The organism is Neotabrizicola shimadae, from assembly GCF_019623905.1.
In the GTDB taxonomy this organism is placed as follows: Bacteria; Pseudomonadota; Alphaproteobacteria; order Rhodobacterales; family Rhodobacteraceae; genus Neotabrizicola; species Neotabrizicola shimadae.
In genome coordinates this window covers 1069853-1125276 of sequence record NZ_CP069370.1, presented here as the reverse complement: position 1 = coordinate 1125276, position 55424 = coordinate 1069853, and the positions used below count along the sequence as shown (strand labels likewise).

Genomic DNA, 55424 nt, shown 5'->3' with positions numbered 1-55424 from the left:
ACCGGCTGCAAGGCCAGCGCCAGCTCCTTGCCGAGTTCCACCCCCCACTGGTCGAAGCTGTTGATGCCAAGGATCACGCCTTCGACGAAGACGCGGTGTTCGTAGAGCGCGATGATCTGGCCAAGGGTGAAGGGCGTGAGCTTCGGATAGGCGAGCGTCGTGGTGGGGCGGTTGCCGGGGAAGACACGGTGGCGGGCCTGACGGTCCAGCTCGGCGCCGGTCAGTCCCTTCTTCGCCATGATGGCGCGGGCCTCGTCCAGCGAGCGACCTCGCAGCAGCGCCTCGGATTGTGCCAGGCAGTTCGAGACCAGAAGCAGGTGCTGGTGCGCGAGGTCCGGTTCATGGCCTTCTTTCGCCACCAGAAACTCGCAAGGAACAACCCGTGTGCCCTGGTGGATCAGTTGGTAGAAGGCGTGCTGGCCATTGGTGCCGGGCTCGCCCCAGACCACGGGGCCGGAGTTGCGCACCAGGTCCGCGCCGTCGATGGCGACGCGCTTGCCATTGCTCTCCATCTCCAGTTGCTGAAGATAGGCGGGCAGGCGCGACAGCCGCTGGTCGTAAGGCAGCACGGCGCGGGTGGCATGGCCGCAAATCTGGTTGTGCCAGATGCCGACCAGGGCCAGCATGACGGGCATGTTTTCCTCGAACGGTTCGTGCAGGAAGCGTTCGTCCATGTCGCGGCCGCCGGCCAGGAAATCGCCGAACGACTCCGGCCCGATGGCGATCATCAGGCTGAGGCCGATCGGGCCCCACATGGAGTAGCGCCCGCCCACCCAATCCTCGAAGCCGAAGACGCGGGCCGGGTCGATGCCATAGGCGGTGGTCTTGTCCAGCGCGGTGGAGACGGCGGCGAATTGCGCGGCAGGATTGGCGACCTTTGACGCCATCCACCGCTTTGCGGTGTCGGCGTTGGTCATCGTCTCGATGGTGGTGAAGGTCTTGGAGGCAACGATCACCAGCGTGGTTTCAGGGTTCAGCCCACGCAGAATGTCTGCGGCATGGGCGCCATCGACGTTCGAGATGAAATGCACGCGCGGCCCGTCGGCATAGGGCGACAGCGCGATGGAGGCCATGGCGGGGCCAAGGTCTGACCCGCCGATGCCGATGTTGACGACATCGGTGATCGCCCCGCCCTGCCCCCGGATGCGGGCCGAGCGCACATCTTCGGCGAATGCGGCCATGCGCGCGAGGGTCTCATGCACGCCAGGCATGACATCCTTGCCATCGACCATGACCTTCACGCCCTCGGGCGCGCGCAAGGCGGTGTGCAGGACGGCACGGCCCTCGGTGTCGTTGATCTTTTCGCCCGCGAACATCGCGTCGCGCTTGGCGGCCACGCCCGCGCCCTCGGCAAGCGCGATCAGCAGCGCGCGGCCCTCGGCGTCGATGTTGGTCTTGGAATAGTCGAACAGCATCGCCCCGGCGCGGGCCGAAAAGCGGTGCGCCCTGTCAGGTTCGGCGGCGAAGAGATCCAGGATGTGGCGCTGCGCCACCCCGTCGTGATGCGTCTTCAGCGCGTCCCAGTGATGTCCCATGGCTCTACTCCGCCCAGTGAACGGTTGCGTTGTCCAGAACCGCGCGCACCGGGGCCTGCACCGGCGGCAGACCGGCGGCGCGATCCAGTGCGGCGCGCTTTTCGGCGCCGGTGATCAGGATATGCGTGTGCATCGCGCCCTTCAGCGCGGGCGCGGTCAGCGTGATGCGCGGCTCGCCCGCGGCTTCGGCCCGCAGCGCCATGAGCACGGGCGCGTCTGGCGCAAGCGCCTCTTCCAGCCGGTCGGCGCCGGGAAAGAGCGAGGCGGTGTGCATGTCGGCGCCCATCCCCAGCAGAAGCACGGAAATCGGCAAATGCGGCGCGATGCCTTCAGCGAGTTCGGCCAGCCGGTCCTCTGGCTGCGGTGCGGGAGCATAGAGCGGGACAAGCTGCGCCATCGCCGCCTTGCCGGTCAAAAGACGGTGGCGCAACAGCGCGGTGTTGGACCGGGGGCTGTCTTCGGGAACCCAGCGTTCGTCGTTCAGCATCACCGCGACATTGGCCCAATCCAGTTCGACCGCGGCGAGGATGTCGAAGATCGGCCCCGGCGTCGTGCCGCCCGGCACGGACAGGGTTGCCTTGCCCTCGCGGCGCAGGAAATCGGCCAACTGCCCCGCGATGGTATTGGCCACCGAGAGGAACATCAGGTCGCGGTCGGGATAGTCGCGGAAGGTCATTCGCGGATCTCCCGCCAGCGCCTTCCGTCGCGGTGCATCAGCATCAGCGCATCGTCGGGGCCGGACGAGCCAGGATCATAGCCCTGCGGCTTTTCTCCCCGGCCTTCCCAGCCCTCGATGATCGGGTCGGCCCAGGCCCAGGCGGCCTCGACCTCGTCGCCACGCATGAAGAGCGTCTGGTTGCCGCGGATCACATCCATGATGAGCCGTTCATAGGCGTCGGGAATGTCGGCTCCCTCTTCGCCAAGGGCATCGGCGAAGGACATGTCCAGCGGCACCTGCACCAGGCGCATCCCGCCCGGACCGGGTTCCTTGATCATGACCATGAGGTTCATGCCCTCGTTCGGCTGCAGCCGGATGACCAGCTGGTTCTCGCGCCAGCCCGAGGCATGGTCGAAGATGGAATGGGGCGGTTCCTTGAAGACGATGGCAATCTCGCTGGCGCGGGCGCGCATCCTCTTGCCGGTGCGCAGGTAGAAGGGCGTGCCGGCCCACCGCCAGTTGGAGATATGCACCTTCATCGCGATGTAGCTTTCGGTGCGGCTGGCGGGGTTTTCCGAATGCTCGATATAGCCGCCCTGCCCGCCCCCGGCGAGATACTGGCCGCGCACGATGTCTTGCGGCGCCACCGGGTCCAGCGCGCGGATGACCTTCAGCTTCTCGTCTCGCACGGCGTTGGGGTCGAAGTGATAGGGCGGCTCCATCGCGATCAGGCACAGAAGCTGCATCATGTGGTTCTGCACCATGTCCCGCATGGCGCCAGACTTGTCATAATAGGCGCCGCGGCCTTCCACGCCCACCGTCTCGGCCACAGTGATCTGGACGTGGTCGATGTACTGCGCCTTCCAGATCGGCTCGAACAGGATGTTGGCGAAGCGCACCGCCATCAGGTTCTGCACCGTCTCTTTGCCAAGATAGTGGTCGATCCGGTAGATCTGGCGTTCGGCGAAATGCGCGGCCAGCGTCGCGTTCAGGGCCTGGGCGCTTGCCAGGTCGCGGCCGAAGGGCTTTTCCACCACGATGCGGCTTTCGGAATCGGCGATGCCGTTCGATGACAGGCGTTCGGCGATGGCGCCGAACAATGCGGGCGCGACCGAGAAGTAGAAGGCGCGCACCACGCCGGAGCGCATCATGGCCTTCAGCTGGTCCCAGCCCCCGGTGCCGGTGGCGTCGATCGAGACATAGGAGATGCGTTCCAGGAACTGCGCGATCATCGCCTCGTCGCGCTTGTCCTGGCTTACGAATTCGTCGATGGCGTCGGCCACCAGCTTGCGGAAGCCCGCGTCGTCGAGGTCGGCCCGCGCCGCGCCGATGATCCGGCTTTCGGCAGGCATCTGGCCGGCCCAGAAGCGGCGGTAAAGGCCCGGCAGGATCTTGCGTTTGGCCAGATCGCCCGTGCCGCCGAAGATCACGAGGTCGAAGGCATCGACCGGAATGACGCGCGAAACCATGATTCCCCCAGCATTGGGCGTCCCCAGGGGGACTGTTAGCGCTAACGACGCCGTTCTATCGCTTGCCCGGCCACAAGTCCAGCTTCCGCCGCACCGGCCCCAAAGCGCTTTGGGGATGTGCGCCTGATGCAACGAAGCCTACGCAAGGCACGGGGGAAGGCAAGCGCGGTGTCACGCCTCCAGCTCGGCATCCCAATAAAGGAAGTCCATCCAGCTTTCGTGCAGGTGGTTGGGCGGGAACTTGCGACCGTGCATCTGCATCTCTTCGGCCAGGGGCGCGCGGGGCGCGCGGTGCAGCGACATGCCGGCCTGGCGCAGCGTGCGGTTGCCCTTCTTCAGGTTGCAGGGCGAACAGGCGGCCACCACGTTCTCCCAGCTGGTCACGCCCCCCTTGGACCGGGGCACCACATGGTCGAAGGTCAGGTCGCCGCGCGACCCGCAGTACTGGCAGCAGAATTCGTCCCGCAGAAAAAGATTGAAGCGCGTGAAGGCCACGCGCTTCTGGGGTTTGACGAATTCCTTCAGGACCACCACGGAGGGTATCCTGAACTCGGCCCTTTGACTGCGGACCACATGGTCATATTCCGCCACGATCTGCACCCGGTCCAGCACGGCGGCCTTGATCGCCTCCTGCCAGGGCCAGAGCGACAGGGGATAGTAGCTGAGGGGCCGGTAGTCCGCGTTCAGCACCAGCGCCGGATAGTGTTTCAGCGCCGCCGGATCGCGCACGAACTGGGTTCGAAAATCGCCGTCCATCGTCAAAATCGCCTCGTCCGCCTGTATTCCCCGCGGGGATCAGGACGGGCGAGCCCGCCCTTGCGTCTGGGGAAACTATATCTGGCGTTTCCCTGCCCGCAAGCCCCCGAAGATTGAGTTTGCTGCCCTTCCCTAGCTTGCCGTGGTGACAGGCGCATGACGCCTGATTTGCAGGCAGCCTGTTCGCCGCCCCCCTGCCCGCGCTAAAAGGGCGCGTCAGCCACCGGAGAGACCCATGACGCCGACCATCCGCCCGCCCCGCCCCGAGGACCGCGCCGCCTGGGGTGCGCTGTATGCGGGTTATGCCGCGTTCTACAAGATCGCCCAGACCGAGGAGATGCGCGACCGCGTCTGGTCCTGGATCATGGCGGGCGAACATGGCTTTGCCGGCCGTATCGCCGAACTGGACGGGCGCCTTGTCGGCCTTGCGCATTTTCGCGCCTTCGCCCGCCCGCTGTCGGCGACCATCGGCGGCTATCTGGACGATCTGTTCGTCGATCCTGCCGCGCGCGGCTCTGGCGCCGCCGAAGCGCTGTTGCGCGCGGTGGCGGACGAGGGCCGCTCAAGGGGATGGAGCGTGATCCGCTGGATCACCGCAGAGGACAACTACCGCGCACGCGGCCTGTACGACCGCCTGGCCGAGCGCACGAAATGGGTGACCTATGACATCCGGCTCTGACCCGCTGGCGCGGTGCGGCCTGCGGCTGTAGGAACGCCCCATGACCACGCCCTTCCGCTTCACGCTCGCCGCCACCGATGGCCGTGCCCGCACCGGCACCATCACCACCCCGCGCGGAGAAATCCGCACGCCCGCCTTCATGCCGGTGGGCACTGCCGCCACGGTGAAGGCCATGCTCCCCGACTCGGTCCGCGCCACGGGGGCCGACATCCTTCTGGGCAACACCTATCACCTGATGCTGCGCCCCACGGCGGAACGCATCGCGCGCTTGGGGGGCCTGCACCGGTTCATGAACTGGGACCGCCCGATCCTGACCGATTCCGGCGGCTTCCAGGTGATGAGCCTGGCGGGCCTGCGCAAGCTGACCGAGGAAGGTGTGCGCTTTTCCTCTCACGTCGACGGGTCGAAGCACATGCTGACGCCCGAACGCAGCATGGAGATCCAGCGGCTTCTGGGCTCCGACATCGTGATGTGCTTCGACGAATGCCCGGCCCTGCCCGCCGACGAGGCGACCGTGGCGAAGTCCATGCGCCTGTCGATGCGGTGGGCGGAACGGTCGAAGGCGGCCTTCGGCGACCGGCCGGGCCATGCACTGTTCGGCATCCAGCAGGGCGGCGTGACGCCTGAACTGCGCGCCGAAAGCGCGGAGGCGCTGCAACGCATCGGTTTCGACGGCTATGCCGTGGGCGGCCTTGCCGTGGGCGAGGGTCAGGAGGCGATGTTCGGCGTGCTGGACTATTCGCCCGACATGCTGCCCGCCGACAAGCCGCGCTATCTGATGGGCGTGGGCAAGCCAGATGACATCGTGGGCGCGGTCGAACGCGGCATCGACATGATGGATTGCGTGCTGCCCTCCCGGTCGGGCCGCACCGGCCAGGCCTGGACGCGGCGCGGACAGGTGAACATCAAGAACGCCCGCCACCAGGACGACCCCCGCCCGCTGGACGAAGGCTGCACCTGTCCGGCCTGCCGCAGCTATTCCCGCGCCTACCTGCACCATGTCTTCAAGGCGGGCGAGATCATTTCGTCCATGCTGATGACCTGGCACAACCTGCATTACTATCAGGAGCTGATGGCCGGCCTGCGCGGTGCCATCGCGGCGGGGCGGCTGTCGGCCTTTGTCGCCGAGTTCCACGCGATGCGCGCCGAAGGCGACATCGAACCGCTTTAGCGGCGACCGAAGACGCGCACGGCCTTTCCCCGCGTGGATGCGTCCAGCGCATCCTCTTCGACCTGCACCTCGAAGGCCGCAGGACGCCGCGGCGTCGCCGCGCCGACCAGTTCCTCTGGCGCGATTCCATCCAGTTCGCTGTGGTGCAACAGACAGACGCCTTCGGCCTGGGCCATGCTGCGCGCCAGCGGCATGAAGCCTTCGTTGCTGACGACAACGGCGATTTGACGCTGATAGAGCCGGCGCGCCGTCAGCACCTCCTGCACGGCCTTGGTGCCCACGGGTTGCGCGCTGAGCCGGCACTGCACCGCCATCGTCACGCCATCGCGTTCGGCCAGGATCGTTGCCGCCTGCGCCGCCCCGGCCGGGGCGATCCGCGCATTCCAGTCCGACCGGGACAGCGCACGCCGGCACCAGGCTTCAAACTCGATCGGCCCCATGTCCGGCTCTGGTTGGCCCGATGCGAAATCCTCGGCCCTCCAGTGCAGCGGATCCGAGGTCAGGAACCAGTCGAGGAACGCGGCCTCGTCGGCCAGACGAACCACCAGATCCGGATGACCCACCGTCAGGAAATGCGCATGAAGTTCGGGCAGCACGGTCGTCTTGTAGAAGTGCGACAGCTCTCCCAGCCAGCGGGTCAGAACCAGGGTTCCGTTCGCCTCGCGCTTCACTAGGATGCGGCGCTTGCGCGCCAGGCATTCGCGATGAGGTCGAACAATGGCCGCAAACACTCGTGGCAGGCTTGACCGGATCTGGCCTGTCGCCACCTCCTGCTCGACCTTGCGGCGGCGGACCTCCTGAATGCGGCCGATCACGAAGTTGCACACCACGACACACCCGGCAACCGTCGCCACCACGACCAGCAGGGTCTGATGCTGCCAACCCGCATACAGCCAGAGGCAGACTATTCCAGAGAACGCGATGAATGGAAACTGTTCGATTGCATATTTTCTTTGTCGACTGGGCATCTTGATTCTCACCCCTTAATAGTCACGCCAAATACTCTTGTCGGATTCTGGCAGCTTTATGGTCATCAAGTATTTGATCTCCTTAGGCTGGCGCGCTGCCTGAATATTGGCGCGCAAACAAGAATTGTATTGCTGCTTTGCGGGTCGATTGTCCGCGCCTCACTCAACTCTGCTGACCCTGCCGGCAGGATCAATAGCGCCCGCCACCCGATCTTCAACCCCTGCGTGTGACGCGGCCCCCTCGTTCCCAGCGGGCCGCGCCCCTGCAACGGCAGGGCGGGGCCAGGCCGGGCAGGGCGCAGCACGGGACGCGGGACCGGGCGCAGGACAGGATCAAGACCCGCGCATCCGTCACGCCACCGTCACAAAGGCACCTTGCCCCCACCACGCGGCGCGCGCAGAATGTGATCGGCTCCTGTGGTTGACACCCCGTTCGCCCACCCCCAGATATGGAGGCCAGCGGGGAAGGCCGGGATGCTGCCGATGGTCGGGGCACGACCTTCCGCCACTTAGGAAACGCGAATGAGCGAACCCGTTACCCCCAGCTTCCCGGTGTTGCCGCTGCGCGACATCGTGGTGTTCCCCCACATGATCGTTCCCCTGTTCGTGGGCCGCGAGAAGTCGGTCCGCGCGCTGGAAGACGTGATGGGCGATGACAAGCAGATCCTGCTGTCCAGCCAGATCGACCCCACGCAGGACGATCCCAAGGCCGACGGCATTTACCGCGTTGGCGTCCTGGCCAACGTGCTGCAGCTTCTCAAGCTGCCGGACGGCACCGTGAAGGTGCTGGTCGAGGGCAAGGCGCGCGTGAAGATCACCGAGTTTCTGCCGAACGACACCTTCTTCGAGGCCCGCGCGCAAAAACTGGACGAGACCATGGGCGACCAGTCCACGGTCGAGGCGCTGGTGCGTGCCGTCGCCGAAGAGTTCGAGCGCTACGCCAAGATCAAGAAGAACATCCCCGAAGAGGCGCTGGCCGCCGTTTCGGAAACGCGCGAACCCGCGCGGCTGGCCGATCTTGTCGCCGGCCACCTGGGCATCGAAGTCGGCCAGAAGCAGGAAATCCTGGAAACCCTGACCGTCGCCGAACGTCTGGAAAGGGTTTACGGCCACATGCAGGGCGAAATGTCCGTCCTGCAGGTCGAGAAGAAGATCAAGAGCCGCGTCAAGACCCAGATGGAGAAGACGCAGCGCGAATACTATCTGAACGAACAGATGAAGGCGATCCAGCGCGAGCTGGGCGACGGCGACGACTCGCAGTCCGAAATCGCCGAACTGGAAGAGCGCGCCAAGAACACCGAGCTGTCGAAAGAAGCGCGGGAAAAGGTCGCGGCCGAGATCAAGAAGCTGAAGTCGATGTCGCCGATGTCGGCCGAGGCCACGGTGGTGCGCAACTACCTCGACTGGCTTCTGGGCGTGCCCTGGGGCAAGAAGGCCCGCGTCAAGAAGGACCTGCTCAAGGCGCAGGAGGTTCTGGACGCCGATCACTACGGGCTGGACAAGGTCAAGGAACGCATCGTCGAATACCTTGCCGTGCAGAACCGTTCGGCCAAGCTGAAGGGCCCGATCCTCTGCCTCGTCGGCCCGCCCGGCGTCGGCAAGACCTCGCTCGGGAAGTCCATCGCCAAGGCCACGGGGCGCGAGTTCATCCGCATCTCGCTGGGCGGTGTGCGCGACGAATCCGAGATCCGGGGCCACCGGCGCACCTATATCGGCTCGATGCCCGGCAAGATCATCCAGTCGCTGAAGAAGGCCAAGACCACCAACCCGCTCATCCTCCTGGATGAGATCGACAAGATGGGACAGGACTTCCGCGGCGATCCGGCTTCTGCCCTGCTCGAGGTGCTGGACCCCGAACAGAACAACACCTTCGTCGACCACTACCTTGAGGTAGAATACGACCTGTCCAACGTGATGTTCATCACCACGGCGAACTCCTACAACATGCCGGGCCCGCTGATGGACCGGATGGAGATCATCCCGCTGGCTGGCTACACCGAGGACGAAAAGCGCGAGATCGCCAAGCAGCACCTGCTGCCCAAGCAGATCGCCGCGAACGGTCTGAAGAAGGGCGAGTTCTCGGTCACGGACGAGGCCATGACCCATGTCATCCGCTACTATACCCGCGAGGCGGGTGTGCGGAACCTGGAACGGGAAATCGCGAAACTCGCCCGCAAGGCGGTGACGGAGATCCTGAAGGGCAAGGTCAAGACGGTTGAGGTGACGCCCGAGAAGGCCGAGGAATACCTTGGCGTCCAGCGCCATCGCTATGGCCTGGCCGAGAAGGAGGATCAGGTGGGTGTCGTGACCGGCCTCGCCTGGACCTCGGTGGGCGGCGACCTGTTGCAGATCGAGGCGCTGAAGCTGCCCGGCAAGGGCCGCATGAAGACCACGGGGAAACTCGGCGACGTGATGAAGGAATCGATCGAGGCGGCGGCCTCCTATGTCCGCTCGATCAGTCCCGACCTGGGCGTGAAGCCGCCCAAGTTCGAGAACATCGACATCCACGTCCACGTCCCCGAAGGCGCCACGCCGAAGGACGGCCCCTCGGCCGGCCTGGCCATGGTGACCTCGATCGTCTCGGTGCTGACGGGCATCCCGGTCCGCAAGGACATCGCCATGACCGGCGAGGTCACGCTGCGCGGCAATGCGCTGGCGATCGGGGGCCTGAAGGAAAAGCTGCTTGCCGCCCTGCGCGGCGGCATCAAGACCGTGCTGATCCCGGAAGAAAACGCCAAGGACCTGGCCGAAATCCCCGAGAACGTGAAGACCGGGCTGAAGATCATACCCGTCACCCACGTCCGCGAGGTTCTGAAACTCGCCCTCGTCCGCCAACCCGAGCCGGTGGTCTGGGACGAAGCCGCAGAAGAAGCGGCCGCGCTGATGGCCAAGCAGGAACCGGCCTCGACCGTGGCGCATTGATGCGCGCCGCAGTGGCCTGAAACGGGGGGCGCGGGGAAACCCGCGCCCCTTTGTCTGTCTCGCCTGCCGCACAGGCATCTGTTGCCGGAACGCGAAAAATCTTCGCCTTTTGCATGGTTTGTATGGGAATCGGCCACACCCTGTGGCTATCGTGACGCCAGCGCGCCGGGACAGGCGCCAGAACCAAGGGTCCGGACATGGAAGACGACGAAGCAGCCCCCAAACCCAAAGCCGCCCGCAAGCCGCGCAAGGCCCCTGCCCCGGCAAAGCCCGCCGCCGTTTCGGCCGACCCCGGCGTCGTCCTCACGCGCAAGGCGCTGATCGAACAGGTCTCGGCCTCGGTCGGGGGCAAGAAGGGCACGGTGAAAGACATCGTGGAAGCCACGCTGAAAAGCATCGGCGATGCGCTGCGCGCGGGCGATTCCCTGAATCTTCCGCCGCTTGGCAAGGCGCGCGTCGCCAAGGCCGGCCCCACGGGCGCCGACGGCAAGCCCGCCGCACTGACCATCAAGCTGCGCGCCCACACGACCGCGCCGGCCGCGAAGAAACCTGCGAAAGAGGCCCTTGCAGCGGGCGGCGAGGAAGGCTAAACCGCGCGCCATCGGGCGATTAGCTCAGCGGTAGAGCGCTTCGTTCACATCGAAGATGTCAGCGGTTCAAATCCGTTATCGCCCACCATGCTTACCGAAGGCGCGCCCCACCGGCGCGCCTTCGTGCTTCTGGGGGACGCCATGACCTTGCCGCCGCTCTGGATCGTGCGCCACGGCCAGACCGAATGGAATGCCGCCGGCCGCTTGCAGGGCGGTCTCGACTCGCCACTCACCGCGCTTGGCCGCGACCAGGCCCGCGCCATGACGGCGCTTATGGTGGCCGATGGCGTGAGCGCGGCCAGCCACGCGGCCATCACCTCGCCCCAGGGCCGCGCCGTCGATACGGCGGCGCTGATGCTGGCCCCCCTTGGCCTGACCGCCCGCCCCGATGCCCGGCTGGCCGAATACCGGCTGGGCCCGCACGAAGGTCTGATGCGCGACGACATCGACGCCGCCCATCCCGAGATTGCCGATCTGGCGCCCTGGGATTGGTACGACGCCCTGCCGGGGGCCGAGGGTCTGGCGGCGCTGGCCGCGCGCCTTGCCCCGGCCTTGCGGGAACTGGACCGCCCGACGGTGATCGTGGCGCATGGCATCGTCAGCCGGGTGCTGCGCTGCCTGGTGCTGGGCTTGCCGTTGGCCGAGGGCGCGCGCCTTCCCGGCGGCCAAGGTGTGATCTACCGCGTGGCGGATGGCGACGTCACGGCGCTTGGCAGGCCCGGGGGCACGCTTGCGTGATTGAAGGGTTGCACCCGGCCCCCGCCCAAGGCTAGAAGCCGGCGCATCGGGTGGTTAGCTCAGTTGGTAGAGCGCCTCGCTTACACCGAGGATGTCGGGGGTTCGAGTCCCTCACCACCCACCAGTCAATCCGGCTTGTCGTCGCCGCCAGTGCGCCCGTTCAGGAACCCAAGGATCAGCGCCGCCAGGATCGCTCCGCCTGCCCCCACGCCGGGGGTCGAGGCCAGCGCCGACAGAAGCATGGTCTGACGGCTGCGCGCCTCGGCCTCTGCGATGCGCCGCTCGGTCTCGGCCCGCGACCGCACAAAGGCCACCAGTCCCAGCCCGATCACCAGCGACAGGCCCGCCACCGACAGAAGCGCCCAGACCGGCCCGATCATGTGGCTCAACTGCACGCCAAGGGCCGCAAGGGCCGCCAGAGCCCCGGCCAGCAGAAAACCCGCCGCGACGCCCATCGTCACCACATCGCGCAGCTGGTTCTTCACTGCCGTCATGGGCCGTTCCGCCAGGAGGCGCAGGATCGCTTCCATCCCGCCCCCTAGCGCAGCGCCCGGGCGACCAGCATCCCCAGGCCGAAGGCCACCGCCAGCGCGCCGATGGGATGGGCCTTCACCTGCGCCGCCAGTTCCTCATCCAGCGCGCCCAGTTGCCTGGTCAACCGCTCGACCGTGGCCTTCTGGTCCTCGGACAACATCTCTTCGGCCTTGGCGCGCCCCTGCCCCGCCAGATCCTTCAGCCGCGCCTTCAGCGCCGCAATCTCTTCCTGAAGCGCCGCGAATTCGGCCTCGTTCCCCTTGCCGGCTGCCGCCATGACATCCTCCTTCGGGTTGATGCTGGCCCCACTAGACCACCGCGGCCCGGCCGCCGCAAATTCCTTCGAAGGAATTTGCAGGTTTCTTCGAAGAAACTTGCTGGCGCGAAACGGCAACGGCCCTTCCGGTCTGCCGGAAGGGCCGCTCTGTCATTGCGTCAGACTGTCAGGAACAGCCCGACGTCCCGCCGCAGGTGTTGCACTTCATGCAGGTGCCGTTGCGCACCAGCGTGTAGTTGCCGCATTCGCCGCAGGGATCGCCCTCATAGCCCTGCATCTTCGCCTTGGTGCGGGCGTCCATGCTGACCGTGCCGGTGGCGATGGCGGTCGTTGCGCTGTAGCTGACCGCGGCTTCCGAGAAGCCGGTCGAGCCGCCGCCCATGGCCGTCACGCCGCTGATGCCGCCGTTGAACACCACCAGTTCCTGCGGCAGGCGCTTGCGCAGATAGCCCGTGGACGAGATCGACTTCAGCAGCTCCACCGACTTGGAGGCGGCGGTGTCGCTCACCTCGGCGATGTTGCGCTTGCCCTCGTCGTCGCCGCGGCCCAGGTCGTCGAAAGCTGCGCCCTTGGGCTGGACATGGGCCAGGTCGGTGCGGTCGAGATAGCTGACCGCCAGTTCCCGGAAGATGTAATCCAGGATCGAGGTGGCATTCTTGATCGCCTCGTTGCCCTGCACCATGCCCGCGGGCTCAAAGCGGGTGAAGGTGAAGGCTTCGACGAATTCCTCAAGCGGAACACCGTATTGCAGGCCGACGCTCACAGCGATGGCGAAGTTGTTCATCATCGCCCGGAAGCCCGCGCCTTCCTTGTGCATGTCGATGAAGATCTCGCCCAGACGCCCGTCGCCGTATTCGCCCGTGCGCAGATAGACCTTGTGGCCCCCGACAATCGCCTTCTGGGTATAGCCCTTGCGGCGTTCCGGCAGCTTCTCGCGGTTGGTGCGGATCACTTCCTTGACGATGATCTTCTCGACGATCTTCTCGGCCAGGACCACGGCCTTCTCCTGCGCCGAGCCGGTGGCCAGCACCTCTTCGGCCTCCTCGTCGTCCTCCACAAGGGCAGAGGCCAGCGGCTGGCTGAGCTTGGACCCGTCGCGGTAGATGGCGTTCGCCTTGATGCCAAGCGAATGAGACAGTTCATAGGCCGCCAGCACATCCTCGATCGAGGCGGCGTTCGGCATGTTGATCGTCTTGGAAATCGCGCCCGAGATGAAGCTCTGCGCCGCCGCCATCATGTGGATGTGGCTTTCCACCGACAGGAACCGCTTGCCGGTCTTGCCGCAGGGGTTGGCGCAGTCGAACACCGAAAGGTGCTGCGGCTTCAGGAAGGGCGCGCCCTCCAGCGTCATCGTCCCGCAGACATGGTCGTTCGCCGCGGCGATCTGCGCCTTGGTGAAGCCCAGGTGCGTCAGCAGGTCGAAGGTCGGGTCCGCCAGCTTTTCCGCCGGGATCCCCAGGGTGCCCGAGCAGAAATCCTGCCCCAGGGTCCACTGGTTGAACACGAAGCGGATGTCGAAGGCACTCGGCAGCGCGGCCTCGACCTTCTCGATCTCGGCCGGCCCGAAGCCGTGGCCGATCAGCGCGGTGTGGTTGATCCCCGGCGCCTGCGCCAGCGAGCCATGGCCCACCGCATGGGCCACGATCTCGGCGATCTGGTGGCCCGGATAGCCCAGGGTTTCCAGCGCCGCCGGCACCGACTGGTTGATGATCTTGAAATAGCCGCCGCCGGCCAGCTTCTTGAACTTCACCAGCGCGAAATCCGGCTCGATGCCGGTGGTGTCGCAGTCCATCACCAGCCCGATCGTGCCCGTGGGCGCGATCACCGTGGTTTGCGCGTTGCGATAGCCATGCTCCTCGCCGAGGCGCAGCGCCTCGTCCCAGGCCGACCGCGCCAGCGCGATCAGGCTCGCATCCGGGCAGTTCACCGCATCCAGCGCCACCGGGTTCACGTTCACGCCCTCATACCCGCTCGTCCGGCCATAGGCCGCCATGCGGTGGTTGGCGATCACGCGCAGCATATGCGCTTCGTTGCGCTTGTAGCCGGGGAAGGCGCCAAGCTCTGCCGCCATCTCGGCCGAGGTCGCATAGGCGATGCCGGTCATGATCGCGGTCAGTGCGCCGCACAGCGCCCGGCCTTCCGCCGAATCGTAGCCCAGCCCCATGTTCATCAACAGGCCGCCGATATTGGCATAGCCCAGGCCAAGGGTGCGGAAGTCATAGCTGAGCTGCGCGATTTCCTTCGACGGGAACTGCGCCATCATCACGCTGATCTCCAGCGTGATCGTCCACAGCCGGCTGGCATGGACATAAGCCGCCGAATCGAAACGACCGTTCGCAAAGAACGTCAGCAGGTTCATCGAGGCCAGGTTGCAGGCCGTGTCGTCCAGGAACATGTATTCCGAGCACGGGTTCGATCCGCGGATCGGCCCGTCCGCCGGGCAGGTGTGCCAGGCGTTCACCGTGTCATGGAACTGGATGCCAGGGTCGGCGCAGGCCCAGGCGGCATGGCCCACCATGTCCCACAGTTCCCGCGCCTTCACGGTCTTCGACACCTTGCCATCGGTGCGCCGCATCAGCGCCCAGTCGGCATTGTCCTTCACCGCCTTCAGGAAGGCATCCGTCACCCGGACCGAGTTGTTGGAATTCTGGCCCGACACGGTGACATAGGCTTCCGAATCCCAGTCCGTGTCATAGGTCGGGAACTCGATCGAGGTATAGCCCTGCTTCGCGTATTGCAGCACGCGGTTCGTGTAGGTGTCCGGGATCATGGCCTTTTTCGCCGCCCGGATCGCCGTTTTCAGTCCCGCGTTCTTCGCCGGATCCACCGCGTCTTCGGCCCGCCCGTCCCAGGCGCCGATCGCCTTGAAGATGTCGTTCAGCCGCGCCTCATGCGCCTTCGAGCCCGCCACCAGCGAGGCGACCTTCTGCTCCTCGATGACCTTCCAGTTGATAAAGGCCTCGATATCGGGGTGATCCATGTCGCAGATCACCATCTTTGCCGCGCGCCGCGTGGTGCCGCCCGACTTGATCGCGCCCGCTGCGCGGTCGCCGATCTTCAGGAACCCCATCAGGCCCGAGGACTTGCCCCCGCCCGAAAGCTTCTCGCCCTCGCCGCGCAGGGACGAGAAATTGGTGCCGGTGCCCGAGCCATACTTGAACAGCCGCGCCTCGCGGACCCACAGGTCCATGATGCCGCCCTCGTTCACCAGATCGTCCGAAACCGACTGGATGAAGCAGGCATGGGGCTGCGGATGCTCATAGGCGCTGTCCGACTTCACCAGTTTGCCCGTGGCATGGTCCACGTAGAAATGGCCCTGGCTCGGGCCGTCGATGCCATAGGCCCAGTGCAGCCCGGTGTTGAACCACTGGGGCGAGTTCGGCGCCGCCATCTGCCGCGCCAGCATGAAGCGCATTTCGTCGTAATAGGCCTTCGCGTCGGCCTCGGTGCTGAAATAGCCGCCCTTCCAGCCCCAGTAGGCCCAGGCACCGGCCAGCCGGTCAAAGACCTGCCGCGCCGAGGTTTCGCCGACAAACCGCTCGCCCTCGGGCAGCGTGGCCAACGCGGCCTCGTCGGGGACAGACCGCCACAGGAACTCGGGCACGCCCTTCTCGCGCACCTTCTTCAGCCGCGCCGGCACGCCGGCCTTGCGGAAATACTTCTGCGCCAGAACGTCCGAGGCCACCTGGCTCCAGCCCTCGGGAATCTCCACGGAATCGTTGCGGAACACCACCTTCCCGTCGGGATTGCGGATTTCCGAAGTGGTCACGGCGAAAGCCATTTCGCCATAGGCGCCGGTTTCCGGCTTGGTTAACTTGCGCTCGATCTTCATCTGCCCCAATCGCTCCTTCGTCCCGTCCCCGCGGGTTGTCCATCCTCAGACAAGGACACGCAAAACCCGTCCCGCCCGGTTCCGGGCAAGGCTTCCGCACGATCACGTCTGCGGCAGTTTTTGGCTTCTGATGTCCCCGTCCCGGCCGCCGCGCCACCACTACATCTGGTGTCTGCATCGACCGCTTCGTCAAACTGTCGTAATCGTCGGAACCGTTCAACGGATATTTTACCGTTATCCCCAACATTTTCGGCTTGACGGGACTCAGACCACTAAGGGTGGTGTGCCGGCACAGGGCGGCGCGGAGCCATCAACAGAATCGCAGGCCCTGTCCGTCTCATCGCTGTCCCATTCGAACCTGTGGAAAACTCGGCCAGATGCATTGATTTGCTCGGCCAAGTTGCGCTGCCGGATGAACTGCCGCGCAGGTCTCGCCCCCGGTCAGGGCAAGAGACTCACGCGCGCCGGGCCGTGACGCGGCTGCAACAGCAAAGCCGATTGCGCCTATGCCTTCCGATTGATCAGCGTGATTCCGGCGCCCACCAGGGCGGCCGCCACGATCAGCCCCGGTGCGGGCTGCGTGCCGAAGATCAGCCAGTCCAGCCCGATCGCCAGCAAGGGTGTCAGGAACGAGAAGCTTGCCACGACAGCCGCCGGATAGACGGACAGCAGCCACAGCCAGGCGATGAAGCCCCCGGCCACCACAACGCTCGCCTGAAACAGCAGACCGGCCAGGTGCAACGGTTGGAAGTCCCGCACCAATGGCCCGAAGGCCGGCGCCAGCGCCAGCAGGATCGGCCCCGAGACCAGCACCATCCAGAACAGCTGCATCTCCGGCCCCTCCTTGGCCATCATCGGACGGCGGGCAAGATACGCAGTCGAAGCCCAGCCCAGCGCGGCCAGCAGGCCGAAGACATCGCCCGCCAACGACCCGCCTTCCCCGGCACCACGGCCAAGAATCGCCACCGCCGTGCCGGCAAAGGCCAGCAGCAGACCCACCGCCTTCATTCGGGTGATGCGCTCGCCCGGCAGCCCGAAATGCGCCATCACCGCAAACCAGAGCGGCATGGAATAGAACAGAACGCTGGCGCGGCCCACGGAGGTCAGGTCCAGCGCCATGAAAAGGCTCAGGAACTCGCCCGCGAAGGCCGCCCCGATCAACAGGCCCGTGGGCCAGACCGCCCGGCTCAGCCGCGGCGGACGCCCGCGCCAGACCAGCCAGGCCCAGACGAAGAACACCGCCAGAACCGACCGCAGCCCGGCAAAGAACACCGGCTGCAACCCGGCATTCACCAGCTTCACCACGATCTGGTTGAAGGCCAGAAGCGCCTGCACCGCCAGAAGCGCCGCCAGCCCCACGCCATCCAGTGCCGGTTTGCGCTGCATCGTGTTCCCCTGTCCGGTCGGCGCCGACCCATGCGCCCGCCCGCCAGGAAGGTCAAGCCGCGCAGGCGAACGGGGGGCGAGGGCGAATTTCTTCGAAGAAAATTGCGCCAGGCTCATGACGCAGTTTTCTCCGCAGCTCGGACAATTCCTAACGCCAAGTTAATCCGATCTCGCAACGCATTGAAATCATTATGCCCAACCAAGCGTCCGAGCTCGGACGCCCTCGCCTCCCTTCGGGGTGGAGCCGCGCGACAGAATGGCTTAAACGGGGGTCCATGCCGCGACGGACCCGCCCATGACCCAGGACATCATCGCCCGCTGCGAGGCCCGTGGCCTGCGCATGACCGACCAGCGCCGGATCGTCGCCCGCGTGGTGGGCGAGGCCGAGGACCACCCCGACGTCGAGGAACTCTACGCCCGCGCCGCCAAGCTGGACCCCCGCATCTCGCTGGCCACCGTCTACCGGACGGTGAAGCTCTTCGAAGAGGCGGGCATCCTGGAACGGCTGGAATTCGGCGACGGTCGCGCCCGCTACGAGGACGCCGACCGCGACCACCACGACCACCTCATCGACGTCGCCACCGGCGAGGTCATCGAATTCGTCGACCCCGAGATCGAGGCACTTCAGGAGCGCATCGCCGCGCGCCTGGGCTACCAGCTCATCGGCCACCGCCTGGAACTGCTGGGCCGGAAGAAGACCTGACATGCCCCGCCACCTCGCCGCCCCGGATGCGTCGGGCAACCTGCGCGGCATCCTTCTCATGGTCGCCTCGATGGCCCTCTTCGCCATCGAGGACATGTTCCTCAAGCTCGCCGCCGCCAGCCTGCCGGTGGGCCAGATCATCTTCGTCTCGGGCGCCTTCGCCATCCCGGTCTTCTGGGCGCTCGCCCGACGCGAAGGCGCGCCCTTCCTCACCCGCGACCTGCTGCACCCCGCCCTCCTCTTGCGGAACCTGGGCGAGGTGGTGGGCTCGCTCGGCTATGTCGCCGCCCTCGCCGCCGTGCCCCTCTCCACCGTCTCGGCCGTGCTGCAGGCCACGCCGCTGGCCGTGACGATGGGCGCGGCCCTGTTCCTGGGCGAAAGGGTCGGCTGGCGGCGCTGGACCGCGATCCTCGTTGGCTTCGCCGGCGTCCTGCTGGTTGTGCAGCCGGGCGGCGCCGAGTTCCGCCCGCAGGCGCTGTGGGTCCTCGTCACCGTCGCCGGCATCGCGCTGCGCGACCTTGCCACCCGCGCCGTGCCCGCCCGCATCACCACCCACCAGATCAGCGCCTGGGGCGTGACCTCGGTGGCCCTCCTCGGCCTCGCCATGATGGCCATCACCGGCAAAGGGCAGCTGCCCAGCCTGCCCGAAACCGCCAGCCTCGCCGGCGCGCTGGTCTTCGGCACCTCGGGCTACTGGGCCATCACCGCCGCCATGCGCGAGGGCGAGGTCTCGGTCGTCTCGCCCTTCCGCTACACCCGCCTGGTCTTCGCCATGTCGCTCGGCATTCTCGTCTTCGCCGAACGCCCCGATGCCCTCACCCTGTTCGGCGCGGCGGTCATCATCGGTTCGGGCCTCTACGCCTTCGCCCGCGAACGCGCCCGCAAACGAGCGCTTTCCCAAAGCCCTTCCGCGGGGTAAGACGCGCGCGAGAGCACCTCCACCCCGGGAGACCCCCATGAGCACGATCATCGACATCCATGCCCGCGAGATCCTCGACAGCCGCGGCAACCCCACCGTCGAGGTGGACGTGACGCTGGAAAGCGGCGCGCAAGGCCGCGCTGCGGTGCCCTCGGGCGCCTCGACCGGCGCGCATGAGGCGGTGGAGCGCCGCGACGGCGACAAGTCGCGCTACCTGGGCAAAGGCGTGCTGGAGGCGGTGGCCGCCGTCAACGGCGAAATCGCCGAGGAACTGGTGGGCTACGACGCGTTGGAGCAGGTCGGCATCGACCGCACCATGATCGAGATGGACGGCACGCCGAACAAGGGCCGGCTTGGCGCGAACGCCATCCTCGGCGTCTCGCTGGCCGTGGCCAAGGCCGCCGCCGCCTTCACCGCGCAGCCGCTGTATCGCTATGTCGGGGGCACCTCGGCCCGCGTGCTGCCCGTGCCGATGATGAACATCATCAACGGTGGCGCCCATGCCGACAACCCGATCGACATCCAGGAATTCATGATCATACCGGTCGGCGCCGCCGACATCCGCGATGCGGTGCGCATGGGTTCGGAAGTGTTCCACACGCTGAAGAAGCTTCTCTCCGGCGCGGGCTACAACACCGGCATCGGCGACGAGGGCGGCTTCGCCCCGGCGATCCAGTCCACCCGCGAGGCGCTGGACTTCATCCTGAAGGCCATCGAGAAGGCCGGCTACAAGCCCGCCGAAGACATCTATCTGGCGCTCGACTGCGCCTCGACCGAATACTTCAAGGACGGCAAGTATCACCTTGCCGGCGAAGGCAAAGTGCTCTCTTCGGTCGAGAACGTCGAATACCTGGCCGGCCTTGTCTCGGACTATCCGATCATCTCGATCGAGGACGGCATGGCCGAAGATGACTGGGAAGGCTGGAAGATGCTGACCGAGGTTCTGGGCGGCAAGATCCAGCTGGTGGGCGACGATCTCTTCGTCACCAACCCGCGCCGCCTCGCCGAAGGCATCGCGCGCGGCTGCGCCAATTCCATGCTGGTGAAGGTCAACCAGATCGGCACCCTGACCGAGACTCTGCAGGCGGTCGAGATGGCCCACCGCGCCCGCTACACCAACGTGATGAGCCACCGCTCGGGCGAGACGGAAGACAGCACCATCGCCGACCTTGCCGTCGCCACCAACTGCGGCCAGATCAAGACCGGCTCGCTGTCGCGCTCGGACCGTCTGGCCAAGTACAACCAGCTGATCCGCATCGAGGAAATGCTGGGCGAGACCGCCGAATACGCCGGCCGGTCGATCCTGAAGGCATGAGCCTGCGGAGGGCGCAGGGGTCTTTAGCCGACCCTTGCGCCCCCGGTTCCCTTTTGCAGGGCATCGTGCGACAGAACGCCATGCCCCGCCTGATCCTCCTCAACAAGCCCTATGACGTGCTCTGCCAGTTCACCGATGGCGAGGGGCGCAAGACCCTGGCCGATTTCGTGCCGGTGAAGGGCGTCTATGCCGCCGGGCGGCTGGACCGCGACAGCGAGGGGTTGGTGGTGCTGACCGACGATGGCCGCCTTCAGGCCCGCATCAGCGACCCCGCCCACAAGGCGCCCAAGACCTATCTCGTTCAGGTCGAGGGGACGGTCAGCGAAGACGCCCTCCAGACTCTGTGCAGGGGCGTGACCCTGAACGACGGCCCCACCCGCCCGGCCCAGGCCCGCACCATTGCCGAGCCGCCGGGTCTTTGGCCGCGTGTGCCGCCGATCCGGGTCCGCAAATCCGTGCCCGATGCCTGGATCGAACTCACCCTCACCGAAGGCCGCAACCGGCAGGTCCGCCGCATGACCGCGGCCGTAGGCCTGCCCACCCTGCGCCTGATCCGCTGGTCGGTGGGCGACTGGTCGCTGGACGGCCTCGCCCCCGGCCAGTGGCGCGACATTCCCCTGCCCGGAGCCCCCGATGCCGCAAGACCCCGACGCGCTGATCGCCGCGCTTGAGCTTCAGCCCCATCCCGAAGGCGGCTGGTATCGGGAAACCTGGAAAGGCCCCGAAGTGAACGGCCGCGCCACCGGAACCGCCATCCTGTTCCTGCTGAAGGCGGGCGAGCGCAGCCACTGGCACCGCGTCGATGCTGATGAGATCTGGCTCTGGCACGCCGGCGCGCCCCTCACGCTTTCGCTTTCGGCCAGCGACGATGGCCCCGCCCGGCATGTGCAGCTTGGCCCCGATGTGCTGGCCGGCCAGTCGCCGCAGATCGTCGTTCCGGCGCATCACTGGCAGGCGGCGGAAAGCCTCGGCGCCTTCACGCTGGTCAGTTGCACCGTCTCGCCCGGCTTCCGCTTCGAGGGCTTCACCCTCGCCGCCCCCGGCTTCACGATCCCCGGCTGATCAGCCGGTCGGGCCGGAACGGCGCCCATTCGGGCAGCACCCGGCCCTCCAGCATCTCGGCCGCCAACCCTTCGGCCACCAGCGGCCCGAGCGTCACGCCGGAATGCAGGACCGCCATCCACAGGCCCGCCAGCCCCGGCACCGGCCCAACGGCAGGCAACCCGTCGCCCGGCACCGGCCGCTCCGCCATCATCAGCGAATGCAGCCGCAGGTCGAGGCCGGGGAACATCGCGCGCAGCCGCGCAATGGTCGCGGCGGCCAGTTCGGCGGGGGGCGTGGTGATGGCCTCGGCGGTATCGCCCTGATGCGCGGCAGAGGTCGGGCAGAGGATGTGCCCGCTCGCCTCCTGCCGCACCTCGGGGCCATCCGAGGCGAGGATCGCCGATAAGACCGGCGGCAGCGCCTGGGTACGCACCATCGCGCCGGGCCGGCGCAGCATGGGAAAGGCAATGCGCTCCGCTGCCAGCAGGCCCGCCGTCGCCACGCCCGTGGCCAGCACCACCCGGTCGGCGGCGATGACGCCCTGCGCCGTCCGCACCCCCGCCACCGCATCGCCCCGCCGCACCAGCCCCAGCACCGGGCAGCCAGTCAGCACCAGGGCCCCCGCCGCCGCGGCATCGGCCAGCAACACCCGCGCCAGATGCGCCGGATCGACTGCACCCTCATCGGGGAACCACAGCGCGCGGTCCGGCAGCAAAGCCAGCGCCGGCTCCCGCCCGGCCAGCCAGCGGCACGTCACCTCCTCCACCGCATACCCCAGCCGGATCAGCTCTGCCGCCATGCGGTCGAAGCCCGCGCCCTGATCCTCCCACCAAAAGCAGCCGCTCCAGCGATGCCCCGTGCCGGGCAGCGCCGCCTCCAGCCGCCGGTGCGCCGCCATGCCGGCCAGGCGCAGGCGGAAATGATCCTCGTTCAGGAAGAAGCTCGCGTTGATCCAGCCGAAGCTGCGCCCCGAGGCGAGCGAGGCCGGCACGCCCGCCTCCACCACCGTCACCCGCGCCCCGCCTCGCGCCAGCGCCCGCGCGACACCCGCGCCGATCAGCCCGGCGCCCACCACAAGAACATGCTCTGCCATGCCGCCACGCTGCCAGCGCCCCGCGCCGTCGGCAAGGTGCCCATCGCATCCGGTGATGAATCCTTGTGCGAATTTGCATTGGCCTTCCCCCGCGCCTCGGCGTATTGCCAGCGCCATGAGCCTGAAGCCCAACGAAGACAGCCCCAAGGGGCTGGCCCTGGCAATCCTTGCCTATGTCCTGTGGGGCTTCCTGCCCTTCTACATGAAGGCGCTGGCCCACATCCCGCCGCCCGAGGTCATCGCCCACCGCGTCATCTGGTCGGTCCCGATCGCGGGCGCGGTGCTGTGGTACACCGGCCGCACCGCCGACCTTGGCCGCGCGCTCCGCACCCCGCGGATGCTGGGCATGGGCGCGATCACCGCGGCGCTGATCTCGGTCAACTGGGGCATCTATGTCTGGGCGATCGGCTCGGGCCATGCGCTGGATGCAGCACTTGGCTATTACATCAACCCGCTCTTCTCGGTCTTCCTGGGCGCGCTTCTCCTCGGCGAAAGGCTCACCCGCATCCAGATGGCCGCCATCGCCCTGGCCGGGCTCGCCGTGGCCATCCTCACCTGGGATGCCGGCCGCCTGCCCGTCGTGGCGCTTGGCCTGACCGTGACCTGGGGCTTCTACGCCTATTTCAAGAAGTCCCTGCCCATCGGCCCGAACCAGGGATTCCTCTTGGAAGTCCTGCTGCTGACCCCCTTCGCCATCGCCTACATCGCCTGGCTGGCGGCCACCGGACAAAGCCACTTCACCGCCAGCACCACCGACACGCTCCTGCTGGTGGGCTGCGGCCTCGTCACCGCCGGGCCGCTGATGATCTATGCCAACGGCGCCAAACTGCTGCGGCTTTCGACCATCGGCATCCTGCAATACATCGCGCCGACCATGATCTTCCTGATCGCGGTCTTCGTCTTCGGCGAGCCCTTCGGCCAGGCCCGCATGATCGCCTTCCCGATGATCTGGGCGGCGCTGGTGCTTTACACCGGCTCGATGCTGCACAGCGCGCGGCGTCAGGCCGCCGGATCGTAACCGAAGGCGCGGAAATCCTCGGCATACAGGCGGGCAAGGATGTCCCGCGCCTCGTCCGTCACCAGGGTCGCGGCGCGTTCGCCCGCCCCGGTCGGCCCCGGCCCAGCGCGGCGGAACACCAGCCGGTGATCCGGCCCGAAGCCCAGGGTCACGATGCGCCCCAGATCCGCTTCCAGCCGCTCGAACCGGCCGATCAGGTCGAACCGCTCCAGCGGCAACAGCAGAATCCCGCTTTGCGGCGCCCAATGCATGTCGTGCCACAACCCGCCCGCCTGCAAATAGCGGCAGAAGTCGGTAAAGCTCGGCTCCCGCTCGGTGCCGAACCAGCGGTAGAACAGGCGTGACTGCATGGTCCGGCCGGCGATCTTGTCTAGATAGGCCGACAGCGTCCGCGTCACCGGATGCCGTACCAGCGTGCAGGTGAACCAGTCGCGCGCCAGATCCTCCACCATCGCCCGGCCCATGAGCGAAGGCCGGGGAAAGCGAGATTTCGCATCGGTCCCGCGCTCCAGAAGCGGGCGATAGGCGCTTTGCGCTGCCAGTTCCGCCACCACGGTGGAATTGGCAGCCTTGGGAATCCGGTTGTAGAAGACCCGCTCGGTCGGGATCACCACGCCGCGCGGATCGACCTTGGTGATCGGCATCTGCCCGGCATAGGGAAAGCGCCGGTAGAAGGGCAGAAGGCTGTGCGCGGCCCAGTTCAGCGGCGCATCGCGCAGCCGCCAGGACGACGGAACCGGGGCGTTCACGCGCTCTCTCCCGGCCGGCTCACTTTGCCGCCCCCGACCGCCGCTGCAACGCCGGTCGTGCCGGGGGCAGAGGTCGGCAGTCCCCGCGCCACGCGCACAGCGAGATAGGCAAAAGCCTGCGCCTCCAGCATGTCGCCATCGAAGCCAAGGGCCTCGACCGGCTGCACTTCGGCCGCCATGCGGCTCGCCAGCGCCTCCATCATCGCCGCGTTGCGCCGCCCCCCGCCCGTCACCAGCACCCGCGCCACGGGGGCAGGGAAATGCTCAGCCCCCCGCGCCACGGCCGCCGCCGCAGCCGCCACCAGCGTCGCCGCGGCGTCGGCGTCGGACAATTCGCGCACGGCATCAAGAATGCCGTGGAAGTCGTTGCGATCCAGGGATTTCGGCGGCATCCGGTAGAAATACGGATGTTCCAGAAAGGCCGTCACGACCGCCGCATCCACCCGGCCCGCAGCCGCCAGCGCGCCGCCTTCATCCTGCGCCTGCCCAAGCCGCGCCAGCATCAGGTCATTCACCGGCGCATTGGCCGGCCCCGTGTCAAAGGCCAGCAACGCTCCCGGCTCCTCGGGCGCGGCATGGCGCGGGTCCACCCAGGTAACATTGCCCACGCCGCCCAAGTTCAGGAAAGCCACCGGCAGCGCCTCGCCGGCATGGCGGGCGAGCGCATGGTGATAGAAGGGCGCCAGCGGCGCGCCCTGCCCGCCCAGTTCCACATCGGACGACCGGAAGTCCCAGACCACCGGCATCCCCAGCACCTCGGCCAGCAGAGCGCCATTGCCCGCCTGATGCGTGCCGCGCCCGCGCGGCTCATGCGCCAGGGTCTGGCCATGGAACCCCGCGATCTCCACCCCGGAAAACCGCGCCATCAGCTCTGCATGGGCGGTCTCCACCACTTCCGCCGCCTCGGCCACGCCCGGCTCGCCCGGCCAGCGTCCGAAGGTCGCCCGGATCACCGCCCGCTCGGCCTCGGAATAGGGGCGATAGGCCGTGGGACCGAATTCAAGCACCCGGCTGCCATCGGTCAGCAGCATCGCCGCATCCACCCCGTCCAGCGAGGTGCCCGACATCGTGCCAAGCGCCCAGACCGCGCCGCCCCTCAGCATCTTTCCCTTCTCCCCACGGCGTCTTATACCCCTGCCCATCCCATGCACGAGCACACCATGACCTACCACCCCAAATCCGATTTCCTGCGCGTGATGATCGAGCGCGGCTTCCTGGCCGATTGCACCGATTATCAGGGCCTCGACGAGGCGCTGGTCAAGGGGGTGGTGCCTGCCTACATCGGTTACGACGCCACGGCGCCCAGCCTGCATGTCGGCCACCTGATGAACATCATGGTCTTGCGCTGGCTGCAAAAGACCGGACACAAGCCGATCACGCTCATGGGCGGCGGCACGACCAAGGTGGGCGATCCCTCCTTCCGGTCCGAGGAGCGCCCGCTGCTCACGCCGGAAAAGATCGACGAGAACATCGCCGGCCTGAAGCAGGTTTTCGCGCGCTACCTCTCCTACGGCGGTGGCGCGACCGATGCCATCATGCTGAACAATGCCGAATGGCTGGACGGGCTGAACTACCTCGATTTCCTGCGCGACATCGGCCGGCATTTCAGCGTCAACCGGATGCTGTCCTTTGAATCGGTGAAGTCCCGGCTCGACCGCGAACAGTCGCTCAGCTTCCTCGAATTCAACTACATGATCCTGCAGGCCTACGACTTCCTGGAAATCCACCGCCGCTACGGCTGCCTGCTGCAGATGGGCGGGTCGGACCAGTGGGGCAACATCATCAACGGCATCGACCTGACGCGACGGGTGATCGACAAGGAAATCTTCGGCCTCACCACGCCGCTTCTGACCACCTCCGACGGCCGCAAGATGGGCAAGTCGGCCTCGGGCGCGGTCTGGCTCAACGGCGAGATGCTGTCGCCCTACGAATTCTGGCAATTCTGGCGCAACACCACCGATGCCGACGTGGGCCGGTTCCTGAAGATCTTCACCGAACTCCCGGTCGAGGAATGCGATCGCCTGGGTGCCCTGGAAGGGTCCGAGATCAACCAGGCCAAGATCCTGCTCGCCAACATCGCCACCACGCTCCTGCACGGGGAAGAGGCGGCAAGGGCCGCCGAGGCCACGGCGCGCGAGGTCTTCGAAAAGGGCGGCATCGGCGACGACCTGCCCACGGTCACGCTCCATGCGGCGGATGTCATGGACGGCATCTCGCTGGCCCAGCTCTTCGTGCGCGCGGGCCTCGCAAAATCGGGCAAGGACGCCAAGCGGCTGATCGCCGAAGGCGGCGCGCGGATGAACGACGATCTGGTCAGCGACCCGTCGAAGGTGCTGCACGCGGGCGAACTGGCCGATCCGGTGAAGCTGACCGCAGGCCGCAAGCGCCACGCCCTGGTGGTGCTGGAGTGACCGCCTGGGGAGGGCGCGTTTCCCGCGACAACGCCGGCAACCGGACGGTCCGCGAAGACTCCCGCCCACCCCGATACCTCGCACAAGGATCGTAGGCCAATGGCCAGGCCAGCCGCCAGCTTCACCTGCACCGCCTGCGGCGCCGTCCATCGCAAATGGGCGGGCCGCTGCGACGCCTGCGGCGCCTGGAACTCCATCGTGGAAGAGGCGCCCCTCTCCGCCGGACCCAAGGGCCCCACGCTGAAGGGCCGCAGCATCGCGCTGTCCGACCTCTCGACCGCCGAACCGCCCCCGCCCCGCATCGCCTCGGGCCTGTCCGAACTGGACCGCGTGCTCGGCGGCGGCCTCGTCCCCGCCTCGGCCATCCTCGTCGGCGGCGATCCCGGCATCGGCAAGTCCACGCTCCTTTTGCAGGCCACCGCGGCTTACGCCCGCCGCGGCCTGTCCTGCCTCTACATCTCGGGCGAGGAAGCCTCGGCCCAGGTGCGGATGCGCGCCGCGCGGCTCGGCCTCTCGGACGCCCCGGTGAAACTCGCGGCTGAGACCAGCCTGCGCGACATCCTCACCACGCTCGATGCCGAACGCCCCGGCCTCGCCATCATCGATTCGATCCAGACCATGTGGCTCGATTCGGTCGAGGCCGCGCCCGGCTCGGTCTCCCAGGTCCGCGCCGCCGCGCACGAGCTTGTCACCTTCGCCAAGCGGCGCGGCGTGGCGGTCATCCTCGTGGGCCACGTCACCAAGGACGGCCAGATCGCCGGCCCCCGCGTGGTGGAACACATGGTCGACTGCGTCCTCTATTTCGAGGGGGAGCGCGGCCACCAGTTCCGCATCCTGCGCGCGGTGAAGAACCGCTTCGGCCCCGCCGACGAGATCGGCGTGTTCGAGATGACGGGCGCGGGCCTGTCCGAGGTCACCAACCCCTCCGCGCTCTTCCTCTCCGAACGCGGCGCCCCCACCGCCGGCTCTGCCGTCTTCGCCGGCATCGAAGGAACGCGCCCGGTCCTGACCGAAATCCAGGCCCTCGTTGCTCCTTCACCCCTCGGCACCCCGCGCCGCACCGTCGTCGGGCTCGACTCCGGCCGCCTCTCCACCATTCTCGCCGTGCTCGAGGCGCGCTGCGGCATCCCCTTCGCGGGGCTGGATGTCTTCCTCAACGTCGCCGGCGGCTTGCGAGTCACCGAACCCGCCGCCGATGTCGCCGTGGCGGCGGCCCTCCTGTCGGCGCGAGAGGATGTGGCAATTCCGCCAGATACCGTGCTTTTCGGCGAGATCAGCCTCTCGGGCGCGCTGCGCCCCGTGGGCCAGACCGAAAACCGGTTGAAAGAGGCGTCGAAACTTGGTTTCTCACGGGCCATTGCGCCGTCCCGGTCAAAAACCGGCGAGCATCCGGGCATCACAGTCACGGAAATGCCCGATCTGACGGCGATGGTCGGACAGATGTTCGGGGCGGGCTGACCCCCCGGCAGGAGCGGTAGGCATGGACGGTTTCACCCTCATCGACGCGGTGGTCGCGGGCATCATCGTGCTCTCGGCCGTGCTCGCCTATTCGCGCGGCCTGGTGCGCGAGGTTCTGGCGATCGCGGGCTGGGTCGGTGCCGCCGTGCTCGCCTTCGTCTTCGCCCCCGCGGCCGAGCCTCTGGTGCGCGAGGCTCCGGTGATCGGCGATTTCCTGGGCGACAGCTGCGAACTGTCGGTGATCGCCGCCTTCGCCGCCGTCTTCGCCATCGGCCTCGTCATCGCCGCGCTCTTCACGCCGCTTTTTTCCTCGGTGGTGCAGCGCTCGGTCCTCGGCGGGCTCGACCAGGCGCTCGGCTTCCTCTTCGGCGTACTGCGCGGCGTGGTCCTGGTGGCCATCGCCTTCCTCGTTTATGACCGCGCCGTCGCCGCCAACACCGTGCCCATGGTGGACGACTCGCGCTCGGCCAAGGTCTTCGCCTCGTTCCAGGCCAAGATCGACGAAAACGTGCCCGAAGACGCCCCCGGCTGGATCGTCCGCCAGTACGAGGCGCTGGTCGCCTCCTGCCCCGCGCCAGGCACCCCGGTCGCCCCGGCCGCGCCTGCGGAACCGGCAGCAGAACCTGCCCCGGTCGAACCCGCGCCCGCCCCCGGCAACTGATCCCTGCCGCATCGCAGCATCGTCACCGCATGAGGGGGTGACTTCCGTCCCGGCGCGCCCTAAATGGGGCGCGTCACATGCAAGGATTCGGAGGCCCCATGCGCCCGTTCCTCTCCCACCCCTTCGATGACGACAAGCTCAAGGAAGAGTGTGGCGTCTTCGGCGTGGTGGGCCTCGCCGATGCCGCGAACTTCGTGGCCCTCGGTCTCCATGCGCTGCAACATCGCGGCCAGGAAGCGGGTGGCATCGTCACCTATGACCCGGAAGACGGCTTCAACTCGGCCCGCCGCTTCGGCTACGTGCGCGACAACTTCACCAAGGCCGATGTGATGGCAACCCTGCCAGGCTCCATCTCCATCGGCCATGTCCGCTATTCCACCGCCGGCTCCAAGGGCGCGACGGCCATTCGCGACGTGCAGCCCTTCTTCGGCGAATTCTCGATGGGCGGCTGCGCCATCGCGCACAACGGCAACCTCACCAATGCGGCGGCACTCCGCCGGGAACTGATCGAGCGTGGCTCGATCTTCCAGTCCTCATCCGACAGCGAATGCATCATCCACCTGATGGCGCGGTCGATCCAGAAGACCATCGCCGAACGCATCAAGGACGCGCTGCGCCGGGTCGAAGGCGCCTTCTCGGTCGTCGCCATGACGCGCACGAAACTCATCGGCGTGCGCGATCCCCTGGGCGTGCGCCCGCTGGTCCTGGGCCGCGTGGGCGATTCCGGTTGGGCACTCTCGTCGGAAACTTGCGGTCTCGACATCATCGGCGCCGACTTCGTGCGGGAAATCGAACCGGGCGAGATGGTCATCATCGAAGGCAACAAGGTCGAAAGCACCCGCCCCTTCACGCCCGCCCCCTCGCGCTTCTGCATCTTCGAACAGGTCTATTTCTCGCGCCCCGACAGCATCATCGGCGGCCGCTCGGTCTATGAAACCCGCCGCCAGATCGGCGTGGAACTGGCGCGCGAAGCGCCGGTCGAGGCCGATCTCGTCTGCCCCGTGCCAGATTCGGGCACACCGGCCGCCATCGGCTACAGCCAGGAAAGCGGCATCCCCTATGCCATGGGGATCATCCGCAACCAGTACATGGGCCGCACCTTCATCGAGCCCACGGAATCCATCCGCAACATGGGTGTCCGGCTCAAGCTCAACGTCAACCGCGCACTGATCAAGGGCAAGCGGGTGATCCTGGTGGACGATTCGGTCGTGCGCGGCACCACCAGCCGCAAGATCAAGGACATGATCCTCGAAGCCGGCGCGGCAGAGGTGCACTTCCGCATCGCCTCGCCCCCAACCGCCTGGCCCTGCTTCTATGGCGTCGATACGCCCGAACGGTCCAAGCTTCTCGCCGCCACCATGTCCGAAGACGAGATGCGCGACTGGATCGGTGTGGACAGCCTGAAGTTCATCTCGCTCGACGGATTGTACCGCGCCGCCGGCGAAGCCGCGGGCCGCGACCCAAAGGCCCCCCGCTTCTGCGACGCCTGCTTCTCGGGCGACTACCCGGTGGCACCCTTCGACAAGATCGAGGAAGGCTTCCAGATGAAGGCTGCGGAATGACCGCGGCGGAGGTCGACGCCTATCTCGCCGGCCTCCCCCAGGACCAACGCGATGCGCTTGAAGACCTGCGCAAACGCCTGAAGTCCCGCCTGCCCGACCACATCGAATGTCTCAGCTATGCCATGCCCGGCTTCCGCCAGCCGGGGCCGAAGGGCAAGATGGTCGTGGGCTATGCCGCCTTTGCGCGGCACCTCGGTCTCTATCCCCATTCCGGCTCGGTCATCCCGCTGATCGACTGCGCCCCGTTCAAGACCTCGAAAAGCGGCGTGCTCTTCACCCCCGCCCACCCGCTGCCCGACGCGCTGCTCGACGCAATCCTGCGTCTCAGGCAGGACGAAATCGCCGCAGGCTACGGCCGACGCGGCTGACCGGTCTTGCCCTCGGGCGGCCGCTCCCCTATCCCCCCAGCATCCTGGCGCATGGCCCCGAAAGGGGCCGCCCGGTGCGCCGCAAGCAATCTGGAAACCCCATGTCCCAACGCCTTGCCCTCGTCACCGGAGCCTCGCGCGGCCTTGGCGCCGCCCTTGCCGAGCAGCTGGCGCTGCGCGGGTGGCACGTTGTCGCCGTCGCCCGAACCGTGGGCGGTCTGGAAGAGCTCGATGACCGGGTCAAGGCCGCTGGCCTGCCCGGCGCGGGCGGCCTGACCCTTGCGCCGATGGACATCACGAACGACGACGCCATGCGCCACCTCTGCCGCTCGATCTACGACCGGTGGGGTGCCCTGCACCTCTGGATCCATCCCGCCGTCCACGCGGCCCCACTCGCGCCGATGGGCTCGCTCGACCAGAAGGACTGGGAGAAATCCATCGCCACCAATGTCCGCGCCACCGGAATGCTGATCCCCATGGTCGAACCGCTCCTGCGCGCCGGCCAGGGCAGCGCGCTCTTCCTCGACGACCCCCGCGCGGGACAGAAGTTCTTCGGCGCCTATGGCGCCACCAAGGCCGCGCAGATCGCGCTGGCCCGCAGCTGGCAAGCCGAAACCGCCCGCATCGGCCCCCGCGTCCTGGTCGAAACCCCGGCGCCCATGCCCACCGCCACCCGCGCCCGCTTCTTCCCCGGCGAGGATCGCTCCGCCCTTGCCGACCCCCGGCAGGAAGCCGCGCGTCTCGTCGGCCTGATCTGACCGATCGCCCACAGGTCGCGACATCTCAGGCTTTCCCCGGCGGAACCTCCCATATATGGTGCGCACCACGGGACCGTCCCGTACAATCAGGGATCATCGAGCATGAAGTACACCGTATCCGCCCTCGTTCTCGCCATGGGCCTCGCCGCCTCCGCCGCACATGCCGATGGCGGCGTGAAGGTCGGCGAACTGACCTGCAAGATGGATGGCGTCAAGAACGACATCGTCTACACCAAGGAAGAATTCGCCTGCGTCTTCACGCCCACCTCGGGCGACACGCAGACCTACACCGCCGTGCTGAAGGAAGTGGGCGTCAACCTTTCCATCACCAAGGACAACACGATGGTCTGGGGCGTCCTCGCGCCGACCGACAAGCTCGACTCGCCCGACGTGCTGAAGGGCACCTATGTCGGCGGTTCGGGCGCGGTCGAAGTGGGCGGCGGCGTCTCGGCCAACGTCCTGGTCGGCGGCGGCAACTCGATCACGCTGCAACCGATCTCGGTCTCGGGCATGGTCGGCGTCGGCGCCTCGCTCGGCATCTCCTCGCTCGAGATCAAGTGACCCCACGCCACCACTGACAGGCAAACGCTGCCGGATCGCTCCGGCGGCGTTTTCCATTGCCCGGGCCTAGGAAGAAGGGCGCCCACCAGGGCGCCCCTCAGACCTCAGGCCGATCCTCCTTACAGGCGGGCCGCAACGGCCTCCCAGTTCACCAGCTTCTCCAGGAAGTTGGTCAGGTAAGCCGGCCGCTTGTTGCGGAAGTCGATGTAGTAGGAGTGTTCCCACACATCGCAGCCCAGAAGCGCGGTCTGGCCAAAGCACAGCGGGTTCACGCCGTTCTCGGTCTTGGTGATCTTCAGCGCGCCGTCCTTGTCCTTCACGAGCCAGGCCCAGCCAGAGCCGAACTGGCCGGCACCGGCGGCGGCGAAATCTTCCTTGAACTTGGCGACCGAGCCGAAGCTTTCCGCCAGCGCCAGTTCCAGCTCGCCCGGCATCTTCTTCTCGCCCGGCCCCATGATCTCCCAGAACAGATTGTGGTTCCAGTGCTGCGAGGCGTTGTTGAAGATGCCGTTCTGCGCCACCGCACCGGCCTGGTAGGTGCTGGTCACGATGTCCTCAAGGCTCATCGCTTCGTATTCCGAGGCAATGAGCAACCGGTTCAGGTTGTCCACATAGGCCTTGTGGTGCAGGTCGTGGTGATACTCCAGCGTCTCCTTCGACATGCCAAGGGGCGCCAGCGCGTCATGGGCATAGGGAAGGTCGGGAAGGGTGAAGGCCATGGTCCTGTCCTCGCGTTAGGGATGCCTGCGACATAAGGGCATTGTCTGCGGCAAGGTCAAGAGACGCCGGCCCAAAGCCGCCCGGGCGACCAAAGGCAAGGGGGCCGCGCTGCCGCGGCCCCCTCCCCGACCGATCCCCCAAGAGGGCAAGGGATCAGAAGAACCCCAGCTTGTTCGGGTTATAGCTGACCAGCATGTTCTTGGTCTGCTGATAGTGGTCCAGCATCATCTTGTGCGTCTCGCGCCCGATGCCGGACTGCTTGTAGCCGCCAAAGGCCGCATGCGCCGGATAGGCGTGGTAGTTGTTCACCCAGACGCGGCCGGCCTCGATGGCGCGGCCAAAGCGGTAGGCGCGGGTGCCGTCGCGCGTCCAGACGCCGGCGCCCAGGCCGTACATCGTGTCATTGGCGATGTGCAGCGCCTCTTCCTCGGTCTTGAAGGTGGTGACGGAAACCACCGGCCCGAAGATCTCTTCCTGGAAGACCCGCATCTTGTTGTGGCCCTTCAGGATGGTCGGCTGGATGTAGAACCCGTTCGCAAGATCGCCGTTGAAGCGCGCGGCATCGCCGCCCACCAGAACCTCCGCACCTTCCTCGCGACCGATGGCCAGGTAGGACATGATCTTGTCATGCTGCATCTTGCTGGCCTGCGCGCCCACCATGGTGGCCATGTCGCGCGGGTCGCCCTGCTTGATCGCCTTCACCCGGGCAATCGCGCGCTCGATGAACGCCTCGTAGATGTCTTCCTGGATCAGCGCCCGCGACGGGCAGGTGCAGACCTCGCCCTGGTTGAAGGCGAACAGCACGAAGCCTTCCACCGCCTTGTCCAGGAAGGCATCATCCTGCGCCATCACATCGCTGAAGAAGATGTTGGGCGATTTGCCGCCCAATTCCAGCGTCACCGGGATCAGGTTCACCGTCGCCGCTTCCATGATCTTGCGCCCGGTGGCGGTCGATCCGGTGAAGGCAATCTTGGCAATCCGGTTCGAGCGCGCCAGCGCATCGCCCGCCTCGGCGCCAAAGCCATTGACGATGTTCAGAACGCCGGGCGGCAGGATGTCGGCCACCAGTTCCGCCAGCACCATGATCGCCGCCGGGGTCTGCTCGGCCGGCTTCATCACGATGCAATTGCCCGCCGCCAGCGCCGGCGCCAGCTTCCAGGCCGCCATCAGGATCGAGAAGTTCCACGGGATGATCTGGCCCACAACGCCCAGAGGCTCATGGAAGTGATAGGCCACGGTGTCATGGTCGATTTCCGACATCGTGCCTTCCTGCCCGCGCAGCACGCCGGCAAAGTACCGGAAATGGTCCACCGACAGCGGAATGTCGGCCAAGGTCGTCTCGCGGATCGGCTTGCCGTTGTCCCAGGTCTCGGCGGCGGCCAGAAGGTCGAGGTTCGCCTCCATCACATCGGCGATCTTCAACAGGATGTTCGACCGGTGCGCCGCGCTGGTCTTGCCCCAGGCGCCCTTGGCGGCATGGGCGGCATCCAGCGCCGCCTCGATGTCGGCCGCGCCGGACCGCGCCACCTCGCAGACCACCGCCCCGGTGATCGGCGTGATGTTGTCCATGTAGCGCCCCGACTTCGGCGGCACGAAGGCCCCGCCGATGAAGTTGTCGTAACGCGTCTTGAAGGGCGACACGGTGCGGAAGTCTTTCTGCGTGATCTGGTTCATGGCGATTCTCCCTCTCGTGGCCAGGCTCCCCGCCCGGTCCTGAAATCACCTTGAAGCGGCGGGCCGTGCAGGTCATCCGGGGGGAACCAGCCCGCAAGGACGACCTGTCTCGGAACTGAGACAGGTGGAGCGGATGCCGATCATTCACGATCGAAACGTCGCCCCCGGTGCCACTTGCGCGCCGAACAGGGCGGCCTCCAGTGGAGGCCGACCCGGCGCGTTGGCGATTTGTCAGCAAATCGCCAAGGGGCTCCCCGATATTCCTGCCCGTCTTGCGCACGGGCGGTCTTGTCGCAAATGTCGCGCCGTGCCCGAGGTGATGGCCTCGGGCAATACCCGACCGAAGGCGCACCAAGGCCTCAGACCGGCCGATGTTCCTCGATGCCAAGCCGCTTCATGCGCCGGTACATCGTCGCCCGGCCCAGGCCAAGCGCCCGCGCCGCTTCCGAGACATTGCCGCCCGCCCGCGCCAGAGCGCAGATCACCTCGGCCCGCTCCGCCTGATCCAGCCCAGCCGGGCCGCTGTCCTGCCCCATCAGGTCCACCAGCGGCATGGGCCGCAGCGCGCCCTCCACGGCCAGCCCGTGCTGGCGCCGCGCCTCGCGCGTGGCCCCGGCCACCAGCCCGTCGGCATCCACCGCCAGAAGCGCCGCGCCCGCCGGTTCATCGCCACGCCCCAGCACGATGCGATGGCGCGGAAAGGCCGCGCGGAACAGATCGGATTCGATCTGTCGCGCCACGCGCGTCACCATCGCCTCGATCAGCCGGTTGAACCCCTCGGTCTGGTCGGCCCGCGCGGAACTCACGTCCAGCGCCGCCACCAGTCCGCCCTCCGGCCCGAAAACCGGCGCGTCGATGCAGGACATCGCCGTGTTGCGGCTCATGTAATGCTGGTCGCGGTGGATGGTCACCGCGCGCCTTTCGGCCAGGCAGGTGCCGATGCCGTTGGTGCCCTGCGCCGCCTCGCTCCAGTCATGGCCGGGCGCCAGCCCCCAGGACCCGAAGATGCCGCTGTCGGCCGCGCTGGAACGGCTGTCGATCACCAGCCCCTCGGCATCGGTCAGAAGGATGCCGCAGCCACAATGGCCCACCATGGCGTGCAAATCGTCCAGACGGCCGCCGGCAATTGCCAGAAGCGCGCCCATCTCCTCGCGCCGCTCGCGCAGCCGGTCATGGTCGGGCGCGGGCGCAGGGCGGCCCCGCGCCGGATCCAGCCCGTGCTTGTGGTAAGACCGCTGCCAGGACGCCGCCAGCCGCGAGCGCGCCGCGGCCGAGGCCGAGGCGACGGTGGACAGCACGCGCTCAACATGGGCTCCCTGCACGGACATCTCTTCCCTCCCTCTCCCGGTCACGGATAACACCCGCCGGGAAGGTTTCGCGCAATTGTCCAATGGTCGCAGGGCCTGCGCCGGGGGCGGGGCCGTGTGGACATTCGTTAAGTCCAAGTTAATTCGCGCACGCAACCTATTGATTTCAAATGGATCAGCAAAGCGTCCGAGCTCGGACGCCTGCCACCCTTCCCCCGGATGCCGGCTTCTGGCATAAGCCCCCTGACGACCGCCAGGAGGCCCCCATGCACGACATCCGCCTGATCCGCGAGACCCCCGCCGCCTTCGACGCGGCCCTCGCCCGCCGTGGCCTGGCCCCCCTCTCGTCCGAAATCCTGGCCCTCGACGAGGACCGCCGCGCCAAGATCCTGGCCGCCGAAACCGCCCAGGCCGACCAGAACCGCGCCAGCAAGGAGGTCGGCGCCGCCAAGGCCCGCGGCGACGAGGCCGAGTTCGACCGCCTCCGCGCCCTGGTCGCCGAAAAGAAGGCCGAGATCGCCCGCCTGACCGCCGAGGCCGCCGAGGAAGACGACCGCCTTCGCCGGATGCTCCTCGAAATCCCGAACCTCCCCCTGGGTGAGGTGCCGGACGGCAAGGACGAGGAGGACAACGTCGAAATCCGCCGGTGGGGCAGCCCCCGGACCTTCGACTTCCAGCCCCTCGAACACTTCGACATCCCCGCCGTGAAGCCCGGCATGGACTTCGAGACCGCCGCCAAACTCTCCGGCAGCCGCTTCGTCGTCCTCAAGGGCGCCGTGATCCGCGTCCATCGGGCGCTGGCCCAGTTCATGCTGGACACCCACATCGCCGAACACGGCCTGACCGAGACCTGGACCCCGGTGCTGGTCAAGGAGGAGGCCATGTACGGCACCAACCAGCTCCCGAAGTTCGCCGAGGACAGCTACCAGACAACCAACGGGTGGTGGCTGATCCCCACCTCCGAGGTGACCCTCACCAACACCGTGGCCGGCGACATTGTGGACGAGGCCAAGCTCCCCATCCGCATGACCGCCCACACCCAGTGCTTCCGCTCCGAAGCCGGCAGCGCGGGCAAGGACACCACCGGGATGCTCCGCCAGCACCAGTTCGAGAAGGTCGAGATGGTGACGATCTGCACCCCTGACACGGCCCTCGCCGAACACGAACGCATGACCCGCTGCGCCGAGGCGATCCTGGAGAAGCTCGGCATCCCCTACCGCACCATCGTCCTTTGCACGGGCGACATGGGCTTCGGCGCGCAGAAGACACATGACCTTGAGGCCTGGCTTCCCGGCCAGAACAAGTACCGCGAGATCTCCTCTGTCTCGACCTGCGGCACCTTCCAGGCCCGCCGCATGAACGCCCGCTTCCGCCCCGCATCGGGTGGCAAGCCGGAACACCTCGCCACGCTGAACGGTTCGGGCTTGGCCGTGGGCCGCTGCCTGATCGCCGTGCTGGAAAACGGCCAGCAGGCCGACGGCTCGGTTGACCTTCCGGCGGCGCTGCACCCCTACCTGGGCGGCAAGACCCGCATCGCGGCAGACGGAACGCTGGTGTGACCGGCGGCACATTCCGCGCGGCCCTGTTGTGCGCGGCCACGTTGGCCTTTGGCGCAGCGCCCTTCGTGACCCCGCCCTTCACCGGCTATGACCCGACCCTGTTCCCGGTGCCGATCGACCGGCCGGCGATCCAGCCCGCGGGCTATGCCTTCTCGATCTGGGCGGTGATCTACCTCTGGCTCGCCGCCCATGCCCTGTTCGGCCTGCTGCGCCGCCCGGACGATCCCGCCTGGGACCGGGTCCGCTGGCCCCTGACGCTTGCCGTCGGGCTCGGCTCTGTCTGGCTTTCCATCGCCGGGGCCAGCCCTGGATGGGCCACGCTGGCCATCTGGATCATGCAGGCCGCGGCGCTGACCGCATTCCTGCGTGCCGATACAAGCCATGACCGATGGCTTCTTTCCGCGCCGCTCGCCATCCTCGCGGGGTGGCTGTCGGCGGCGGCGGCGGTCTCGACCGGGGTTCTGGTGGCGGGTTACGGGCTCCTGTCCAACCAGATGTCCGCCATCGCGATGCTTGCCCTGGTGCTGGCCCTGGCCGTGACCACGCAGCGCCGCAAGCCGGGGATGCCGGTCTATGCTGCCACGGTGATCTGGGCGCTGGCCGGGGTCATCGTGGCCAACGCATCCGACCTGCCCATCATTGCGGCGGCGGCGGGACTGGTCGCTCTTGCCCTGGCCTTCCTTCTGTGGCGGCAGCGCCAAGCGGTCTGAGCCTTCGGGTGCATCGTCTTGAAGAATCCCCTGCCCCGCCGTAAGCGGGCGCATGACCCATCATGACCGCCTTCTGATAATCGACTTTGGCAGCCAGGTGACGCAGCTGATTGCACGCCGCCTGCGCGAGCTGAAGGTCTATTGCGAAATCCACCCCTACAACCACGTGGACGACGCCTTCCTGCGGGCCTTCGCCCCCAAGGCGGTGATCCTGTCCGGCGGGCCGGACTCGGTGACGCGGACGGGTAGCCCCCGCGCGCCGGAAAGCCTGTGGAGCTTTGGCGTTCCGGTCCTTGGAATCTGCTATGGCCAGCAGACGATGATGCAACAACTTGGCGGGCTGGTGGAAAGCGGCCACGGCACGGCCGAGTTCGGGCGCGCTTTCGTCACTCCTGAAGACCGCAAACTGCCGCTGCTGGACGGCTGGTTCATGGACGGGCGCGAGCAGGTCTGGATGAGCCACGGCGACCATGTGTCGAAGATCGCGCCGGGCTTCCAGGTCTATGGCACGTCGCCCAATGCGCCCTTTGCCATCACCGCGGACGAAAGCCGCCGGTTCTATGCGGTGCAGTTCCACCCCGAGGTGCACCACACCCCCAAGGGGGCGAAGCTGTATGAGAACTTCGTGCGCATGGCGGGGTTCAAGGGCGACTGGACCATGGGCGCCTACCGCGCCGAGGCGATCCAGAAGATCCGCGACCAAGTGGGCCAAGGCCGCGTGATCTGCGCACTTTCGGGCGGCGTGGATTCCTCGGTGGCGGCCATCCTGATCCACGAGGCCATCGGCGAGCAGCTGACCTGCGTTTTCGTGGACCACGGTCTGATGCGGCTGAACGAAGCCGAGGAGGTCGTGACGATGTTCCGCGAGGCCTACAACCTTCCCCTGATCCACGCCAATGAAAGCGACCTTTTCCTGGGCGCGCTGGAAGGCGTGTCGGACCCGGAAGTGAAGCGCAAGACCATCGGTCGGCTGTTCATCGAGGTGTTCGAGAAACATGCAAAGGCCATCGGTGGCGCCGATTTCCTGGCGCAGGGTACGCTCTACCCCGACGTGATCGAAAGCGTCTCGTTCTCGGGCGGGCCATCGGTCACGATCAAGAGCCATCACAATGTCGGCGGCCTGCCCGAGAAGATGGGCATGAAGCTGGTGGAACCGCTGCGCGAACTGTTCAAGGACGAGGTCCGCGCGCTTGGCCGCGAGCTTGGGCTGCCCGAGAAGTTCATCCGCAGACACCCCTTCCCCGGCCCGGGCCTTGCCATCCGTTGCCCTGGCGAGATCACTCGCGAAAAGCTGGACATCCTGCGCAAGGCCGATGCGGTCTATATCGACCAGATCCGCAAGCACGGGCTGTACGACGAAATCTGGCAGGCCTTCGCCGCAATTCTGCCGATGCGCACGGTGGGCGTGATGGGCGACGGCCGCACCTATGACTACGCGCTGGCGCTGCGGGCGGTGACATCGGTCGATGGCATGACGGCAGATTACTACCCCTTCACCCATGACTTTCTGGGCGAAACCGCGACGCGGATCATCAACGAGGTGAAGGGTGTGAACCGAGTGTTCTACGACTGCACGTCCAAGCCGCCGGGAACCATCGAACTGGAATAGTCCGCGGACGGACGGGGAAGGAACCTGCCATGGGAACCGACAAGCGCATCGTTCTGGCCAGCGACCACGCGGCCATCGGGCTGAGACGGGCCATCGCGGCCCATGTCGCATCGAAGGGCTGGGAGGTGGAGGACATCGGTCCCCAGACTCCCGAAAGCGTGCCCTATCCCGAACAGGGCGCGGCTGCCGCAGGCCGTGTCGCCTCGGGTGACTGCCGGTTCGGGATCATCCTGTGCGGCACCGGCCAGGGCATCATGATGGCCGCCAACAAGGTGCGTGGCATCCGCTGTGGCGTCTGCTCCGACACCTTCTCTGCGCGGATGATCCGCCAGCACAATGATGCAAACATGTTGTCCATCGGCGCCCGCGTGGTGGGAGAAGCCCTGGCGCTGGACATCGTGGATGCGTTCCTGTCCGCCGAGTTCGAGGGCGGGCGCCACGCAACGCGCGTGGACATGATCGCGGCGATGGAAGGCTGATGCGATGATCCGCCTGCGCGGCCACCTGCGGTGCCTGACACAAGCCGAGGCCGAAGCGGTGCGCAGGCATCGCGACGAACACATCCGCCTGACCCGCGCCGAACCGGCCTGCCTGTCCTTCGAGATCGCCGACACGGACGATCCGCTCACCTTCGAGGTAATGGAGACCTTCCGGGATCGCCCGGGGTTCGAGGCTCATCAGGCGCGGACACGGGAAAGCGCGTGGTTCGCGGCCACGCGCCATATCCTGCGAGATTTCCGGGTGGAAGAGATCGGGGACTGAAGCCCCTCAGGCCGGGAAATGCCCGTGCCCGGCCGTTTGCGCCAGCGGCCGTCGCAGGCTCGGCACCTCGCGGGCGCGCAGGCCCTCGGGGAGCGTTGAAGCATCGGCCTGACGGCCTATCGCGACGACCGCGTGGAGCCCGTAACCTTCCGGCAACGCAAGCACCTCGGCCATTTTCGCGTGGTCGAAACCGCCCATGGCATGGGTGGCCCAGCCCTTCATGCGGGCGGCAAGAGAAAGGAATCCCCAGGCGGTGCCGGCATCGAAGGCATGAAACCCGTTAGGCACCTCGGCGCCCTCCTGCGTTGTCCGCGTGAGCTTGGAGCCCACGACGACGAGTGCGGCGGCCTTGCCCGCCCATGCCCGGTTGCCGGGCAGCAAGGCGCTTTCGATCCGGTCGAACGCCGCATCGCCGCGCAGACCCCAGGCGAAGCGCCAGGGCTGGACGTTGATGGCCGAGGGGGCCCACCGGGCGGCCTCCAGCAACTCCATCAGGCCGGCTTCCGAGATCGCCTCGTCCGTGAACGCGCGCGGCGACCAGCGGTCCAGGAAAACAGGCTCGACCGGATGGTCGGCGGTGCGCGGCGGTGTGACGGCGATGTTCATGGCGGTCCTCTTCTTCGGCAATGGGAGGATATGCCGCAACGCAGAAGGAACAAGGCACGCCTCTGCACAGCCGTCATGCCCCGGATGCACAGCGGGTGGCTCTGGAACCTTATTGCCAAGGACGTTACGCAAGGGCATGGAACCGCACGCGCCCAACTTCCTCTTCCGCCACCGCGACTTCGGCCTGTTCTGGCTGGGGATGCTGTTCGTCAACGTGGCCGTGCAGATCGAGGCGGTCACCATCGGCTGGCAGGTCTATGCCGTAGGCCGCGAGACACGGTCGATCGAGGAGAGCGCGTTTCTCGTGGGCATGGTCGGGCTGGCTCAGTTCGTGCCGCTGTTCCTTCTGACGCTTTGGGCCGGGTCGATGGCTGACCGGCACTCGCGCCGGGCCATCGTGCTGTGGTCCTTGGCGGTGGAGGTGCTCTGCGTTCTGGGGCTGGTGGCGGTGGCGCTGGAGCCTGCGCCGCAGCCGGCGCATATCTTCCTCATCGCGGCGGTGTTTGGGGCGGCGCGGGCGTTCCTGTCGCCGGCCGCTTCGGCGCTGACGCCGATGCTGGTGCCCAAGGCGGACATGCCGCAGGCGATCTCGCTGAAGTCGCTGAGCTGGCAGGGGGCGGTGATCGTGGGGCCCTGGATCGGCGGGCTCCTCTGCGCCATCTCCACCGCCGTCAGCTATGGGATGGTGGCGGTGCTTTATTTGGCTGGGGTGGGGATCATCCTGGCGATGCGGGCCAACACCACGCCGGAGCGGCAGCCGGGGAGCCAGATCGCCCAGATCCGCGAGGGGCTGGCCTATGTCTGGGGCAACAAGGTGATCCTGGGGGCGATCTCGCTGGACCTGTTCGCGGTGCTTCTGGGCGGGGCGACGGCGCTGTTGCCGGCCTTTGCTTCGGATATCCTGAAGGTCGGGCCGGAGGGGTTTGGCATCCTGCGGTCGGGGCCGGCCATCGGGGCGGTGCTCATGGCCGCGGCGCTGGCGCGGTGGCCGTTGAAGCGGCGGGCGGGGGCGCGGATGTTCTGGGCGGTGGCGGCCTTTGGCCTGGCCACCATCGTGTTCGGGCTGTCCCAGTCGATGTGGCTGTCGGTCGCCGCCCTGGCGGTGCTGGGGGCGGCGGACATGATCTCGGTCTATGTCCGCCAGACCCTGGTCCAGATCGTGACCCCGGACCACATGCGGGGGCGGGTGTCCTCGGTGTCGGGGCTGTTCATCTCGGGCTCGAACGAGTTGGGGGAGTTCGAATCCGGGGTGGTCTCGCGGTTCATCGGGCCGGTGGGGGCCGCGGTCTTTGGCGGGATCGGGACGCTGGGGGTCACGGGGCTGTGGGCATGGATGTTCCCGGCCCTGAGGAAGGCCGACCGGCTGGATGCCGGGCCGGAGGTGGGCGAGGCCCATGGGCCGCACCTGGCCTCTTCCCCGGCCTCGCCGACCTGAGGGGCGTCCGAGCTCGGACGCTTTTCAGAGTGAGCAAAATCAATGCGTTACGGACGCACTTTAACTTGGACTTAACACTTGTCCGAGGCGGCAGCCGAAGGTGCATCCCGCCGAAGGCGCGGGGGAAGCGCGATGCCCCCTTGACCTTCCGCCAAGGCTTGTCAAAACCGCGTAATGGCCACCGGAACCCTGAACATCGACCTTGACGCCATCGCGGCCAACTGGCGCGCGCTGGACCGGCTTTCCGCATCGGGCGTGCAGACCGCCGCCGTGGTGAAGGCGGATGCCTATGGGCTTGGCACGACGCGGGTTGTCCGTGCGCTGGCGCAGGCCGGCGCCAGGCGGTTCTTCGTGGCCGCCGCCGAGGAAGGCGCCGCGGTGCGGCAGGCGCTTGGGCCCGGCCCGCAGATTTCGGTCCTGTCCGGGCACATGGCGGGCGATACCGAGATGATCCACGATCTTGAGCTGACGCCCATGCTCAATTCGCTGGAGCAGATCACCCGGCATCTGGAAGCCCTGCCCGGCCATCCGTTCGGGCTGCAACTGGACACCGGCATGAACCGGCTGGGGCTGGAACCGATGGAGTGGGAGGCGGTGGCGCCTTACATCCTGGAGGCCGACCCCGAACTGCTGATGAGCCATCTGGCCTGCGCCGACGAGCCGGATCATCCGATGAACGAGGCGCAGCTTGCCGTCTTCGAGGACATGACCGGCGGCACCGGCCTGCCGCGCAGCTTTGCCGCGACGGGCGGCATCCTGCTGGGACCGCGCTATCATTTCGATCTGACGCGGCCGGGCATCGGGCTTTACGGCGGCCGGCCCTTCGAGACGGGCAATCCCGTGGTGTCGCTGTCATTGCCGATCATCCAGACCCGCGAGGTCGCCCCCGGCGAGACCGTGGGCTATTCCGCCGCCTGGGAGGCCGAGGCGCCCTCGGTCATTGCCACGCTGGCGGCGGGCTATGCCGACGGCCTGCCCCGGACCCTGTCCAATGCGGCGATGCTGTGGGACGGCGCCACGCCTTGCCCTCTGGTCGGCCGCGTGTCGATGGACATGGTCACGGTGGACATCAGCCACCTGCCCGAGATTCCGCGGGCGCTGGACATTCTTGGGCCGCACCAGTCGGTCGATGACCTGGCCGATGCGGCGGGCACCATCGGCTATGAACTGCTGACCGTTCTGGGCCGCCGCTATACCCGCCGCTATCTGGAGCACGGCGCGTGAATCCCCTGACCCTGCTGGCCGCCATCGGCCGCCTTGTGCTGGGCGGGCTGGCCGCACTTGGCCGGTTGACGATCTTTGCCGCGCAGGTGGTGAGCCACCTGTTCCGCCCGCCCTTCTATCCGCGCGAATTCGGCCATGCGCTGGCGCAGGTGGGCTGGTTCTCGCTGCCCGTGGTGGGCATGACGGCGGTGTTCACCGGCGGCGCGCTGGCCTTGCAGATCTATTCCGGCGGCCAGCGGTTTTCGGCCGAGGCGGTGGTGCCGCAGATCGTGGCCATCGGCATGGTGCGCGAGTTGGGACCGGTGCTGGTGGGGCTGATGATCGCGGCGCGGGTCACAAGCTCGATTGCTGCCGAGATCGCCACGATGAAGGTGACCGAGCAGATCGACGCGCTGGTGACGCTTTCGACCGATCCGATGAAGTATCTGGTGACGCCTCGTGTTCTGGCCGGGGCGCTGACCGTGCCCCTGCTGGTGGCGGTGGGCGACGTGATCGGCATCCTGGGCGGCTTTCTGGTTTCGACCGAGACGCTTGGCTTCAACCGCGCGACCTATGTGCAGCGCACGGTCGATTTTCTTGAGACGCCGGACGTGCTGTCTTCGCTGGTGAAGGGCGCGGTCTTCGGGGCGATTGCGACGCTGATCGGCTGCTACTACGGCATGAGGTCGGGGCGCGGGGCGCAGGGCGTGGGCAGTGCCACGAAGGGCGCGGTCGCGGCGGCGTCGATCCTGATCCTGGCGGCGAACTTCGTGCTGACTTCTGTGATGTTCGGATCATGATCGAGCTTCAGGGCGTTCAGAAGGCCTTCGGGGCCAACCGGGTGCTGCGGGGGGTGGATCTGTCCATCGCCAGCGGGACGAGCATGGTCATCATCGGCGGGTCGGGCACCGGCAAGTCGGTGCTGCTGAAGTGCATCCTGGGGCTGGTGCATCCCGATTCGGGTTCGATCCGGTTGGATGGCGAGGATGTCACCAAGGCCGACCGGGATGCGTTCCTCGCGCGGTTCGGGATGCTGTTCCAGGGCGGCGCGCTGTTCGATTCGATGCGCGTCTGGGAGAACGTGGCGTTCCGGCTGTTGCGGGGGACGGGCAAGCGGCCCAAGGCCGAGGCGCGCGAGGTGGCGATCGAGAAGCTGCGCCGGGTGGGCCTGGGGCCCCAGGTGGCCGACCTGTTCCCGGCCGAGTTGTCGGGGGGGATGCAGAAGCGCGTGGGGCTGGCGCGGGCGATTGCGGCGGAGCCCGAGATCATCTTCTTCGACGAGCCGACGACCGGGCTGGACCCGATCATGGCGGGGGTGATCAACGATCTGATCCGCGAGATCGTCGTGGAGATGGGCGTGACGGCGATGACCATCACGCATGACATGTCGTCCGTGCGGGCCATCGCCGATCAGGTGGCGATGCTGCATGACGGGCTGATCCGCTGGACCGGGCCGGTTTCGGAAATGGATGCGACGCCGGACCCTTACGTGCAGCAGTTCATCCATGGACGGGCCGAAGGGCCGATTGCCGCCCTGAGGTGACATTCGGTTTCGTCAACAATCTGCGCCATGGTGCTGGATTGTTGACCGAAGGGCGACCAACTGCCGAAAGACTTGATGGAATCTGTGAGAAGGCCAAACCTGTCAGTGGGTTGGCTTTGGGGGTTTTCACGCATGTCCATGCGCGGCATTGCGCTTTCGTCCATGTCCACGCTGCGGTCTGTGGCGCAGGTGGTGATTGTGGGGATGGCCGGACTTCTGGTGGCGGCTTCGGCCCTGGCTTTTGCCGGATGGCTGCCCTGGCCCCATGTGGCCCTGTCCTGGGGCGGTGTGCCGGTGCCCTGGGCGGGCATGGCGTTGCAGGTCGGGTTGGCGGTGCTGTTCGTGGTGCTGGCCGCCTTCTTGCCGGCCAATGCGCGCATGGCACGGCTGGAGCGGTCGCACCGCAGTTTCGCCGTGGGGATGGAGGATGTGGTGCGCGCCTATCGGCAGGCCCATGCCGCCGACCGGGCCGGGGTCTTTGCGCTGTCGTCCGAGTTCGACGCGATGCGCGAGCGGTTGACGCAGCTGCGCAAGCACCCCGATCTGGCGCATCTGGAGCCGGAGCTGTTGCAGCTGGCGGCGCAGATGAGCTTTCAGTCGCGCGACCTGGCGCGCGTCTATTCCGACGAGAAGGTCGAGCGCGCGCGGGGCTTTCTGAAGCAGCGGCAGGAAGAGGCGGAGGCGATGCAGGAGCGGGTGGCGCTGGCGCAGCGGACCTGCGCGGAGATCCGGCGCTGGCTGACCGATGTGGAAGCCGAAGAACGGCAGGTGCAGGTGCAGATGCGCCGGCTGGAGGGCGACCTGCGCGAGCTCTTGCCGGCGCTTGGCTATGATTTCGAGGATGTCGCCTCGGCCAATGTGGTGAGCCTGCCCAAGCCGCAGAAACAGACTTGAAGCCGGGTGGGCGGCGGGGCAGGACTGTCCCATGCGCTGGCTGAACCTGTCCCTGCTTGTCCTGTTTCCCGTCGCCTGGTTTGCGCCCCTGATCCGGGCCGGGCTGGACCTGCCGCTGTTTGGCATGTCCGAGATTTCGGTGATCTCGGGGCTGCAGTCGCTGTGGGGATCTTCGCCGGTGCTGGCGCTGGTGGTGACGGTGATGGCGATCTTTGCGCCCTGGGCCAAGACCGGGGGGCTGGCGCTGGTTCAGTTCGGGCTGTTGTCGCCCAAGGTGATGCCGGCGCTGCATGTGCTGGGCAAGCTCGCCATGGGCGATGTCTTTCTGCTGGCGCTGTACATCGTGGTGGTGAAGGGCGTGGGGATGACGGTGATCGAGACGGCCTGGGGGCTGTATCTGTTCACCGGGCTGATCCTGGTGTCGCTTGGTCTGTCCGAATGGACGAGGCGGGCGCTGGCCGAGGCTGCGCCCGCCTGAAGCGTCAGGGCTGGACGGTGACCTTGACCATCACGTCGGGGTCCGTGACCTCGCCATTGCCGCCGTCGCCCTTCTTGATGGCGTCGACGACCTCCATGCCCGAGACCACGCGGCCGAAGGCGGTGTATTGACCATCCAGGTGCGGGGCCGGGGCGGTCATGATGAAGAACTGGCTGTTGGCCGAGTTCGGGTCCTGGCTGCGGGCCATGCCAAGCACGCCACGGTCGAAGGGAACCGAGGAGAATTCGGCCGGGATGTCCGCCATGGACGAGCCGCCCATACCGGCCATCGAGGTGTCGCCACCCTTCTTGCCGTATTGCACGTCGCCGGTCTGGGCCATGAAGCCGTCGATCACGCGGTGGAAGACGACGCCGTCATAGGCGCCCTGTTCGGCCAGCGCGGTGACCTGGGCCACGTGCTGGGGCGCCACGTCGGGGAAGAGGTCGATGACGATGGTGCCCTTGGCCTGGCCGTCGACCTCGATCACGAGGTTCGGGCCAGGGCCGTCTTCGGCGGCATCGGCGGGCGTGCTGGACTGGCTGATCGCATAGCCGCCAAGCACGGCGAGGCCGAGGGCGAGGATGCCGGCGGGGAGGATGCGGTCAAACGACATCGGCGGCCACCCGGACGGTGATCATGCGGTCGGGGTTCGCCGGCGGCTCGCCGCGGGTGATCTTGTCCACATGTTCCATCCCCGAGATCACGCGGCCATAGACCGTGTACTGGCGATTCAGGAAGTGGTTGTCCTTGAAATTGATGAAGAACTGGCTGTTGGCCGAGTTCGGATTCTGCGACCGGGCGGCGCCGAGCGTGCCGCGGTCGTGCGGGATACCGGAAAACTCGGCCGGCAGGTCCGGCAGGTCAGAGCCGCCGGTGCCCGCGCGGCGCGCGTTGTAGCTGGGCGAGGCCATGTTGGCATGTTCCACGTCGCCGGTCTGGGCCATGAAGCCGTCGATCACGCGGTGGAAGGCCACGTTGTCATAGGCCTTGGCGCGGGCGAGCGCCTTCATGCGCTCGGCATGTTTCGGCGCAATCGCCGGCAGAAGCTCGATCACCACCTCGCCATCCTTGAGCGTCATGATGATGGTGTTCTCGGGATCCTTGATCTCGGCCACGAGGGTCTCCTTCGGATTCGGGTCTGGCGCAAACTAAGGGCAGGCGGCGCCGGGGGAAAGGGCAGCCTTTGCGCATCGGCACAAAGTGACGCGGAGCCTGCGGCACGCGGGCGTTGACGCGGGGGCCGGGATGGGGTGGAAGGGCGTTGCGCAATCGACGGAGGTCACGATGGGCTGGAAGACGCTGGACGATGTGGCAATGGCGGGCAAGACCGTGCTGTGCCGCGTGGACATCAACGTGCCGATGGATGGCGACCGCGTGACCGATACCACGCGCATCGACAAGATCGTGCCCACGGTCGAGGACATCATCGCCCGCGGCGGCAAGCCGGTGCTTCTGGCGCATTACGACCGGCCGAAGGGCAAGGTCGTGCCCGAGATGAGCCTGGGCCGGGTGAAGCCCGCGCTGGAGGCGGCGCTTGGGCGCAAGGTGGTGTTCGGCGCCGATTGCGTGGGCGAGCCGGCGAAGGCCGCGATTGCCGCGGCGGCACCGGGCGAGGTGGTGCTGCTGGAAAACACCCGGTTCCATGCCGGCGAGGAAAAGAACGATCCGGCGCTTGCGGCCGAGATGGCGGCTCTGGGCGACATCTATGTGAACGACGCATTTTCGGCGGCGCACCGGGCCCATGCCTCGACCGAGGGGCTGGCGCGGCTGTTGCCGGCGGCGGCGGGGCGGCTGATGGAGGCGGAGCTCAAGGCGCTGGAAGCGGCGCTTGGCAACCCGGCCCGGCCGGTGGCGGCCGTGGTGGGCGGTGCGAAGGTTTCGACCAAGCTGGAGCTGCTGGCGAACCTGGTGACCAAGGTGGATCACCTGGTGATCGGCGGGGGCATGGCCAACACCTTCCTGGTGGCCAAGGGCATCGAGGTGGGCAAGAGCCTGGCCGAGCGTGACATGGCCGAGACGGCGCAGGACATCCTGGAGAAGGCCGCGAAGGCGGGGTGCCAGATTCACCTGCCGGTGGATGTGGTGGTGGCGCGCGAGTTCAAGGCCCATGCCCCGAACGAGACGGTGGCGGCAGAAGCCTGCCCGCCGGATGCGATGATCCTGGATGCCGGGCCGAAGACCGTGCTGCTCTTGGAAGCCGTCTTTGCCAACTGCCGTACGCTGATCTGGAACGGCCCGCTTGGCGCCTTTGAGCTGGCGCCCTTCGATGCAGCCACGGTCGCGGCGGCGAAGGCGGTGGCGAAGCTGACGCAGGAGGGCAACCTGATTTCGGTGGCCGGCGGCGGCGACACGGTGGCCGCGCTGAACCAGGCGGGCGTTGCGGAGGATTTCACCTTCATCTCGACCGCGGGCGGCGCCTTCCTGGAATGGATGGAAGGCAAGGTTCTTCCGGGGGTTGCGGCGCTTGGCTGAAGCGGCGCGGTTGCGACGGTTCGCGCCGTTGCGAGGGATATGCCCAGGCGTTACGCCGGGGCCGGGCAAATGGAGACGGACATGACCAATGCGAAGATGACCGAACAGGTGCGCAGCGGGCGGGGTTTCATCGCCGCGCTGGACCAGTCGGGCGGGTCTACCCCCAAGGCGCTGAAGCTGTATGGCGTGCCGGAAACGGCCTACAGCGGCGAAGAGCAGATGTTCGACATGATCCACGCGATGCGGGCGCGGATCATCAAGTCGCCCGCCTTCACCGGCGACAAGGTGGTGGGAGCGATCCTGTTCGAACAGACCATGGACCGCACCATCGACGGCATCCCGACCGCGACCTACCTGTGGGAAAAGCGCGGTGTCGTGCCGTTCCTCAAGATCGACAAGGGGCTTGAGGCGGAAGCCGACGGCGTGCAGCTGATGAAGCCGATCCCCGGCCTGGATGCGCTGCTGGAGCGCGCGGTCAAGGCCGGGATCTTTGGCACGAAGGAGCGGTCGGTGGTGAACGCGGCCAATCCCAAGGGGATTGCCGCCATCGTGGCGCAGCAGTTCGACCTGGGCCGCCAGGTCGCCGCGCATGGGCTGATGCCGATCCTGGAGCCGGAAGTCACCATCTCGATCGCCGACAAGGCCGAGGCCGAGGCGATCCTGCAGGCGGAAATCCTGAAGGCGCTGGACGGTTGGGAGGGCCAGCTCATGCTTAAGCTGAGCCTGCCGACGGTGCCGGATTTCTACCTGCCGCTGGTGAACCATCCCAAGGTGCTGAAGGTGGTGGCGCTGTCGGGCGGTCATTCGCGCGACGAGGCGAACAAGATCCTGGCGATGAACCATGGCATCATCGCAAGCTTCAGCCGGGCCCTGAGCGAGGGGCTTTCGGCCGGCCAGAGCGATGCCGAGTTCGATACCGTGCTGAAGGGCGCCATCGACGGCATTCACGCGGCCTCGATCACCTGAGACCTTCTGCGGGGCCTCAGTGGCCCCCAGGTTCCCGCTGCGGGCGAGTATCCGCCCGCAGCCCCCTGTTTTCCCGCGAAAATGCATGTCCGGCGCATTTGGGGGATTCCCATGGGAATCGCTCTGTGGCAGGGTGGTCGAAACCCCGGAAACACGGGGAGATGGGCAGAGCATGAACGCAATCCAGTCTCGTCCCGCGCTTGGCGGCATGGCCTACTTCCTGATCTGCTTCACCCTGGGCAGCTATTTCGGCTTTGCCGCGGTGCAGGGCGACTACGGCGTGTTCCGGCAGGTGCAGATCAAGGCCGAGGCGGCCGAGCTTGCCGCCGAACGCGACCGGCTGAAGGCCGAACTGGCCGAGCTGGAGAACCGGACCTGGCGCATGTCGGACCAGTTCCTGGACATCGACCTTCTGGACGAACAGGTGCGCGACGTCCTGGGCTATGTGCGCGCCGACGAGATCGTGATCCGCTGAGACATTCGATTTTCGCATGACACCCATGCAGGGCGGCCCCTGTGGCCGCCCGAGTTTTTTCTTTGCCCTGTTTTTCCCGATGCTGTAGGGATGGTTCAACGTTGAACTATCCCAGCCAGTGAGGGAGGGTGCTGCTCATGGCCGTGAAGAAGCCGGTCGACAGACCGAACGTATCCAAGGAAGAACTGCTGAAATACTACCGCGAAATGCTGCTGATCCGGCGTTTCGAGGAGAAGGCCGGCCAGTTGTACGGCATGGGCCTGATCGGCGGGTTCTGCCACCTTTACATCGGCCAGGAGGCCGTGGTGGTGGGGCTGGAGGCGGCGGCCAAGGAAGGCGACAAGCGGGTGACCAGCTACCGCGACCACGGGCACATGCTGGCCTGCGGCATGGACGCCAAGGGCGTGATGGCGGAACTGACGGGGCGGATCGGCGGCTATTCCAAGGGGAAGGGCGGCTCGATGCATATGTTCTCGAAGGAGAAGCACTTCTACGGCGGCCACGGCATCGTGGGGGCGCAGGTGCCGCTTGGCGCGGGTCTGGCCTTTGCCGACAAGTACCTGGGCAACGACAACGTGACCTTCACCTATTTCGGCGACGGCGCGGCGAACCAGGGCCAGGTCTATGAGACCTACAACATGGCAGAGCTTTGGAACCTGCCGGTGATCTTCGTGATCGAGAACAACCAGTATGCGATGGGGACCAGCGTGAAGCGGTCCACCAAGTCCACCACGCTGTTCGGGCGGGGCCTGGCCTATGGCATTCCGGGCGAACAGGTGGACGGGATGGATGTGCTGGCGGTGAAGGCCGCGGGCGAGAAGGCGGTGGCGCACTGCCGCGCGGGCAACGGCCCCTACATCCTGGAAATGATGACCTATCGTTATCGCGGCCATTCGATGTCGGACCCGGCGAAGTACCGCACCCGCGAGGAGGTGGAGAAGATGCGGTCCGAAAAGGACCCCATCGACCATGTTCGCGACCTGCTGGTTCAGGGCGGTCTGGCAAGCGAGGATGACCTGAAGGCCATCGACAAGGAGATCAAGGCGCTGGTGAACGAGGCGGCCGAGTTCTCGAAGGAAAGCCCCGAGCCGCCCGTCGAGGAGCTCTGGACGGACATCTACGCGTAAGGGGGGAGTGAGGACATGGCAACGCAGATCCTGATGCCCGCGCTTTCTCCGACGATGGAGGAAGGCACGCTGGCCAAGTGGCTGGTGAAGGAAGGCGACATGGTCAAGGCCGGGCAGATCCTGGCCGAGATCGAGACCGACAAGGCGACGATGGAATTCGAGGCGGTGGACGAGGGCAAGGTCGGCAAGATCCTGGTGGCCGAGGGCACGCCCGGGGTGAAGGTGAACACGCCCATCGCCGTGCTGGTGGAAGACGGAGAAAGCGTCGCGGACGCGGCCCCTGCCCCGGTGGCGGCCCCCGTCGCGGCGGCTCCGGTTGCGGCGGCCCCGGTCGCGGCACCGGCAGCGCCTGCGCCCCTGGCCGTCGCCAGCGGATGGCCGCATACGGATGTGCCGCCCGGAGCGGCAACCAAGACCATGACGGTGCGCGAAGCATTGCGCGAGGCGATGGCCGAAGAGATGCGCGCCGACCCGAGCGTGTTCCTCATGGGCGAGGAAGTGGGCGAATACCAGGGCGCCTACAAGATCAGCCAGGGCCTGCTGGACGAATTCGGCGCGAAGCGCGTGGTGGACACGCCGATCACCGAGATGGGCTTTGCCGGCATCGCCACGGGCGCAAGCTGGGGCGGGCTGAAGCCGATCGTCGAGTTCATGACCTTCAACTTCGCCATGCAGGCGATCGACCACATACTGAACTCGGCCGCCAAGACGCTGTACATGTCGGGTGGCCAGATGGGCTCGCCCATGGTGTTCCGCGGTCCGAACGGCGCTGCGGCCCGCGTGGGTGCGCAGCACAGCCAGGACTATGCGGCCTGGTACGCCGCGATCCCCGGCCTGCGGGTCTGCATGCCCTATTCGGCGGCCGATGCGAAGGGCCTTTTGAAGACGGCCATCCGCGACCCGAACCCAGTGGTCTTCCTGGAAAACGAAATCCTCTACGGACGGTCCTTCGAAGTTCCGACCGACCCGGATTTCGCGGTGCCTTTCGGCAAGGCCAGCATCTGGCGGCAGGGCACGGACGTGACGCTGGTCAGCTTTGGCATCGGCATGACCCATGCGCTGCAGGCAGCGGAGGAACTGGCGAAGGAGGGCATCTCGGCAGAGGTGATCAACCTGCGGACGCTGCGTCCCATCGACTATGACACGATCATCGCCAGCGTGCAGAAGACGAACCGCTGCGTAACGGTGGAGGAAGGCTTCCCCGTCGGATCCATCGGCGACCACATCGCCAGCACGATCATGCAACGCGCCTTCGACTATCTTGATGCGCCGGTGGTGACCTGCACGGGCAAGGACGTGCCGATGCCCTATGCAGCGAACCTGGAAAAGCTGGCGCTGGTGACGACCGCCGAGGTCGTCGCGGCGGTCAAGTCCGTCTGCTATCGGTGAGGTGAGGACATGGCAACGCAAATCCTGATGCCTGCGCTTTCCCCGACCATGGAGGAAGGCACGCTGGCCAAGTGGCTGGTGAAGGAAGGCGATGTGGTGAAGTCCGGCCAGATCCTGGCCGAGATTGAAACCGACAAGGCAACGATGGAGTTCGAAGCGGTAGACGAGGGGATCGTCGGCCGCATTCTGGTGCCGGAAGGCTCGGCGGGCGTGAAGGTGAACACGCCGATTGCCGTGCTGGTCGAGGAAGGTGAATCTGCCGATGCGGCCCCTGCCCCGGCGGCTGCTCCGGCTGCCCCTGCCCCGGTTGCGGCGGCGACCGCCCCGGCTCCGGCTGCCGCGGCCTCTGCGCCCGTGGCTACTGGCGCGCGGGTCTTTGCCTCGCCGCTGGCGCGGCGGATCGCGAAGGAGAAGGGTCTGGACCTGACCGCCGTGCGCGGGTCCGGCCCGCATGGTCGGATCGTGCGAGCGGATGTCGAGGGGGCGCAGGCCGCGCCGACCCAGGCTGCGGCCGCGGCGGCACCCGCGGCTGTGGCAGCCCCTGCCCCGACAGCACCAGCTGCGGCCCCGTCCTCGCCCTCGGCGGAGACGATCAAGAAGATCTACGCCGACCGGACCTACGAGGAGGTCACACTGGACGGCATGCGCCGCACCATTGCCGCCCGCCTGACCGAGGCCAAGCAGACCATCCCGCATTTCTACCTGCGCCGCGATGTGCAACTGGACGCGCTGATGGCCTTCCGCGAAACCCTGAATGGCCAGTTGGCCGGGCGTGGCGTCAAGTTGTCGGTCAACGACTTCATCATCAAGGCCTGTGCGATGGCCTTGCAGGCGGTGCCGAATGCCAATGCCGTCTGGGCGGGCGACCGTATCCTGAAGCTGAAGCCTTCGGATGTGGCCGTGGCCGTGGCGGTGGAGGGTGGGCTGTTCACACCCGTGCTGCGGGACGCCCAGTCCAAGTCGCTGTCCGCGCTGTCAGCCGAGATGAAGGACCTGGCAGGCCGGGCAAAGACCAAGAAGCTGGCACCGCATGAGTATCAGGGCGGCAGCTTTGCGATCTCGAACCTTGGCATGTTCGGCATCGACAATTTCGACGCCGTGATCAACCCGCCTCACGGTGCCATTCTTGCCGTTGGCGCGGGGGTGAAAAAGCCAGTGGTGAAAGCCGATGGCACGATCGGTGTGGCAACCGTCATGTCGATGACGTTGTCGGTCGATCACCGCGTGATCGACGGTGCGCTTGGGGCCGAGCTTCTGAAGGCCATCGTCGAGAACCTGGAAAGCCCAGTGGCGATGCTGGCCTAACGGGACTTCAGCCTGCGGATCAGCCGCAGTGATCGCCGGCCGGCGGTCGCTGCGGCGCCCGCGACGATGATCCAGAGGGTCAGGGTCAGAATGGCTCCGGGACTTGGCCAGAGAGCGGCGACGAGACAACCGATTGTCAGCACTGCCATGCGGTGCTGCTTTGCCATGGGGCCGCAGTAGTCCGGGGGAAATCCTTCTGCTCTGCCAAGCTCACGCAGATAGGCGACAAGGATGGCCAGCGCGGCAGCGGTCCAGCCGAGCGAGATGTCTTGCGCAGCATAGCCGGCGCCGACGAGGAAGGCCGTGTCGGACAGCCTGTCCGGCGCCTCGTTCCAGAACGGACCGTCTGCCTGTCGGCGACCGCCCTCGATTGCCACCATACCGTCAAGGAGGTTGCAGACCAGCCGCGCCTGCATCATGACGGCAGCGGCGACAAGGCACATGCCGCGCCAACCGGGGGAAAGATGGGGGCTTGCTGCGAAAGCCAGCGCGCCAATGGCGGCGAACGCCAGCCCAGCCTGGGAAATCCGGTTCGGGGGCACATTCCCAACGGCCAACTGGGTCGCTGCCGCACGCGCCCAAGAGCTTTGTCTGGATTGAAGTGGTCGCCTCCCGTCTTCGCCCGTCACTTCAGCGACCACGCATAGCGCATGATGTGCAGGAAGATGGGGGCAGCAAAGAGCACGCTGTCCAGCCGGTCGATGAACCCGCCGTGACCCGGAATGACATAGCCCCAGTCCTTCACTCCGCGATCGCGCTTGATGGCGGAAAGAACAAGCCCTCCGGCGAAACCGGCCAAGCACATGGCAAAGGAGACGGACAGGGACACGAAAGGCGAGAACGGGGTGATCCACCACAAAGCCATACCTGCCAGCGAGGCTGTTGCGACGCCACCGACAAAGCCTTCCCAGGTCTTCGATGGCGAAATGCTTGCGGCGATCCGGTGCCGCCCGACAAGCTTGCCCCAAACGAACTGCATGACATCGGAGAACTGCACGACAAAGATCAGATAGGCCACGAGCAGGATGTTCCGCCCCTCGTAGCCAGGGATATGG

Annotated in this window: 56 protein-coding genes and 2 tRNA genes (2 of these 58 running past the window's edge); 38 read left to right on the top strand and 20 right to left on the bottom strand. The window is 66.9% G+C overall.

The features are described 5' to 3' along the window. From pgi to JO391_RS05365, 4 genes are all read right to left on the bottom strand, one after another. Positions 1-1535: the 5' portion of a glucose-6-phosphate isomerase gene (gene pgi / locus JO391_RS05380; protein WP_220663162.1), read on the bottom strand. 73 nt of this gene lie to the left of the window's left edge; only the first 1535 of its 1608 coding nucleotides appear in the window; it begins with the start codon at positions 1533-1535; its stop codon lies beyond the left edge, outside the window. Positions 1536-1539: 4 nt separating this feature from the next. Beyond that, on the bottom strand, positions 1540-2211 hold the full coding sequence (gene pgl, locus JO391_RS05375; protein ID WP_220663161.1) for a 6-phosphogluconolactonase: 672 nt from the start codon (positions 2209-2211) through the stop codon (positions 1540-1542). Then, on the bottom strand, positions 2208-3662 hold the full coding sequence (zwf, locus tag JO391_RS05370; RefSeq protein ID WP_220663160.1) for a glucose-6-phosphate dehydrogenase: 1455 nt from the start codon (positions 3660-3662) through the stop codon (positions 2208-2210). Before zwf ends, pgl begins: the two co-directional genes overlap by 4 nt. A gap of 171 nt (positions 3663-3833) precedes the next feature. After that, positions 3834-4418 (bottom strand): HNH endonuclease, encoded by a 585-nt coding sequence (locus tag JO391_RS05365; protein ID WP_220663159.1) that lies wholly within the window; start codon positions 4416-4418, stop codon positions 3834-3836. 235 nt (positions 4419-4653) lie between these two features. Between JO391_RS05365 and JO391_RS05360 the strand changes: the two genes are divergently transcribed. Then, entirely contained in the window at positions 4654-5097 is a 444-nt protein-coding gene (locus tag JO391_RS05360; protein ID WP_220663158.1) for a GNAT family N-acetyltransferase, read from the top strand. Positions 5098-5137: 40 nt separating this feature from the next. Beyond that, complete coding sequence (gene tgt, locus JO391_RS05355) at positions 5138-6268, top strand: tRNA guanosine(34) transglycosylase Tgt (protein WP_220663157.1); 1131 nt, start codon at positions 5138-5140, stop codon at positions 6266-6268. On the opposite strand, the gene JO391_RS05350 is transcribed toward tgt, so the two are convergent. Next, positions 6265-7122, bottom strand: a complete 858-nt coding sequence (locus JO391_RS05350) for a restriction endonuclease (RefSeq protein ID WP_220663156.1) — start codon at positions 7120-7122, stop codon at positions 6265-6267. The two genes, tgt and JO391_RS05350, sit on opposite strands and share 4 nt — an antisense overlap. An 18-nt stretch (positions 7123-7140) precedes the next feature. On the opposite strand from JO391_RS05350, the gene JO391_RS05345 reads away from it, so the two are divergent. The 6 genes from JO391_RS05345 to JO391_RS05320 all read left to right on the top strand — a co-directional run bounded on the left by JO391_RS05345 (position 7141) and on the right by JO391_RS05320 (position 11610). Then, complete coding sequence (locus JO391_RS05345; protein WP_220663155.1) at positions 7141-7467, top strand: hypothetical protein; 327 nt, start codon at positions 7141-7143, stop codon at positions 7465-7467. Positions 7468-7758: 291 nt separating this feature from the next. Then, positions 7759-10158 carry an endopeptidase La gene (gene lon, locus JO391_RS05340; protein WP_220663154.1) on the top strand — a complete coding sequence of 800 codons (2400 nt, stop codon included), beginning with the start codon at positions 7759-7761 and terminating at the stop codon, positions 10156-10158. Between the two features lie 197 nt (positions 10159-10355). Further along, positions 10356-10748, top strand: coding sequence for an HU family DNA-binding protein (locus tag JO391_RS05335; RefSeq protein WP_220663153.1), 393 nt, complete (start codon positions 10356-10358; stop codon positions 10746-10748). A gap of 13 nt (positions 10749-10761) precedes the next feature. Further along, positions 10762-10836 (top strand) — tRNA-Val (locus JO391_RS05330). Then, positions 10836-11486, top strand: a complete 651-nt coding sequence (locus tag JO391_RS05325) for a histidine phosphatase family protein (RefSeq protein WP_259444829.1) — start codon at positions 10836-10838, stop codon at positions 11484-11486. Before JO391_RS05330 ends, JO391_RS05325 begins: the two co-directional genes overlap by 1 nt. A 48-nt stretch (positions 11487-11534) precedes the next feature. Continuing rightward, a tRNA-Val gene (locus tag JO391_RS05320) sits at positions 11535-11610 on the top strand. A gap of 1 nt (position 11611) precedes the next feature. On the opposite strand, the gene JO391_RS05315 is transcribed toward JO391_RS05320, so the two are convergent. From JO391_RS05315 to JO391_RS05300, 4 genes are all read right to left on the bottom strand, one after another. Continuing rightward, the gene (locus JO391_RS05315; RefSeq protein ID WP_220663152.1) at positions 11612-12016 is read right to left on the bottom strand and encodes a hypothetical protein; all 405 of its coding nucleotides are present in this window, start codon (positions 12014-12016) and stop codon (positions 11612-11614) included. Positions 12017-12024: 8 nt separating this feature from the next. After that, a complete protein-coding gene (locus JO391_RS05310; RefSeq protein WP_220663151.1) occupies positions 12025-12297 on the bottom strand; it encodes a hypothetical protein in 273 nt (90 codons plus the stop codon). 166 nt (positions 12298-12463) lie between these two features. Beyond that, entirely contained in the window at positions 12464-16129 is a 3666-nt protein-coding gene (locus tag JO391_RS05305; protein ID WP_220663150.1) for a vitamin B12-dependent ribonucleotide reductase, read from the bottom strand. A 504-nt stretch (positions 16130-16633) separates the two neighbouring features. Then, the gene (locus JO391_RS05300) at positions 16634-17515 is read right to left on the bottom strand and encodes a DMT family transporter (RefSeq protein WP_220663149.1); all 882 of its coding nucleotides are present in this window, start codon (positions 17513-17515) and stop codon (positions 16634-16636) included. A gap of 295 nt (positions 17516-17810) precedes the next feature. On the opposite strand from JO391_RS05300, the gene JO391_RS05295 reads away from it, so the two are divergent. The 5 genes from JO391_RS05295 to JO391_RS05275 all read left to right on the top strand — a co-directional run bounded on the left by JO391_RS05295 (position 17811) and on the right by JO391_RS05275 (position 21514). Continuing rightward, positions 17811-18218 (top strand): Fur family transcriptional regulator, encoded by a 408-nt coding sequence (locus JO391_RS05295; RefSeq protein WP_220663148.1) that lies wholly within the window; start codon positions 17811-17813, stop codon positions 18216-18218. 1 nt (position 18219) lies between these two features. Further along, on the top strand, positions 18220-19137 hold the full coding sequence (locus JO391_RS05290; RefSeq protein WP_220663147.1) for a DMT family transporter: 918 nt from the start codon (positions 18220-18222) through the stop codon (positions 19135-19137). A 37-nt stretch (positions 19138-19174) separates the two neighbouring features. Further along, on the top strand, positions 19175-20452 hold the full coding sequence (eno, locus tag JO391_RS05285; protein WP_220663146.1) for a phosphopyruvate hydratase: 1278 nt from the start codon (positions 19175-19177) through the stop codon (positions 20450-20452). 80 nt (positions 20453-20532) lie between these two features. Further along, on the top strand, positions 20533-21123 hold the full coding sequence (locus tag JO391_RS05280; protein ID WP_220663145.1) for an rRNA large subunit pseudouridine synthase E: 591 nt from the start codon (positions 20533-20535) through the stop codon (positions 21121-21123). Next, the gene (locus JO391_RS05275) at positions 21086-21514 is read left to right on the top strand and encodes a cupin domain-containing protein (RefSeq protein WP_220663144.1); all 429 of its coding nucleotides are present in this window, start codon (positions 21086-21088) and stop codon (positions 21512-21514) included. Before JO391_RS05280 ends, JO391_RS05275 begins: the two co-directional genes overlap by 38 nt. On the opposite strand, the gene JO391_RS05270 is transcribed toward JO391_RS05275, so the two are convergent. Next, entirely contained in the window at positions 21498-22589 is a 1092-nt protein-coding gene (locus JO391_RS05270) for an NAD(P)/FAD-dependent oxidoreductase (RefSeq protein ID WP_220663143.1), read from the bottom strand. The two genes, JO391_RS05275 and JO391_RS05270, sit on opposite strands and share 17 nt — an antisense overlap. Before the next feature lie 115 nt (positions 22590-22704). Between JO391_RS05270 and rarD the strand changes: the two genes are divergently transcribed. Beyond that, positions 22705-23607: an EamA family transporter RarD gene (rarD, locus tag JO391_RS05265; protein ID WP_220663142.1), complete on the top strand. Its 903-nt coding sequence runs from the start codon at positions 22705-22707 to the stop codon at positions 23605-23607. Here the strand turns inward: rarD and JO391_RS05260 are convergent. Both JO391_RS05260 and JO391_RS05255 read right to left on the bottom strand, forming a co-directional pair. Continuing rightward, a complete protein-coding gene (locus tag JO391_RS05260; RefSeq protein WP_220663141.1) occupies positions 23589-24356 on the bottom strand; it encodes a sulfotransferase family protein in 768 nt (255 codons plus the stop codon). The two genes, rarD and JO391_RS05260, sit on opposite strands and share 19 nt — an antisense overlap. Next, a complete protein-coding gene (locus tag JO391_RS05255; protein WP_220663140.1) occupies positions 24353-25459 on the bottom strand; it encodes an anhydro-N-acetylmuramic acid kinase in 1107 nt (368 codons plus the stop codon). The genes JO391_RS05260 and JO391_RS05255 overlap by 4 nt, the downstream gene beginning before the upstream one ends. Positions 25460-25516: 57 nt before the next feature. Here JO391_RS05255 and tyrS point away from each other — a divergent pair, with 57 nt between their 5' ends. From tyrS to JO391_RS05220, 7 genes are all read left to right on the top strand, one after another. Next, a complete protein-coding gene (gene tyrS, locus JO391_RS05250) occupies positions 25517-26767 on the top strand; it encodes a tyrosine--tRNA ligase (RefSeq protein ID WP_220663139.1) in 1251 nt (416 codons plus the stop codon). A gap of 99 nt (positions 26768-26866) precedes the next feature. Next, positions 26867-28225, top strand: coding sequence for a DNA repair protein RadA (gene radA / locus JO391_RS05245; RefSeq protein WP_220663138.1), 1359 nt, complete (start codon positions 26867-26869; stop codon positions 28223-28225). A gap of 22 nt (positions 28226-28247) precedes the next feature. Further along, complete coding sequence (locus tag JO391_RS05240) at positions 28248-28886, top strand: CvpA family protein (RefSeq protein WP_220663137.1); 639 nt, start codon at positions 28248-28250, stop codon at positions 28884-28886. A 98-nt stretch (positions 28887-28984) separates the two neighbouring features. Further along, positions 28985-30448, top strand: a complete 1464-nt coding sequence (purF, locus tag JO391_RS05235; protein ID WP_220663136.1) for an amidophosphoribosyltransferase — start codon at positions 28985-28987, stop codon at positions 30446-30448. Continuing rightward, positions 30445-30816, top strand: coding sequence for an iron chaperone (locus tag JO391_RS05230; protein WP_220663135.1), 372 nt, complete (start codon positions 30445-30447; stop codon positions 30814-30816). The genes purF and JO391_RS05230 overlap by 4 nt, the downstream gene beginning before the upstream one ends. A gap of 101 nt (positions 30817-30917) precedes the next feature. Next, a complete protein-coding gene (locus JO391_RS05225; RefSeq protein ID WP_220663134.1) occupies positions 30918-31574 on the top strand; it encodes an SDR family NAD(P)-dependent oxidoreductase in 657 nt (218 codons plus the stop codon). A 102-nt stretch (positions 31575-31676) separates the two neighbouring features. Beyond that, complete coding sequence (locus JO391_RS05220; protein WP_220663133.1) at positions 31677-32135, top strand: DUF992 domain-containing protein; 459 nt, start codon at positions 31677-31679, stop codon at positions 32133-32135. Between the two features lie 119 nt (positions 32136-32254). Here the strand turns inward: JO391_RS05220 and JO391_RS05215 are convergent, their stop codons facing one another. From JO391_RS05215 to JO391_RS05205, 3 genes are all read right to left on the bottom strand, one after another. Then, a complete protein-coding gene (locus tag JO391_RS05215; protein ID WP_220663132.1) occupies positions 32255-32854 on the bottom strand; it encodes a superoxide dismutase in 600 nt (199 codons plus the stop codon). Between the two features lie 154 nt (positions 32855-33008). Then, entirely contained in the window at positions 33009-34529 is a 1521-nt protein-coding gene (gene exaC, locus JO391_RS05210; RefSeq protein ID WP_220663131.1) for an acetaldehyde dehydrogenase ExaC, read from the bottom strand. 359 nt (positions 34530-34888) lie between these two features. Then, a complete protein-coding gene (locus JO391_RS05205; RefSeq protein ID WP_220663130.1) occupies positions 34889-35857 on the bottom strand; it encodes a GAF domain-containing protein in 969 nt (322 codons plus the stop codon). A gap of 245 nt (positions 35858-36102) precedes the next feature. On the opposite strand from JO391_RS05205, the gene serS reads away from it, so the two are divergent. The 5 genes from serS to JO391_RS05180 are packed head-to-tail and all read left to right on the top strand — an operon-like array spanning position 36103 to position 40476. After that, positions 36103-37395, top strand: a complete 1293-nt coding sequence (serS, locus tag JO391_RS05200; RefSeq protein WP_220663129.1) for a serine--tRNA ligase — start codon at positions 36103-36105, stop codon at positions 37393-37395. Continuing rightward, the gene (locus JO391_RS05195) at positions 37392-38105 is read left to right on the top strand and encodes a TspO-related membrane protein (RefSeq protein ID WP_220663128.1); all 714 of its coding nucleotides are present in this window, start codon (positions 37392-37394) and stop codon (positions 38103-38105) included. The genes serS and JO391_RS05195 overlap by 4 nt, the downstream gene beginning before the upstream one ends. A 52-nt stretch (positions 38106-38157) precedes the next feature. Then, complete coding sequence (guaA, locus tag JO391_RS05190; RefSeq protein ID WP_220663127.1) at positions 38158-39714, top strand: glutamine-hydrolyzing GMP synthase; 1557 nt, start codon at positions 38158-38160, stop codon at positions 39712-39714. A 29-nt stretch (positions 39715-39743) separates the two neighbouring features. After that, complete coding sequence (rpiB, locus tag JO391_RS05185) at positions 39744-40193, top strand: ribose 5-phosphate isomerase B (protein ID WP_220663126.1); 450 nt, start codon at positions 39744-39746, stop codon at positions 40191-40193. Positions 40194-40197: 4 nt separating this feature from the next. Beyond that, positions 40198-40476: a putative quinol monooxygenase gene (locus JO391_RS05180; protein WP_220663125.1), complete on the top strand. Its 279-nt coding sequence runs from the start codon at positions 40198-40200 to the stop codon at positions 40474-40476. A 6-nt stretch (positions 40477-40482) separates the two neighbouring features. Here JO391_RS05180 and JO391_RS05175 read toward each other — a convergent pair whose 3' ends face one another. Continuing rightward, complete coding sequence (locus JO391_RS05175) at positions 40483-41082, bottom strand: nitroreductase family protein (protein WP_220663124.1); 600 nt, start codon at positions 41080-41082, stop codon at positions 40483-40485. A 136-nt stretch (positions 41083-41218) separates the two neighbouring features. On the opposite strand from JO391_RS05175, the gene JO391_RS05170 reads away from it, so the two are divergent. The 6 genes from JO391_RS05170 to JO391_RS05145 all read left to right on the top strand — a co-directional run bounded on the left by JO391_RS05170 (position 41219) and on the right by JO391_RS05145 (position 46635). Then, positions 41219-42517, top strand: coding sequence for an MFS transporter (locus JO391_RS05170; RefSeq protein ID WP_220663123.1), 1299 nt, complete (start codon positions 41219-41221; stop codon positions 42515-42517). Between the two features lie 174 nt (positions 42518-42691). Beyond that, a complete protein-coding gene (gene alr, locus JO391_RS05165; RefSeq protein WP_220663122.1) occupies positions 42692-43741 on the top strand; it encodes an alanine racemase in 1050 nt (349 codons plus the stop codon). Then, complete coding sequence (locus JO391_RS05160; protein ID WP_220663121.1) at positions 43738-44520, top strand: MlaE family ABC transporter permease; 783 nt, start codon at positions 43738-43740, stop codon at positions 44518-44520. The genes alr and JO391_RS05160 overlap by 4 nt, the downstream gene beginning before the upstream one ends. Then, on the top strand, positions 44517-45263 hold the full coding sequence (locus tag JO391_RS05155; RefSeq protein WP_220663120.1) for an ABC transporter ATP-binding protein: 747 nt from the start codon (positions 44517-44519) through the stop codon (positions 45261-45263). Before JO391_RS05160 ends, JO391_RS05155 begins: the two co-directional genes overlap by 4 nt. 132 nt (positions 45264-45395) lie before the next feature. Further along, positions 45396-46157 (top strand): DNA repair protein, encoded by a 762-nt coding sequence (locus JO391_RS05150; protein ID WP_220663119.1) that lies wholly within the window; start codon positions 45396-45398, stop codon positions 46155-46157. Between the two features lie 31 nt (positions 46158-46188). After that, positions 46189-46635 carry a paraquat-inducible protein A gene (locus JO391_RS05145; protein WP_220663118.1) on the top strand — a complete coding sequence of 149 codons (447 nt, stop codon included), beginning with the start codon at positions 46189-46191 and terminating at the stop codon, positions 46633-46635. A gap of 4 nt (positions 46636-46639) precedes the next feature. Here the strand turns inward: JO391_RS05145 and JO391_RS05140 are convergent, their stop codons facing one another. Beyond that, positions 46640-47248: a peptidylprolyl isomerase gene (locus JO391_RS05140; RefSeq protein WP_220663117.1), complete on the bottom strand. Its 609-nt coding sequence runs from the start codon at positions 47246-47248 to the stop codon at positions 46640-46642. Further along, positions 47238-47750: a peptidylprolyl isomerase gene (locus tag JO391_RS05135; RefSeq protein WP_220663116.1), complete on the bottom strand. Its 513-nt coding sequence runs from the start codon at positions 47748-47750 to the stop codon at positions 47238-47240. The genes JO391_RS05140 and JO391_RS05135 overlap by 11 nt, the downstream gene beginning before the upstream one ends. A gap of 169 nt (positions 47751-47919) precedes the next feature. Between JO391_RS05135 and JO391_RS05130 the strand changes: the two genes are divergently transcribed. The 6 genes from JO391_RS05130 to JO391_RS05105 all read left to right on the top strand — a co-directional run bounded on the left by JO391_RS05130 (position 47920) and on the right by JO391_RS05105 (position 54369). Next, positions 47920-49107 carry a phosphoglycerate kinase gene (locus JO391_RS05130; RefSeq protein WP_220663115.1) on the top strand — a complete coding sequence of 396 codons (1188 nt, stop codon included), beginning with the start codon at positions 47920-47922 and terminating at the stop codon, positions 49105-49107. A gap of 81 nt (positions 49108-49188) precedes the next feature. Further along, positions 49189-50073, top strand: a complete 885-nt coding sequence (locus JO391_RS05125; RefSeq protein WP_220663114.1) for a fructose bisphosphate aldolase — start codon at positions 49189-49191, stop codon at positions 50071-50073. Between the two features lie 172 nt (positions 50074-50245). Further along, on the top strand, positions 50246-50548 hold the full coding sequence (locus JO391_RS05120) for an FtsB family cell division protein (protein ID WP_220663113.1): 303 nt from the start codon (positions 50246-50248) through the stop codon (positions 50546-50548). A gap of 137 nt (positions 50549-50685) precedes the next feature. Then, a complete protein-coding gene (pdhA, locus tag JO391_RS05115) occupies positions 50686-51675 on the top strand; it encodes a pyruvate dehydrogenase (acetyl-transferring) E1 component subunit alpha (RefSeq protein ID WP_220663112.1) in 990 nt (329 codons plus the stop codon). A 15-nt stretch (positions 51676-51690) separates the two neighbouring features. After that, complete coding sequence (locus JO391_RS05110) at positions 51691-53064, top strand: pyruvate dehydrogenase complex E1 component subunit beta (protein ID WP_220663111.1); 1374 nt, start codon at positions 51691-51693, stop codon at positions 53062-53064. A gap of 9 nt (positions 53065-53073) precedes the next feature. After that, on the top strand, positions 53074-54369 hold the full coding sequence (locus JO391_RS05105; protein ID WP_220663110.1) for a pyruvate dehydrogenase complex dihydrolipoamide acetyltransferase: 1296 nt from the start codon (positions 53074-53076) through the stop codon (positions 54367-54369). On the opposite strand, the gene JO391_RS05100 is transcribed toward JO391_RS05105, so the two are convergent. Beyond that, entirely contained in the window at positions 54366-54812 is a 447-nt protein-coding gene (locus tag JO391_RS05100; protein ID WP_259444828.1) for a CDP-alcohol phosphatidyltransferase family protein, read from the bottom strand. The two genes, JO391_RS05105 and JO391_RS05100, sit on opposite strands and share 4 nt — an antisense overlap. 182 nt (positions 54813-54994) lie before the next feature. After that, positions 54995-55424 carry the final stretch of a phosphatidate cytidylyltransferase gene (locus JO391_RS05095; protein ID WP_220663109.1) on the bottom strand. The gene runs 521 nt beyond the window's last position, so the window shows 430 of its 951 coding nt (coding positions 522-951); the start codon falls outside the window, past its right edge — the gene reads right to left on this strand; its stop codon occupies positions 54995-54997.

Coding starts and splice junctions, on each gene's coding strand:
- pgl (WP_220663161.1), bottom strand. CDS start 2,211: ATGACCTTCCGCGACTATCCCGACCGCGACCTGATGTTCCTCTCGGTG.
- zwf (WP_220663160.1), bottom strand. CDS start 3,662: ATGGTTTCGCGCGTCATTCCGGTCGATGCCTTCGACCTCGTGATCTTC.
- JO391_RS05365 (WP_220663159.1), bottom strand. CDS start 4,418: ATGGACGGCGATTTTCGAACCCAGTTCGTGCGCGATCCGGCGGCGCTG.
- JO391_RS05360 (WP_220663158.1), top strand. CDS start 4,654: ATGACGCCGACCATCCGCCCGCCCCGCCCCGAGGACCGCGCCGCCTGG.
- tgt (WP_220663157.1), top strand. CDS start 5,138: ATGACCACGCCCTTCCGCTTCACGCTCGCCGCCACCGATGGCCGTGCC.
- JO391_RS05345 (WP_220663155.1), top strand. CDS start 7,141: ATGCTGCCAACCCGCATACAGCCAGAGGCAGACTATTCCAGAGAACGC.
- lon (WP_220663154.1), top strand. CDS start 7,759: ATGAGCGAACCCGTTACCCCCAGCTTCCCGGTGTTGCCGCTGCGCGAC.
- JO391_RS05335 (WP_220663153.1), top strand. CDS start 10,356: ATGGAAGACGACGAAGCAGCCCCCAAACCCAAAGCCGCCCGCAAGCCG.
- JO391_RS05325 (WP_259444829.1), top strand. CDS start 10,836: ATGCTTACCGAAGGCGCGCCCCACCGGCGCGCCTTCGTGCTTCTGGGG.
- JO391_RS05315 (WP_220663152.1), bottom strand. CDS start 12,016: ATGGAAGCGATCCTGCGCCTCCTGGCGGAACGGCCCATGACGGCAGTG.
- JO391_RS05310 (WP_220663151.1), bottom strand. CDS start 12,297: ATGGCGGCAGCCGGCAAGGGGAACGAGGCCGAATTCGCGGCGCTTCAG.
- JO391_RS05305 (WP_220663150.1), bottom strand. CDS start 16,129: ATGAAGATCGAGCGCAAGTTAACCAAGCCGGAAACCGGCGCCTATGGC.
- JO391_RS05300 (WP_220663149.1), bottom strand. CDS start 17,515: ATGCAGCGCAAACCGGCACTGGATGGCGTGGGGCTGGCGGCGCTTCTG.
- JO391_RS05295 (WP_220663148.1), top strand. CDS start 17,811: ATGACCCAGGACATCATCGCCCGCTGCGAGGCCCGTGGCCTGCGCATG.
- JO391_RS05290 (WP_220663147.1), top strand. CDS start 18,220: ATGCCCCGCCACCTCGCCGCCCCGGATGCGTCGGGCAACCTGCGCGGC.
- eno (WP_220663146.1), top strand. CDS start 19,175: ATGAGCACGATCATCGACATCCATGCCCGCGAGATCCTCGACAGCCGC.
- JO391_RS05280 (WP_220663145.1), top strand. CDS start 20,533: ATGCCCCGCCTGATCCTCCTCAACAAGCCCTATGACGTGCTCTGCCAG.
- JO391_RS05275 (WP_220663144.1), top strand. CDS start 21,086: ATGCCGCAAGACCCCGACGCGCTGATCGCCGCGCTTGAGCTTCAGCCC.
- JO391_RS05270 (WP_220663143.1), bottom strand. CDS start 22,589: ATGGCAGAGCATGTTCTTGTGGTGGGCGCCGGGCTGATCGGCGCGGGT.
- rarD (WP_220663142.1), top strand. CDS start 22,705: ATGAGCCTGAAGCCCAACGAAGACAGCCCCAAGGGGCTGGCCCTGGCA.
- JO391_RS05255 (WP_220663140.1), bottom strand. CDS start 25,459: ATGCTGAGGGGCGGCGCGGTCTGGGCGCTTGGCACGATGTCGGGCACC.
- tyrS (WP_220663139.1), top strand. CDS start 25,517: ATGACCTACCACCCCAAATCCGATTTCCTGCGCGTGATGATCGAGCGC.
- radA (WP_220663138.1), top strand. CDS start 26,867: ATGGCCAGGCCAGCCGCCAGCTTCACCTGCACCGCCTGCGGCGCCGTC.
- JO391_RS05240 (WP_220663137.1), top strand. CDS start 28,248: ATGGACGGTTTCACCCTCATCGACGCGGTGGTCGCGGGCATCATCGTG.
- purF (WP_220663136.1), top strand. CDS start 28,985: ATGCGCCCGTTCCTCTCCCACCCCTTCGATGACGACAAGCTCAAGGAA.
- JO391_RS05230 (WP_220663135.1), top strand. CDS start 30,445: ATGACCGCGGCGGAGGTCGACGCCTATCTCGCCGGCCTCCCCCAGGAC.
- JO391_RS05225 (WP_220663134.1), top strand. CDS start 30,918: ATGTCCCAACGCCTTGCCCTCGTCACCGGAGCCTCGCGCGGCCTTGGC.
- JO391_RS05220 (WP_220663133.1), top strand. CDS start 31,677: ATGAAGTACACCGTATCCGCCCTCGTTCTCGCCATGGGCCTCGCCGCC.
- JO391_RS05215 (WP_220663132.1), bottom strand. CDS start 32,854: ATGGCCTTCACCCTTCCCGACCTTCCCTATGCCCATGACGCGCTGGCG.
- exaC (WP_220663131.1), bottom strand. CDS start 34,529: ATGAACCAGATCACGCAGAAAGACTTCCGCACCGTGTCGCCCTTCAAG.
- JO391_RS05205 (WP_220663130.1), bottom strand. CDS start 35,857: ATGTCCGTGCAGGGAGCCCATGTTGAGCGCGTGCTGTCCACCGTCGCC.
- serS (WP_220663129.1), top strand. CDS start 36,103: ATGCACGACATCCGCCTGATCCGCGAGACCCCCGCCGCCTTCGACGCG.
- guaA (WP_220663127.1), top strand. CDS start 38,158: ATGACCCATCATGACCGCCTTCTGATAATCGACTTTGGCAGCCAGGTG.
- rpiB (WP_220663126.1), top strand. CDS start 39,744: ATGGGAACCGACAAGCGCATCGTTCTGGCCAGCGACCACGCGGCCATC.
- JO391_RS05180 (WP_220663125.1), top strand. CDS start 40,198: ATGATCCGCCTGCGCGGCCACCTGCGGTGCCTGACACAAGCCGAGGCC.
- JO391_RS05175 (WP_220663124.1), bottom strand. CDS start 41,082: ATGAACATCGCCGTCACACCGCCGCGCACCGCCGACCATCCGGTCGAG.
- JO391_RS05170 (WP_220663123.1), top strand. CDS start 41,219: ATGGAACCGCACGCGCCCAACTTCCTCTTCCGCCACCGCGACTTCGGC.
- alr (WP_220663122.1), top strand. CDS start 42,692: ATGGCCACCGGAACCCTGAACATCGACCTTGACGCCATCGCGGCCAAC.
- JO391_RS05155 (WP_220663120.1), top strand. CDS start 44,517: ATGATCGAGCTTCAGGGCGTTCAGAAGGCCTTCGGGGCCAACCGGGTG.
- JO391_RS05150 (WP_220663119.1), top strand. CDS start 45,396: ATGTCCATGCGCGGCATTGCGCTTTCGTCCATGTCCACGCTGCGGTCT.
- JO391_RS05145 (WP_220663118.1), top strand. CDS start 46,189: ATGCGCTGGCTGAACCTGTCCCTGCTTGTCCTGTTTCCCGTCGCCTGG.
- JO391_RS05140 (WP_220663117.1), bottom strand. CDS start 47,248: ATGTCGTTTGACCGCATCCTCCCCGCCGGCATCCTCGCCCTCGGCCTC.
- JO391_RS05130 (WP_220663115.1), top strand. CDS start 47,920: ATGGGCTGGAAGACGCTGGACGATGTGGCAATGGCGGGCAAGACCGTG.
- JO391_RS05125 (WP_220663114.1), top strand. CDS start 49,189: ATGACCAATGCGAAGATGACCGAACAGGTGCGCAGCGGGCGGGGTTTC.
- JO391_RS05120 (WP_220663113.1), top strand. CDS start 50,246: ATGAACGCAATCCAGTCTCGTCCCGCGCTTGGCGGCATGGCCTACTTC.
- pdhA (WP_220663112.1), top strand. CDS start 50,686: ATGGCCGTGAAGAAGCCGGTCGACAGACCGAACGTATCCAAGGAAGAA.
- JO391_RS05110 (WP_220663111.1), top strand. CDS start 51,691: ATGGCAACGCAGATCCTGATGCCCGCGCTTTCTCCGACGATGGAGGAA.
- JO391_RS05105 (WP_220663110.1), top strand. CDS start 53,074: ATGGCAACGCAAATCCTGATGCCTGCGCTTTCCCCGACCATGGAGGAA.
- JO391_RS05100 (WP_259444828.1), bottom strand. CDS start 54,812: ATGTGCCTTGTCGCCGCTGCCGTCATGATGCAGGCGCGGCTGGTCTGC.